41 protein-coding genes (1 of these 41 only partly in view) are annotated in these 42,821 nt (G+C 71.9%); 19 read left to right on the forward strand and 22 right to left on the reverse strand.

The features are described 5' to 3' along the window. A protein-coding gene (locus F0L68_RS30375) for a tetratricopeptide repeat protein (protein ID WP_149853285.1) crosses the window boundary here: on the forward strand, window positions 1–297 show its final stretch. Its footprint begins 1,689 nt before the window's first position; 297 of the gene's 1,986 nt are visible here — the last part of the coding sequence; its start codon lies beyond the left edge, outside the window; it ends in the stop codon at window positions 295–297. A 38-nt stretch (window positions 298–335) separates the two neighbouring features. On the opposite strand, the gene F0L68_RS30380 is transcribed toward F0L68_RS30375, so the two are convergent. Further along, complete coding sequence (locus F0L68_RS30380) at window positions 336–683, reverse strand: hypothetical protein (RefSeq protein ID WP_149853286.1); 348 nt, start codon at window positions 681–683, stop codon at window positions 336–338. Between the two features lie 333 nt (window positions 684–1,016). On the opposite strand from F0L68_RS30380, the gene F0L68_RS30385 reads away from it, so the two are divergent. Continuing rightward, on the forward strand, window positions 1,017–2,201 hold the full coding sequence (locus F0L68_RS30385) for a hypothetical protein (RefSeq protein WP_149853287.1): 1,185 nt from the start codon (window positions 1,017–1,019) through the stop codon (window positions 2,199–2,201). A 70-nt stretch (window positions 2,202–2,271) separates the two neighbouring features. On the opposite strand, the gene F0L68_RS30390 is transcribed toward F0L68_RS30385, so the two are convergent. The 8 genes from F0L68_RS30390 to F0L68_RS30425 form a co-directional block, all read right to left on the reverse strand. Then, entirely contained in the window at window positions 2,272–3,441 is a 1,170-nt protein-coding gene (locus F0L68_RS30390; RefSeq protein ID WP_149853288.1) for an acyl-CoA dehydrogenase family protein, read from the reverse strand. Further along, window positions 3,441–3,854, reverse strand: coding sequence for a RidA family protein (locus F0L68_RS30395; protein ID WP_149853289.1), 414 nt, complete (start codon window positions 3,852–3,854; stop codon window positions 3,441–3,443). Before F0L68_RS30395 ends, F0L68_RS30390 begins: the two co-directional genes overlap by 1 nt. A gap of 147 nt (window positions 3,855–4,001) precedes the next feature. Beyond that, window positions 4,002–4,829 (reverse strand): enoyl-CoA hydratase family protein, encoded by an 828-nt coding sequence (locus F0L68_RS30400; protein WP_149853290.1) that lies wholly within the window; start codon window positions 4,827–4,829, stop codon window positions 4,002–4,004. Then, window positions 4,826–5,557, reverse strand: coding sequence for an SDR family NAD(P)-dependent oxidoreductase (locus F0L68_RS30405; protein WP_223199265.1), 732 nt, complete (start codon window positions 5,555–5,557; stop codon window positions 4,826–4,828). Before F0L68_RS30405 ends, F0L68_RS30400 begins: the two co-directional genes overlap by 4 nt. Next, window positions 5,554–7,131 carry a benzoate-CoA ligase family protein gene (locus tag F0L68_RS30410; RefSeq protein WP_223199266.1) on the reverse strand — a complete coding sequence of 526 codons (1,578 nt, stop codon included), beginning with the start codon at window positions 7,129–7,131 and terminating at the stop codon, window positions 5,554–5,556. Before F0L68_RS30410 ends, F0L68_RS30405 begins: the two co-directional genes overlap by 4 nt. Beyond that, window positions 7,124–7,930: a creatininase family protein gene (locus F0L68_RS30415; RefSeq protein WP_149853291.1), complete on the reverse strand. Its 807-nt coding sequence runs from the start codon at window positions 7,928–7,930 to the stop codon at window positions 7,124–7,126. The genes F0L68_RS30410 and F0L68_RS30415 overlap by 8 nt, the downstream gene beginning before the upstream one ends. 40 nt (window positions 7,931–7,970) lie before the next feature. After that, window positions 7,971–10,094, reverse strand: a complete 2,124-nt coding sequence (locus F0L68_RS30420) for an oxidoreductase (protein ID WP_149853292.1) — start codon at window positions 10,092–10,094, stop codon at window positions 7,971–7,973. A 28-nt stretch (window positions 10,095–10,122) separates the two neighbouring features. Beyond that, complete coding sequence (locus F0L68_RS30425) at window positions 10,123–10,926, reverse strand: LLM class flavin-dependent oxidoreductase (RefSeq protein WP_149853293.1); 804 nt, start codon at window positions 10,924–10,926, stop codon at window positions 10,123–10,125. Window positions 10,927–11,171: 245 nt separating this feature from the next. On the opposite strand from F0L68_RS30425, the gene F0L68_RS30430 reads away from it, so the two are divergent. From F0L68_RS30430 to F0L68_RS30445, 4 genes are all read left to right on the forward strand, one after another. Further along, on the forward strand, window positions 11,172–11,999 hold the full coding sequence (locus F0L68_RS30430; protein ID WP_149853294.1) for a PaaX family transcriptional regulator: 828 nt from the start codon (window positions 11,172–11,174) through the stop codon (window positions 11,997–11,999). Further along, complete coding sequence (locus F0L68_RS30435) at window positions 11,996–12,787, forward strand: tryptophan 2,3-dioxygenase (protein WP_149853295.1); 792 nt, start codon at window positions 11,996–11,998, stop codon at window positions 12,785–12,787. Before F0L68_RS30430 ends, F0L68_RS30435 begins: the two co-directional genes overlap by 4 nt. Next, on the forward strand, window positions 12,784–13,977 hold the full coding sequence (locus F0L68_RS30440) for a kynureninase/PvdN C-terminal domain-containing protein (protein WP_149853296.1): 1,194 nt from the start codon (window positions 12,784–12,786) through the stop codon (window positions 13,975–13,977). The genes F0L68_RS30435 and F0L68_RS30440 overlap by 4 nt, the downstream gene beginning before the upstream one ends. A gap of 366 nt (window positions 13,978–14,343) precedes the next feature. Beyond that, on the forward strand, window positions 14,344–14,883 hold the full coding sequence (locus F0L68_RS30445) for a hypothetical protein (RefSeq protein WP_149853297.1): 540 nt from the start codon (window positions 14,344–14,346) through the stop codon (window positions 14,881–14,883). A 79-nt stretch (window positions 14,884–14,962) separates the two neighbouring features. Here F0L68_RS30445 and F0L68_RS30450 read toward each other — a convergent pair whose 3' ends face one another. Beyond that, window positions 14,963–15,343: a VOC family protein gene (locus tag F0L68_RS30450; protein ID WP_149853298.1), complete on the reverse strand. Its 381-nt coding sequence runs from the start codon at window positions 15,341–15,343 to the stop codon at window positions 14,963–14,965. Window positions 15,344–15,470: 127 nt separating this feature from the next. On the opposite strand from F0L68_RS30450, the gene F0L68_RS30455 reads away from it, so the two are divergent. Together F0L68_RS30455 and F0L68_RS30460 are read left to right on the forward strand one after the other, a co-directional pair. Beyond that, window positions 15,471–17,129 carry an FAD-binding dehydrogenase gene (locus F0L68_RS30455; protein ID WP_149853299.1) on the forward strand — a complete coding sequence of 553 codons (1,659 nt, stop codon included), beginning with the start codon at window positions 15,471–15,473 and terminating at the stop codon, window positions 17,127–17,129. A 314-nt stretch (window positions 17,130–17,443) separates the two neighbouring features. After that, on the forward strand, window positions 17,444–19,570 hold the full coding sequence (locus F0L68_RS30460) for a putative Ig domain-containing protein (protein ID WP_149853300.1): 2,127 nt from the start codon (window positions 17,444–17,446) through the stop codon (window positions 19,568–19,570). A 78-nt stretch (window positions 19,571–19,648) separates the two neighbouring features. Here F0L68_RS30460 and F0L68_RS30465 read toward each other — a convergent pair whose 3' ends face one another. The 9 genes from F0L68_RS30465 to F0L68_RS30505 form a co-directional block, all read right to left on the reverse strand. Continuing rightward, a complete protein-coding gene (locus F0L68_RS30465; RefSeq protein ID WP_149853301.1) occupies window positions 19,649–20,188 on the reverse strand; it encodes a methylated-DNA--[protein]-cysteine S-methyltransferase in 540 nt (179 codons plus the stop codon). Between the two features lie 85 nt (window positions 20,189–20,273). After that, window positions 20,274–20,813 (reverse strand): DUF1697 domain-containing protein, encoded by a 540-nt coding sequence (locus tag F0L68_RS30470; protein WP_149853302.1) that lies wholly within the window; start codon window positions 20,811–20,813, stop codon window positions 20,274–20,276. Between the two features lie 78 nt (window positions 20,814–20,891). Next, a complete protein-coding gene (locus tag F0L68_RS30475; protein WP_149853303.1) occupies window positions 20,892–21,092 on the reverse strand; it encodes a hypothetical protein in 201 nt (66 codons plus the stop codon). An 18-nt stretch (window positions 21,093–21,110) separates the two neighbouring features. Continuing rightward, the gene (locus F0L68_RS30480) at window positions 21,111–21,608 is read right to left on the reverse strand and encodes a hypothetical protein (protein ID WP_149853304.1); all 498 of its coding nucleotides are present in this window, start codon (window positions 21,606–21,608) and stop codon (window positions 21,111–21,113) included. Continuing rightward, a complete protein-coding gene (locus tag F0L68_RS30485) occupies window positions 21,601–21,807 on the reverse strand; it encodes a hypothetical protein (RefSeq protein WP_149853305.1) in 207 nt (68 codons plus the stop codon). The genes F0L68_RS30480 and F0L68_RS30485 overlap by 8 nt, the downstream gene beginning before the upstream one ends. A gap of 102 nt (window positions 21,808–21,909) precedes the next feature. After that, window positions 21,910–22,557 carry a response regulator gene (locus F0L68_RS30490; protein WP_223199267.1) on the reverse strand — a complete coding sequence of 216 codons (648 nt, stop codon included), beginning with the start codon at window positions 22,555–22,557 and terminating at the stop codon, window positions 21,910–21,912. Then, complete coding sequence (locus F0L68_RS30495; RefSeq protein WP_223199268.1) at window positions 22,550–23,809, reverse strand: sensor histidine kinase; 1,260 nt, start codon at window positions 23,807–23,809, stop codon at window positions 22,550–22,552. The genes F0L68_RS30490 and F0L68_RS30495 overlap by 8 nt, the downstream gene beginning before the upstream one ends. Before the next feature lie 40 nt (window positions 23,810–23,849). Beyond that, window positions 23,850–24,584 (reverse strand): ABC transporter permease, encoded by a 735-nt coding sequence (locus F0L68_RS30500; protein ID WP_149853307.1) that lies wholly within the window; start codon window positions 24,582–24,584, stop codon window positions 23,850–23,852. Between the two features lie 15 nt (window positions 24,585–24,599). Continuing rightward, on the reverse strand, window positions 24,600–25,508 hold the full coding sequence (locus tag F0L68_RS30505; RefSeq protein WP_149853308.1) for an ABC transporter ATP-binding protein: 909 nt from the start codon (window positions 25,506–25,508) through the stop codon (window positions 24,600–24,602). 581 nt (window positions 25,509–26,089) lie between these two features. Here F0L68_RS30505 and F0L68_RS30510 point away from each other — a divergent pair. Further along, complete coding sequence (locus tag F0L68_RS30510; RefSeq protein ID WP_149853309.1) at window positions 26,090–27,076, forward strand: LacI family DNA-binding transcriptional regulator; 987 nt, start codon at window positions 26,090–26,092, stop codon at window positions 27,074–27,076. 157 nt (window positions 27,077–27,233) lie between these two features. Here F0L68_RS30510 and F0L68_RS30515 read toward each other — a convergent pair whose 3' ends face one another. Further along, window positions 27,234–29,309: a phosphocholine-specific phospholipase C gene (locus F0L68_RS30515; RefSeq protein WP_149853310.1), complete on the reverse strand. Its 2,076-nt coding sequence runs from the start codon at window positions 29,307–29,309 to the stop codon at window positions 27,234–27,236. A 273-nt stretch (window positions 29,310–29,582) separates the two neighbouring features. On the opposite strand from F0L68_RS30515, the gene F0L68_RS30520 reads away from it, so the two are divergent. From F0L68_RS30520 to F0L68_RS30555, 8 genes are read left to right on the forward strand one after another with little or no spacing between them, the layout of a single operon-like run. Next, a complete protein-coding gene (locus tag F0L68_RS30520; protein WP_438672330.1) occupies window positions 29,583–31,076 on the forward strand; it encodes an ABC transporter substrate-binding protein in 1,494 nt (497 codons plus the stop codon). Between the two features lie 52 nt (window positions 31,077–31,128). Next, entirely contained in the window at window positions 31,129–32,076 is a 948-nt protein-coding gene (locus F0L68_RS30525; protein ID WP_188316916.1) for an ABC transporter permease, read from the forward strand. Beyond that, window positions 32,073–32,954 (forward strand): ABC transporter permease, encoded by an 882-nt coding sequence (locus F0L68_RS30530; protein WP_149853311.1) that lies wholly within the window; start codon window positions 32,073–32,075, stop codon window positions 32,952–32,954. The genes F0L68_RS30525 and F0L68_RS30530 overlap by 4 nt, the downstream gene beginning before the upstream one ends. Beyond that, window positions 32,951–33,919 carry an ABC transporter ATP-binding protein gene (locus tag F0L68_RS30535; RefSeq protein ID WP_149853312.1) on the forward strand — a complete coding sequence of 323 codons (969 nt, stop codon included), beginning with the start codon at window positions 32,951–32,953 and terminating at the stop codon, window positions 33,917–33,919. The genes F0L68_RS30530 and F0L68_RS30535 overlap by 4 nt, the downstream gene beginning before the upstream one ends. Next, the gene (locus F0L68_RS30540) at window positions 33,906–34,733 is read left to right on the forward strand and encodes an ABC transporter ATP-binding protein (RefSeq protein WP_149853313.1); all 828 of its coding nucleotides are present in this window, start codon (window positions 33,906–33,908) and stop codon (window positions 34,731–34,733) included. The genes F0L68_RS30535 and F0L68_RS30540 overlap by 14 nt, the downstream gene beginning before the upstream one ends. 20 nt (window positions 34,734–34,753) lie before the next feature. Beyond that, window positions 34,754–35,530: an SDR family NAD(P)-dependent oxidoreductase gene (locus tag F0L68_RS30545; protein WP_149853329.1), complete on the forward strand. Its 777-nt coding sequence runs from the start codon at window positions 34,754–34,756 to the stop codon at window positions 35,528–35,530. Next, window positions 35,527–36,921: an amidase gene (locus F0L68_RS30550; protein WP_149853314.1), complete on the forward strand. Its 1,395-nt coding sequence runs from the start codon at window positions 35,527–35,529 to the stop codon at window positions 36,919–36,921. The genes F0L68_RS30545 and F0L68_RS30550 overlap by 4 nt, the downstream gene beginning before the upstream one ends. Window positions 36,922–36,947: 26 nt before the next feature. Further along, window positions 36,948–37,697 (forward strand): transglutaminase domain-containing protein, encoded by a 750-nt coding sequence (locus F0L68_RS30555; protein WP_149853315.1) that lies wholly within the window; start codon window positions 36,948–36,950, stop codon window positions 37,695–37,697. Here the strand turns inward: F0L68_RS30555 and F0L68_RS30560 are convergent. After that, window positions 37,691–38,869, reverse strand: a complete 1,179-nt coding sequence (locus F0L68_RS30560; protein ID WP_149853316.1) for an FAD-dependent monooxygenase — start codon at window positions 38,867–38,869, stop codon at window positions 37,691–37,693. The two genes, F0L68_RS30555 and F0L68_RS30560, sit on opposite strands and share 7 nt — an antisense overlap. Before the next feature lie 254 nt (window positions 38,870–39,123). Between F0L68_RS30560 and F0L68_RS30565 the strand changes: the two genes are divergently transcribed. Beyond that, complete coding sequence (locus F0L68_RS30565) at window positions 39,124–39,489, forward strand: hypothetical protein (protein ID WP_149853317.1); 366 nt, start codon at window positions 39,124–39,126, stop codon at window positions 39,487–39,489. A 65-nt stretch (window positions 39,490–39,554) separates the two neighbouring features. Here the strand turns inward: F0L68_RS30565 and F0L68_RS30570 are convergent, their stop codons facing one another. Then, window positions 39,555–41,174 (reverse strand): AfsR/SARP family transcriptional regulator, encoded by a 1,620-nt coding sequence (locus F0L68_RS30570; RefSeq protein ID WP_188316917.1) that lies wholly within the window; start codon window positions 41,172–41,174, stop codon window positions 39,555–39,557. Between the two features lie 195 nt (window positions 41,175–41,369). Between F0L68_RS30570 and F0L68_RS30575 the strand changes: the two genes are divergently transcribed. Continuing rightward, on the forward strand, window positions 41,370–42,716 hold the full coding sequence (locus tag F0L68_RS30575) for a serine/threonine-protein kinase (RefSeq protein WP_149853319.1): 1,347 nt from the start codon (window positions 41,370–41,372) through the stop codon (window positions 42,714–42,716). Window positions 42,717–42,821: the final 105 nt, after the last annotated feature.

Genomic DNA, 42,821 nt, shown 5'->3' on the forward strand with positions numbered 1-42,821 from the left:
CATCCCGGCGACCCGGACCTGTTGGCCACCAAGGGGTTGTTGATCGAGGATGCCGCCGACGCCCGCGCCGCGTTCGAGCAGGCGCTCGCCGCGGACCCTGGATCCGTGGTCGCGCTGGCGGGCCGGGCGGCCCTGCACCACGAGGCCGGCGACCACCTGGCCGCCGTCGCCGACCTGACCGTGGCGTTGGCACACGCGCCCGATGACCCCGACCTGCTGCACAACCGGGGGATCGCCCTCCGGGCCGCCGGGCGCCGCGCGGCGGCCGTGGGCCAGCCGCGTTCCTGCCTGGTCTAGCGCGGGGCTAGGCCAGGCAGGGAGTGTCTGGCGCGGTGCTAGGCGCGCAGGGAGTACAGCAGCCGCGCGGCGAGACCGAGACCGAGCAGCACGAGGGCGGTCGCGACGCCGACCAGCGCGCCGATGCCGACCAGGGCCAGGGCGAACAGCGGCAGCAGCACGGCCTGCGACCAGCTCGGGGTGATCACGTCGGGCAGCGGCGCGCAGGGCAGGCCGGGCGCGCATTCCTCCTGGTAGGAGCGCGAGGTGGAGGCGGTGCGCAGCAGGCCGCCTGGCTGGCTCGGCCACTGGGTGGGGCGGTAGGGGAGCGGGTCGAAGGCGCTGTCCGCCGTGGTCGTGCGCGGGACGCGCCCGAGCACGGTGCCGGCAGGTGGGTAGGGGGCCACTGAAATCCCTTCACGACTGTGTGTGCCACGGGTCGGGTTCGGTGATGACGCCCAGCTCGGCCCGCCGAGAATGGTGAAGGCAACATCCTGGACCAGCCGCCGTCCCTCGCATGGCCGATTCCTTCCACAGGTCGGCGGACGGACTCACTTTTACGACGAACGGTCGATCAAGTTCGTCCCAACTGGTCTTTCCCACCCGAGGACGACCCGCCCATCCCGGTTGCCGGACCCACGCGGGCGGATTGGCAAGAAGTGTCATAAACCGAGGCGGTGGCCTGACTAGACCTGGAACTGGCGGATTTCCGACCTGGAATCCGCCGAAAGGAGATCCAGATGTCTCGATCACCCACCTCGGCGCTCCGCCGCGTACTGGTCGTGCTGAGCGCCGGCACGCTGACTCTGGTCGGCTGCCTGCTCGCCGGCGCCACTCCCATCGGCTTCGCGGCGACGGCGTCCCAGCCCACTGCCGTGTTCGTCGCGACCAACGGGGCCCTCTACGGCTACACCCCGACCTCGCCCGCGGCCCCGATCGGGCCGGCCAAGCTCGCGCCGCCCGGCGCGCCCGTCGCGGCCGCGCGCACGACCAACGGCCAGGTGGCCGCGTACACCATCGGCAACGACGGCTCCGTGGACAAGGCCTGCTCCGCGGGGTCCAACACATGGCAGGGACCGGCCCCGCTCACCTCGGGCGGCTTCGCGAAACCCGGCACGACGCTCACCGCCGTCGCGCAGGGCGGCGCGGTGCTGCTGTCGATCGTCGACAGCAACGGCGGGCTGCGCGTGGCGTACGACTACGACGACGGTTTCTGCGGCACGGGTTGGCGCCCGCCGTGGATCTGCTGCTGGCCGCCACCGCCGCCCTGCTGCTGGTGGTGGGACTACGAGTTCGCCACCGTGGTGGTGAACCAGGAGATCGGCCAGTTCGCCGTCGACACCAAGGGCGAGGTCAACGCCGCGTGGGGCACCGTCGGCGGGCAGTGGCAGGGCTCCGGGCTGACCGCTCCGGGCACCGCGAGACCGGGCGGCGGACTTGGCGTGGTCGCCGCGCCCAATGCGCCGGTCGCGCTGTTCTACCTCGGCATCGACGGCGCGCTCTGGCAGGTGCACCCAGCGCCGGGTGGCGGTGGCGACGAGCCCCGCCCGATCAGCCCGGCCGGAATCGCCCCGGCCGGCGCCGAGCTGTCCGTGGTCGCGGGGCCGAACGGCCGCACGGACGTCTTTGTGTTCGGCAACGACGGGTCGATGCTCGACGTCGCGTCGCCGACGCCCGGCAGCTGGTCGTCGCCGCTTCCGGTGAGCCAGCCGAAGCTGGGCGGCCCCGGCGGTCCGCTGGCCATCGGCACCGCGCCCGGTCCCGGTCAGCTGTCCATGAGCGGCGCGTACGCGGCGGACGGGTTCTGCGGCACCAACGGGCGTCCCGGCCATCTGCCGTTCCCGTGGCCGCCGCGCAGGGTCGACTGGTCGTCGGACGGCGCGTCGGGCCTCATGGACTCGGCCACGTACCTGGCAGCGGTCTGAGGACCGGGGATTCGGCCGAACTCAGCCACGAGTTCGGCCGAACCCACCGGCCGGGACTGCGGCGCGAGCCTCAGTCCGTTGGTTTCCTCGAGAACAGCTGCCGCGCGATGATCTCCCGCTGGATCTCCGAGGCGCCCTCGTAGATCCGTGGGGCGCGCACTTCCCGATACAGGTGTTCGAGCAGATGCCCCTGCTCCAGTGCCCGCGCGCCGTGCACCTGGATGGCCACGTCCACGGCGAACTGCGCGGTCTCGGTCGCGAACAGCTTGGCCATGGCGGCGAGATGGCCGATCCCGGTCAGCCCAGCGTCGTGCGCGGCAGCCGCGTTGTGCACCAGCAGCCGCGCCGCCTGCAACCGGGTCGCGACCTCCGCCAACTGGTGCGACACCGCCTGGAACTCCCGCAACGGCCGCCCGAACGCCTGGCGGTCGCTCGCGTAGTCCACCGCCGCGTCGAGCGCCGCCTGGCCCATGCCGACCGCGAACGCCCCGACGCTGGGGCGGAACAACTCCAGCGTGCCCATCGCGACCGACCAGCCGCGCCCGACCTCGCCGAGCACGTGCGAGTCCGGCACGAACACGTCGGTGAACCGCAGCCCCCCGATGGGATGCGGGGAGACCAGCCGCAGCGGCTCGCCGTCCAGCCCCTCGCTGGCGCCGGGAACGGCGAAGGCCGTCAGCCCGCGCGAGCCGCGTTCCTCGCTGGTGCGGGCGAACACCGAGTACACGTCGGCCGCCGGCGCGTTGGAAATGAACGACTTCTCGCCCGTGAGCCGGTACCCGCCTGCCACCTTCCGCGCGGCCAGCGCCAGCGCCCCGGCGTCCGAACCGGCGCCCGGCTCGGTCAGCGCGAACCCGGCGGCCGCCGCGCCGCTCGCGATGCGCGGGATCCACTCCGCGATCACCTCCGGCCGCCCGGCCTGGAGGATCGGATACCCGCCGAGGCCCTGCAACGCCAGCGCGGTCTCCGCCTCGGTGCAGTGCCTGGCCAGTCCCTCCCGCAGCAGGCACAGGTCGACGGCCGGCACCGTCGGCCGGTGTGTCCCGGCCGAGTCGGTGGTGAAGACCCGGCCGAGCAGGCCGTGCTCGGCGAGCGCCGCGAGCAGCGGCCGGTTGATCTCGCCCGGCGTGCCGGCCGAGGCGATCGGCGCGAACACCCCGGCCGCGAGCTTCTCGCTGCGCGCCAACAGTTCTCGCTGCGCGTCGGTCAGGTGCGTGTCGGTCAGGCGCGTGTCGGCCATCAGGACTCCTCGGGCACGGTGGCCACCCCGACCAGCTCGATCCTGGCCGCCTGGTCGAACAGCTCGGCGACGCCGAGCAGCGCCATCGCCGGGTAGTGGCGGCCGAAGTGCCTGCGGTAGACCGCGCCGAGTTTGGGCAGCGCGGCCCGGTACTCGGCGACGTCGGTGACGTAGATGACCAGTGACACCAGGTGTTCCGGCCGTCCGCCCGCCGCGGCGAGCGCGGCGACGACGTTCCCGGCGGCCACGTCCAGCTGCGCGGCGATGGTGTCGCCGACGATCGAGCCGTCCGGTCCCTGCGCGGTCTGCCCGCCGAGGTGCACGGTGGCCCCCGGCGCGGCGACCACGGCGTGCGCGAAGCCGACCGGCGCGGCGAGTTCGGGTGCGGTGATGATCCGATGCGGGGTGCTCACCGTCGTGTTCCCTTCGGCTTTGTGGCATGCAGTGTGCTGGTCGGCGCGGCGAGTTCGGGTGCGGTGATGATCCGATGCGGGGTGCTCACCGTCGTGTTCCCTTCGGCCTTGTGGCGTGCGATGTGCTAGTTCGTTGCGGGAACATGCTCATCGGCCCCGCCAGTGCGGCTCGCGGCCCGCGGTCCAGGCGGCGTAGAACTCGGCGTGGTCCGCGCTGGTCATCAGCAGCGCCTGGGTCATCGCCTCCAGCTCGATCGCGCCGGCGAGGTCGAGGTCGAGTTCGCGGGTGAGCAGCACCTTCGTTGCGGAGTACGCCATGGCGGGCCCGTCCGCGAGCCTGCGGGCCAGCGCGGCGGCGTGTTCGGCCAGCATCTCGTCGTCGACGACGTCGGTGGCCAGGCCGATCGCGTGCGCCCGGTCCGCGCCGAGCTTGTCGCCGAGCATGAGCAGCTCGGTGGCGCGCCCCAGCCCGACGATCCTCGGCAGCAGATACGCCGAGCCCATGTCCGCCCCGGCCAGTCCGACCCTGGTGAACAGGAACGCGAACGCCGCCGACCGCGCCAGCAGCCGGAAGTCACTGGCCAGCGCGATGACCGAGCCCGCGCCCGCGGCGATGCCGTTGACGGCGGCGATCACCGGCAGCGGGCACTCCCGCAGCGCCCTGACCACCGCGCCCGTCATCCTGGTGAAACGGAGCAGGTCCGCGGTCTCCATCCGTTGCAGCGCACCGATGATCTCCTCGACGTCGCCGCCGGAACAGAAGCCCCGGCCGCGCCCGGTGATCACCAGCACGCGCGCGTCGCCCCGGTGCGGCAGCTCGGCGAGCAGGTCGCGCAGGTCGGCGTAGGCGTCGAAGGTCAACGCGTTGAGCTTGTCCGGCCGGGACAGCGTCACCGTGGCGACCCCGTCGGACACGTCGAAGTCGAAGTGCCGCCAGCTTTCGGTGAAGCCGGCCGACGCGCGGAACCTGGTCACGTCTGGATCCCTCCTCCGTCGAGGACGAGCGTCTGCCCGTTGATGACGCCGGCCTCCGGCGCGGCGAGGAAGGCCACCGCGAAGGCGACCTCCTCGGGTTCGAGCAGTCGGCCGAGCGGCGAGGTGGCGGCGAGCGCCGCCTCCGCCTCGGCCTCGCCCCGACCGGTGCGGTCCGCGATGCGCCGCACCGACTCGGTCGTCATGTCCGTGCGGACGAACGCGGGGCACACCGCGTTGGCGGTCACCCCGGTGCCGGCGACCTCCGCCGCGACCGCCCGCATCAGCCCGACGGCGGCGTGCTTGGACGCGGTGTAGCCGGCGGTGTAGCGGTAGCCGACCCGGCCGGCCGTCGACGCGACGGTGACGATCCGGCCGCCGCCGCGGTCGAGCATGCCGGGCAGCACCGCCCTGGTGCACAGGAACGCGCCGGTCGCGTTGACGTCGAGCTGTGCGTGCCAGTCGGCGAGCGTGCTGCGGCGCAGCGGCGAACTCCGTGCCACTCCCGCGTTGTTGACCAGCACGTCCACCGGCCCGATCCGCTCGAACAGCGCCGCGACACAAGCCTCGTCGGTGACGTCGCAGACCTCGGCGCGCCCCGCCGAGTCGGCCAGCGACTCCGCGCCGCGCCCGACGGCCACCACGCGGTCTCCGCCGGCCGCGAAGTGCGCCACGATCGCCCGCCCGATACCTCGGCCGCCGCCGGTCACCACCACGACTCGCCCGGTCACGACGTCCCCAACTCGCGCAGCGCGCGGCGGTCGAGCTTCCCCGACGCGGTCTTGGGCAGCTCGGTCACGAACCGCACCTCCCTCGGGGCCTTGTACGCGGCGAGGGCGGCCCGCACGAACTGTCGGAGGGTGTCGGCGCGTTCGGCGGACCCGTCGACGCCGGCCCGCAACTGCACGAAGGCCATGGGCAGCACCAGTCCCTCCGCGTGGTAGCCGACGACCGCGCACTCGACGACGTCGGGATGGCCGAGCAGACAGTTCTCGATCTCGGCCGGCGCGACCCACCGGCCGCCGACCTTGAGCAGGTCGTCGGCCCGGCCCCGGTACCGGAAGTACCCGTCGGCGTCGTGGCTGAACAGGTCTCCGGTCCGCACGGTCGAACCGTGGAAGGTCTCCGCCGACTTCTCCGGCGCGCCCCAGTACGCCAGCGCGGCCGTGTCGCCGCTGACCTCCAGCACGCCGGCCTCGTCGTCCGGCGCGTCGGCGCCGAGGTCGTCGAGCACCCGCGCCCGGTACCCGGGCACCACCTGGCCGAGCGTGCCGGCGCGCGCCTGTCCCGGCCGGTTGGAGAGGTAGATGTGGTACAGCTCCGACGAGCCGATGCCGTCGAGCACGTCGACGCCGAAGGCGTTGTCCCACTTGCGACCCAGCTCCTCCGGCAGCGCCTCGCCCGCCGAGGTGCACATCCGCAGGCAGCTCAGGTCCGCGGCGCCTGCGGCGGGATGGGCCACCATGGCGCTCATCATGGTCGGCACGTTCACCAGGATCGTCGGCCGGTGCCGCGCGATCAGCTCGAAGATCCGCTCCGGTGTCGCGCGGTCGGGGAAGATCAGCCCGGCGGCGCCGACGCCGAACGGGAACAGCGCGGCGAGATCCCTCGCGTAGCCGAAGAACAGCTTGGGCACCGGCAGCACCAGGTCGTCCGCCCGCAGGTCGAGCACGCCGCGCGCGTAGCGCTGGAAGCTGTGCCACGGGCTGCTCGCCGGGTGCACGCACGCCTTTGGCGCGCCGGTGCTGCCGGTGGTGAACTTCCAGATCGCGATGTCGTCGCTCGTGGTCGGCGCGGCCGAGAGGTCCTGCGGCGCCTGGGAAACGAGGCCGTCGAAGGACAGCTCGCCGGGCAGCAGCTCGGCCTCGGGCACGCCGACCACCAGCAGGTGCCTCGGCCGACTGCCGGCCGCGATCGCCTCGCGGAACGGCCCGAGCGTGGTGCCGTCGACGATCACCACCTCGGCCTCGGTGTAGTCGAGGTAGTAACGATAGTCCTTGGGGCGCAGGTAGGTGTACACCTCGGCGGTGACCGCGCCGATCTTGAGCACCGCGTACCAGGCCGCGACGAACGCCACGCCGTCGCCGAGCGCGAGCAGCACCCGCTGCTCCCGCCGCACACCAAGGGACAGCAACACGTTCCCGACCCGGTTGGTCAGCGCGGCGAGGTCGCCGTAGGTCGTCGCGCCGTCGTCGGTCACCAGCGCCGGCCGGTCCGCGCGGCCCTCGGCCACGTTGCGGTCGAGGAACCAGCTCGTCACGTTGAACCGACGGGGCGGCTCCAGTGCACCAGACACGTCAGGCACCCGGCCTCCCTCGCCTCGGCTCGTCCCGCCCGCCGGTGCCGCGAACCAGGTCGCGGATCACCTCGACCAGCAGGTCGGTGAGCACCTCGAAGGTCGCCTGCCCCTCCGCCGCGGTCGCCTCGGCCGGCGCTCCGCAGTACGCCTTGTCCATGCCCATGGCCGCGAAGCTGTGCTGCCCGCCGGATATGGCGGCCGGCAGGTTCACCGACACCGCAGGCAGCTCGCGCATCTGTTCCGTGTCAACGAGGTCCGGTCGGTCGGCGAGCACGAGCGAGGTCTCGTAGCGGCCGGCGTGGCACTCGCCTGCCAGGAACTCCTCGGTCAGCCGCTCGGCCCGGCGCCTGCGGGTCAGGTCGAGGTACCCGACGAGCACCCGCCGCCGCGCGGACACCGTGTCCACGGCGCGTTGCAGGGTGGCGATGTGCTGGGGCTCCAGGTGGTTGTTGACCACGACGACGTGCCGGAACTCCTGGTCGATCACGGCCGTGCAGACGTCGACCACCAGCGCGTGCAGCGTGTCGCCCGCCACGTGCACCGCGCCGGCGAAGCCCTCGGCGAAGCGCGTGACGCCGTAGGGGAGCGCGGGCAGCACGAGCGCCCGCACCTCGGGATCGTCGGCCAGTCGCCGCGCGGCGCGCTCGCACATGCCGGCGGAGATCAGCGGGTCGGTGCCGAGCGGCGCGTGCGGTCCGTGCGGCTCGACCGCGCCGACGGGCAGCAGCAGCACCGGTTTCCGCTCGGTCGTCAGGAGCGCCGCGGCCTGCGGCGAGGTCAGGTTCGCGAAGTGGAGTTCGGTCACTCGTGTCCTCCCGTCTCACCCTCGGTGGCGCCGCGCCCGCTCATCCGACCGCCGCCCGGTCCAGATCGGTCTCGGCCAGCTCGACCAGGCACAGGTCGCCGCGTCCTGCGGCGACGATCGTGTTCACCTCGTCCTGCGTGGTCAGGTAGCCGCCGACCAGCGTCGGCACGGCCGCCTGCGCGCGCACCCGGTCGCTGAGCCCGGTGAGGAAGCCGCGCCGGTACTGCGGGCGGCTCTCGGCGACGGTCTGGCCGGCCTCGACGTGGATCAGCTCGGCCCCGGCCGCCATCAGCTCCCGCGCCACCGCGACGCCGTCGGACACGGTCAGCCCGCCGCGCGCCCAGTCGGTGACGGTGAGCCGCACGGCAAGCAGCCGGTCGCTCGGCCACACCGCGCGGACCTCGCGCAGCACCTCGATGGGGAAGCGCAGCCTGCCGGCCGCGTCGCCGCCGTACTCGTCCTCGCGGCGGTTGGTCAGCGGCGACAGGAAGCCTGCCAGCAGGTGGCCGTGCGCCAGATCCAGTTCCAGCACGTCGAAACCGGCCTCGGCGGCGCGCGCCGCGGCCGAGGCGAAGTCGGCGCGCAGCCGCGCCAGGTCGTCCGCGTCCGCCTCCTTCGGCACCGCGCTGCGCGACAGGTACGGCAGCGCCGACGCGGCCAGCAGCGGCCAGCCGTCCGCGCCGAGCGGCAGGTCGACGCCGTGCCTGGCCGGGCGCGCCGCGCCGCGCCGGCCGGCGTGCCCGAGCCGGACCCCGGCCAGCGCGCCAGCCGCGTGCGCCTCGGCGACCGGGCCGCGCCACCGCTCGACGTCGCGGTCCGCGCACAGCGTCGGGCAGTCCGGCTCGGTGCGGCCGTCCTGGCTCACCGTGACCAGCCCGGTCAGCACCAGGCCGGCGCCGCCGCGCGCGGCCGAGGAGAGGTCGCCGTCCCGCGCCGCGCGCACGATCCTGTTGGGCAGCACCAGGTTCCCGATGCGCAGCGGCGCGAACGCCGGCGGCGGGGTGAGGGCGGGGAGTGGCGGCCGGCCGAGCGCGTCGTCGGTGAACCAGGTGTCGAGCACCCGCACGAACTCCGGGTCACGCACTGCCAGGTTGGCGTGGCTGATCCGGCCGCTGCGGGTCAACAGGTTGAAGGCGAACTGGATCGGGCCGAGCCGCGTGTAGGCGCCGACCCGCTCGAAGTAGCCCGCGCTGTCCCCGGCGGCCTGCTGGAACCGCTCGACCACCGGCTGTCGTTCCAGCTCGTAGTCGACCAGCGCTGCGGCGACGTTTCCGTGCCGCACCAGGGAGTTGGCCAGCGAGACGGCGTCCTCCATGGCGAGCTTGGTGCCGGAGCCGATGGAGAAGTGCGCGGTGTGCGCCGCGTCGCCGAGCAGCACGATGTTGCCGTGGTGCCAACTAGAGTTGCGCACCCTTGGAAAGCTCAGCCAGGTGGATCGGTTGGACAGCAGGCGATGCCCGGCGAGGTCCTCGGCGAACAGCGCCTCGCAGAAGCCGATCGAGCCCCGCTCGTCGACCGCGTCGAGGCCGGCGCGCCGCCAGGTCGCTTCGGGACACTCCACGATGAACGTGCTGGTGTTCTCGTCGAACGGGTAGGAGTGCACCTGGAACAGCCCGTGTTCGGTCTGCCGGAAGACGAACGTGAAGGCGTCCAGCACCAGGTCCGTGCCGAACCAGACGTACTTGCAGCCCTGCGGCGTCACGTTGCTGCCGAACTCGGCCTCGTGCGCGCGCCGCACCATGCTGTTCACGCCGTCGGCGGCGACCAGCAGGTCGGCCTCGGCCGCCAGGGCCGCCGGGTCGTCCACCTCGACGCCGAACCGCAGCGTGACACCGAGTTCGAGGCAGCGGCGTTGCAGGATGTTCAGCAGCCTGGTCCTGGCGATCGCGGAGAACGTGTGGCCGCGCGAGCGCAGCAGCCGGTCCCGATAGCGGATGTCCACCGAGTCCCAGCGGGCGAACGTGTCGGTGATCTCCAGGTAGGTAGGGAAGTCCGCGTCGCGCAGCGCGCCGAGTGTCTCCTCGGAGAACACCACGCCCCAGCCGAACGTGGCGTCCGGGGCGTTGCGCTCCAGGATCGTCACCTCGTGCGCGGCGTCCGCCTTCTTCAGCAGTATCCCCAGATACAGCCCGGCCGGACCCGCGCCGACCACGGTGATCCTCATGTCGCCGCCCCCGGGTCGGCCCCGGTGGTCACCCGATCACCTCGGCGAGCCGGTCGACCTCGGCGAGGTCGGACACCGTGGGCAGCAGGATCAGCACATCGCAGCCCGCTGCCGCGTAACCCCTGACGTAGTCCCGGATCGCGTGGCCGGTCGTCAGGTTGCCGGCGGCGATTCGGTCGGCGAACGGCCCGAGGAAGTCGTAGTAGTCGCGCAGGTACGCGGTGCCGCGGTCGGGGTCGCCGAGGCCGAAGTAGCCCTGGCCCCACAGCAGGGGCCTGCCGGGCCGGCCGAGATCGTGCCACGCGGCCGAGGCCCGCGCGGCGGCCGAGGCGAACGCCCGAGGCGGCCCGCCGCCGTGCGCGTAGCCGTCGGCGTAGCGGGCCATCCTGGCGAACGTCGCGCCGCTGCCGCCGCCGACCAGCAGCTCCAGCGGTGGCCGGGCCGGGTCGCGCAGGTGGGCGAGCTGGTCGGACAGCCGCGCGCCCCGGTCGCGGTGCGACACCTCGGCGGCCTCGTAGTCGTCGAGTCGCGCGCCGACGCCGAGCCCGAGGGTGAGCCGCCCGCTCGAGATGGTCTGCACGGACTCTGCCTGCTTGGCCAGCAGCGCGGCGGACCGCAGCGGGCCGATGGCGATCATCGTGGCGAGCCCGATCCGCGAGGTGACCGCCGCGGCGGCGGCCAGCGCGGTGAACGGCTCGACACTGTCGTAGACGAGGCGGTCCAGCACGGCCAGCGTGGAGAACGGGCCGGCGTCCGCGCGGCGCGCCCAGTCCAGCAGCAACGCGCCGTCCGCCCCGGGAGTGGTGTTGGGAAGACCGATACCAACCAGCAACGCCGACCTCCTTAAACACTGGTGTCCAAGACCTGCTCGGGTGGTCGCCTAGGGCACGCTCAGGCGGCGATCTACGGCGTTGGCGTCCGTTCGAGTACCGCCGTACGAGTCACGAACGCCTGCCTTGTAGCTCATCCACCTGACCGCGCCCGGGTGGTCAGGTTGCGAAGGTGGTTCTTCCTTGTCGGGCTGCCTGCGTTCAATAGTTTACGCCTCACCGCGCTGCGGTGTATAGACTGAGCGCCATGTCGGTCGAGGCGTTCGAGCCCGCCCCGCAGGACCTGGTCGTCACGCTGCTCGGGGCCCACGTCGGGCCGCAGGAGGGGCGACAGGTGTGGTCCGGCGGGCTGGTCGCGCTGCTCGCCGAGTTCGGCTTCTCCGAGGGCGCGGCCAGGGTCGCGCTCACCAGGCTCGTCGGCCGCGGCCTGCTCGACCGGGTCAGGGACGGCCGCCTGGTGCACTACACGCTCACCCCGCGGATCCGCGCCGTGCTGGCCGAGGGCGACCGCCGCATCTTCTCCCTCGGCCGCGAGACCCGCCCGGCGACCAGGTGGACCGTGCTCTGGCACGCCATCCCGGAGGATCGCCGCCTCGCCAGGGAACGCCTGGTGCGCAGGCTGCGTTTCCTCGGCTTCGGCCAGGTGCAGGACGGTACCTGGATCGCCCCGCACGACCGCGAGCGGGAGGTGGCCGACCTGCTGGCCGAGCTCGACGTCGGCCGGCACGCCGGCCTGCTGCTCGGCCATCCCGCCGAGGCGCTGGACTTCGGGTCGTTCGTCGCCCGCGTCTGGGACCTCGACGACCTGGCGGCCCGCTACCGGGCTTTCCTGGCCGACTTCGGCCGGTACCGGTCCGACGCGGCGCGCGCCGCCCTGGACGACCGGGCCGCCCTGCTGCTGCGCACCAGGCTCGTGCACACGTTCCGGCAGTTCCCGTTCCTCGACCCCGAGCTGCCCGAGGATCTGTTACCCCGACCGGAGCACCGCGCGGAGGCCGTGATGGTGTTCCACCACCTGTATCCAGCGCTGGCCGAACCGGCTCAGCGGCACTTCGACAGATTGACCACCCCATGACTGACCAGTCCGCCGCGCTGACCTACACCTCCTACCTCGCGCTCGACGACATCCTGGACGCCCAGCGGCCCAGGTCTGACGAGCACGACGAGATGTTGTTCATCGTCATCCACCAGGTCTACGAGCTGTGGTTCAAGCAGCTGCTGCACGAGCTGCGCCACCTCCAGGGCAGGCTCGCGGAGGGCAACTCCGCGCACGCGCTGCACACGCTGCACCGGGTGCTGCGGATCCTGAAGGTCGCGGTCGCCCAGATCGACGTGCTGGAGACGATGACGCCGAGGCAGTTCACCAGCTTCCGCACGAGGCTGGACGCGTCAAGCGGTTTCCAGTCGGCGCAGTTCCGCGAGCTGGAGATCATCCTCGGCCGCCGCGACCGGCGCGCCTTCGCGCACTACCCCGAGGGCAGTGACGCGCGCACGACGCTGGTCGAGGCGATGACCCGGCCGTCGCTGTTCGACTCCTTCCTGCGCTACCTGTCCGTGCTCGGCTACCCGGTGCCCGAGGAGCGGCTCGACCGCGACCCCGGCCAGCAGGCCGAGCCGTCCGAGGAGGTCCAGCAGGTGCTGCTGGCGGCCTACCACGACGACCGCGAGGCGGCCCAGGTCGCCGAGCGGCTGGTCGACTTCGACGAGGGCATGCAGGAGTGGCGCTACCGGCACGTGAAGATGGTGGAGCGCACCATCGGCGACAAGGCGGGCACCGGCGGCTCCTCCGGCGCGGCCTACCTGCGCACCACCCTGTTCAGCCCGGTCTTCCCCGACCTGTGGGCCGTGCGGAGCGAGCTGTGACGACCCTCGACGAGCTGCGTCGCTCGCCCAACGCGCTCGCCGCGCACTACTCGCGGTTCCGGGTGGCCGACCGGCTGCTGCTGTCCGGCCACTCGCACCAGGCGTGGCCGGATGTCGCGCTGGAGGGCCAGGTCCGCGCGTTCGAGGACGCGGCCGAGTGCGTTGACGAGAAGTGGGGTCGGGCCTTCGCCAAGGCCGACGAGGTGCGCGCGGGTTACCGAACGCTGCTCGGCGACCCGGCGGGCGAGATCGCGTTGGGCGCCAACACGCACGAGCTGGTGATCCGTTTCCTGTCCGCGCTCGACCTGCCAGGTCGCCCCCGGCTGGTGACCACCGACGGCGAGTTCCACACGCTGCGCCGGCAGCTCGCCAGGCTCCGCGAGGCGAGCGTCGACGTGGTCGCGGTGCCGGCGGAGCCCGCCGACACGCTGGCCGAGCGGCTGGCCGAGCAGATCGACGGCCGGACCGCCGCGGTGTTGGTGTCGGCGGTGCTGTTCGAGACCTCGCGGATCGTGCCCGGCCTCGGCATCCTGGCCGCCGCGTGCCGGGAGCGGTCGGTCGAGCTGCTGGTCGACGGCTACCACGCGCTTGGCGCGGTGCCGCTGCCCATCCACGACCTCGGCCTCGGGGATGCGTGGATCGTCGGCGGCGGCTACAAGTACCTCCAGCTCGGCGAGGGCAACTGCTTCCTGCGGTTGCCGAGGCAGGCCGAGGACCTGCGCCCGGTGATCACCGGCTGGTACGCGGAGTTCGACGCGCTGGCCGAGCGGCGGCCGGGGCTGGTCGGCTACGGCCCCGGCGCGACCCGCTTCGCCGGCTCGACCTACGACCCGACCAGCAACTACCGGGCCGCGCGGGTGTTCGCCTTCTTCGCGGAGCAGGGGCTGACCCCGGAGTTCCTGCGGCAGTCCTACCTGCACCAGACCGGCCTGCTGGCCGAGGAGTTCGACGCGCTGGACGCGCCGGAGGAGCTGATCACCAGGGACCGGACCGCGCCGCGCACCGAGTTCGGCGGGTTCGTGTCGCTGCGCACGCCCAGGGCGGGGGAGTTGCAGCGGGCGCTGGCCGGGCGCGGCGTACTCACCGACAGCCGCGGCGAGTTCCTGCGCTTCGGCCCCGCGCCCTATCTGTCCGACGAGCAGCTCGTGTCCTCGGTGGCCGCGCTCGGTGAGGCGCTGCGGGCGCTCTGACGGCGCGGCGGGCCTCTCGGCCGTTCGGCCGAACGGGGGAGGGGCTCGTCCGCGTTCAGTCGTCGTTTGGGTCTATTGCGGCGCGATGTTCGAACGCCGGTCGAACAGTGGCGGAGAACGGCCGATTCTAATGGGTGACGAATTCACTCTATAAGGGGGGTTGTCGTGTGCTAATGGGCGGGCAAGACTAGCCACGGCACCGCCACTCAGACGACCTCCTTATATCGAATGGAGGACGTCCGGTATCACCCTTTCAGGTGTAACGACCACCCATCAAACACCCGTGTGCAACATCTCTCGGAGGAGAATCCCATGAGGAAATCCCCGGCTATGGAACAGGGTTATGACGGTCAACGATCCCGTTGGATGAGGAGCAGACGCGGCACGCTGGTCGCACTGTTCGCATTCGTGGCGGCAATGCTCCTGCCGATCACCACCGCCAGTACCGCGCAGGCCGCCACGGGCGACCTCACGTGCAACGACGGCAACTTCCAGTTCAACTTCACCCCGGCGCTCGACGCCACGCACACCACCGCGAAGACCGACGTCGAGGGAGGCCTGGTGGACTGCACGTCCCCCAATGGAACCTTCTCGAGGCTGAAGTCGGGCGTCAGGGTCGGCAAGGGGGACGCCACCAAGGCGGCCAGCGCTCCGTGCGCGCCGCTGCCGCAGATGGTGATCCACGAGGACGCCGTGCTGTTCTGGAACACCGGCGAGGTAAGCAAGTTCCACATCACCGTCGACACGACGGTCAATCCGCCCGTCTTCATGGCCGTGTTCACGGACGGTCCGCTGACGGGCGACACGGCCAACGCGTCACCACGGGAGATTCACAGCAACTCCGACTGCGCGACGGCCGGACTTCAGTCGCTGACGTCGACCAGCCTTTCGGTGTCCTGGCAATAACCTGACGGCCGGTGGTCGCGCGGAGCCGGCCGGGTGGAAAAGGGATTGCGTGTGGGCATTCCCTTTCCACCCGGTTCCGTCAGTCGCGAACCTGTTGGAGGGTCCAGGTATTGCCGTCCGGGTCGGCGAAGCCCGCATAGGAGACGGTTGGCTTGCCCGGCGCGCTGAGGTCGGTCACCTCGCTGATGTCCACGCCCCGACCGAGCAGCTCCGCGCGTGCCGTGTCGATGTCGGCGACCACCAGGTGCAGGCCCCGGACCGAGCCGGGCGGCGTGTCGATGACCCCCACACCGAAGGCGATCGAACAGGCTGATCCCGGCGGCGTCAGCTGCACGATCCGGAAGTCGTCGCTCACCCGGTGGTCGAAGTCCACCACGAAGCCGAGTTGCCCACTGTAGAAGGACTTGGCGCGATCCACGTCCGCGACGGGGATCGGCACCAGCTCCAGCCGAAGGTCCATGACGGGAGTCTGGCGGAGACCAGGGTGGTTCGCCTGTCGGCACGCGGGGCCGTGGCTCAAGGTGATTCTGCGCGACTTTGACGACGGGTTCGCCCGGCGCGCGGGGCCGTGGTCATATCCTGCCGTGATGGCAGACGATGCGGATGTGATCGTCGTTGGCGCGGGCCTCGCTGGTCTGGTCGCCACGGCTGAGCTGGCGGACGCCGGCCGACGCGTGATCCTGGTCGACCAGGAACCCGAACAGTCCCTCGGCGGCCAGGCGTTCTGGTCCTTCGGCGGCCTGTTCCTGGTGAACTCCCCCGAACAGCGCAGGCTCGGCGTGCACGACTCGACCGAGCTGGCCCTCCAGGACTGGCTCGGCTCGGCGGCGTTCGACCGCGACGACGAGGACCGCTGGCCGCGGCAGTGGGCGCAGGCCTACGTCGACTTCGCGTCGGGGGAGAAGCGCGCCTGGCTGCACGACATGGGAGTGCGCTGGTTCCCGTTCGTGCAGTGGGCCGAGCGCGGCGGCTACCTGGCAGGCGGGCACGGCAACTCGGTGCCGCGCTTCCACATCACCTGGGGCACCGGCCCCGGCATCGTCGAGCCGTTCGTGCGCCGGGTCCTCGCGGCACGGGCCCGAGGGCTGGTCACGCTGCGGTTCCGGCACCGGGTCACGGGTCTGCGCACCGAGGCTGGGGTCGTCACCGGCATCGAGGGCGAGGTGCTGGAGGCCAGCAACGTCGAGCGCGGGGCGCCCAGCTCCCGCGCGGTCGCCGGGCAGTTCGAGTTCGGCGCCCAGGCGGTGGTCGTGACCTCCGGTGGCATCGGCGGCAACCACGAGCTGGTGCGCAGGAACTGGCCTGCGCGCGCCGGCAGGCTGCCGCAGCACCTGCTCTCCGGCGTCCCCGACCACGTGGACGGGCGCATGCTGGAGGTGGTCAACTCCTCGGGCGGCCGGATCGTCAACGCCGACCGCATGTGGCACTACCCCGAGGGGATCCGCAACCACTCGCCGATCTGGAGCCGGCACGGCATCCGCATCCTGTCCGGCCCATCGCCGCTGTGGCTGGACGCGACCGGCCAGCGGCTGCCCACCCCGCTGTTCCCTGGCTTCGATGCGCTTGGCACCGTGGAGCACATCGTCAGGGGCGGGCACGAGCACTCGTGGTTCCTGCTGAACCAGCGGATCCTCGGTAAGGAGTTCGGCCTGTCCGGTTCGGAGCAGAACCCCGACCTGACCGGCCGCGACGCCCGCCTGGTGGTCAAGCGCGCGCTGCCCGGCGCGGTCGGGCCCGTCGAGGAGTTCGCCAGGAAGTGCGAGGACTTCGTCTTCGGCCGGACCATACCCGAGCTGGCCGCGAAGATGAACGAGCTGGTCGGCGAGCCGCTGATCGACCCGGCCGCGCTGGAGCAACTGGTGCTGGCCCGCGACCGGCAGGCGGACTCCGGGCTGGGCAACGACGCGCAGATCGCCGCGACGGTCGCGGCCCGCCGGTTCGTCACCGACCGGCTGATGCGCGCGACCAAGCCGCACCGGCTGCTCGACCCGGCCGCCGGGCCGCTGGTCGCGGTGCGGCTGTCCATCCTGACCAGGAAGACGTTGGGGGGTCTGGAAACCGACCTGTCCGGCCGGGTGCTCACCGACTCCGGCGAGCCGCTGCCCGGCGTCTACGCGGCCGGCGAGGCCGCCGGATTCGGCGGCGGCGGCGTGCACGGATACCGCGCGCTGGAGGGCACCTTCCTCGGCGGCTGCCTGTTCTCCGGCCGGGTCGCCGGCCGCGCGGCGGCGCGGGCGGTCGGCTGAGCGACCGACCTCGCGGGTCCGTGCCGCGCCGAAAGGGCGCGCGGCACGGACCCGCGACGCGGCCGAATGCGCTTTCCGGGGCGATAATCATTATCGAGGAATAGTCATAAAAACAGCCCATCGGCTCGTTTGTTGACGGCAGTTCGTCTCCTATCATCGAGTCGGCCGTCCGACGGTCGGCTAGTCCCTGCGTTCTGCTTCTCTGCTTTCGCTCTGCATTCCCTGCCCCTGTCACCGCCTCCGGCCGAGACGCGCGGACGATCCCGCGCGCCCGCGACGAGGCGGTGTCGTGGTCCTCCGGAAAGGACGGACTGATGCAACGGCGAACGACCCTTGCCGGTCTGGCCAGCCTCGCGCTGGTCATCGGCATCACCACCGCACAACCCGGGTTCATCGGCGAGGCCGCCACCCAGCCGGCGACACCGGCGCACGCGCCGGCCGCCTGCGCCGGCGAGGTCGTCGGCAACGGCGGCTTCGAGAGCGGCCTGACGCCCTGGGCCCAGAACGACACGATCGTCGTGGACAACACCCAGGGCGAGGCCGCGCACGGCGGCAGCCACCTGGCCTGGCTGGACGGCTACGGCTCGACGCACACCGACACCCTCACCCAGCAGCTCGCCATCCCGGCCGACTGCACGCAGGCGAGCCTGTCGTACTGGCTGCACATCGACACCAAGGAAACGGACCCGAACACCGCCTACGACGTGCTGACCGTCTCGCTCGGCGGCACCACGCTGGCCACCTACTCCAACAAGGACGCCGGCAACGGCTACACGCAGAAGACCTTCGACGTGTCGGGCCAGGCGGGCAAGACCGTCACGCTGACCTTCAACGGCGTCGAGGACTCCTCGCTGGCGACCAGCTTCGCCATCGACGACGTGTCGCTGACCGGCACCGGTGGCACGCCGTCCGGCCCGACGGTCACCTCGCCCGGCAACCAGACCGGAACCGTCGGCAAGGCCGCCAGCCTCCAGATCTCCGCGACCGACCCTGGCGGCTCGACGCTGACCTACGGGGCGACCGGCCTGCCGACCGGGCTGTCCGTCGCGGCGAACTCCGGGCTGATCACCGGAACCCCGACCACCGCGGGCACCTACTCCGTCACCGTCACGGCGACGAACACCTCGGGGAAGTCGGGCTCGGCGTCGTTCACCTGGACGGTCAACCCGCCCGGCGGCACCGACACCACCAGAACTCCTTACCAGGCAAGCTATGCGGTCAACCTGACCAGCGACTCGACCGGCGCGCACTGGTCCGGTACCGAGAACGTGACCTTCGCCAACGCCTCGGCCACCCCGCTGGCCGAGGCGTACCTGCGGCTGTGGGACAACTACCACGGCAGCTGCCCGACCACCCCGATCACGGTCAGCAACGTGACCGGTGGGACCGCCGGCAGCCTCGAGGTCAACTGCACCGCGCTGAAGGTGACGCTGCCGACGCCGCTGAACCAGGGGCAGCAGGCCACCATCGGGTTCAACCTGGTGATCGACGTGCCGGCCAACTCCGACCGGTTCGGCCGGGACGGCGCGTACAGCTTCATCGGCAACGCGCTGCCGGTGCTGGCGCTCAAGGACGGCAGCGGCTGGCACCTGGATCCCTACACCAACAACGGCGAGTCGTTCTACACGTTGGCCAGCGACTTCAACGTCGTGCTCGACCACCCCACCTCGGTGTTGGTGCCGGCCACCGGCACGAGCACCGACCAGCCAGGCACGTCCGGTCGCACGGTCACCACGGCCACGGCGGCCAAGGTGCGTGACTTCGCCTGGGGCGCCGGGCCGTTCGCGAAGCAGAGCACGACCTCGTCCACCGGCGTCAGGGTGAACACCTACGCCGTCAGCGGCGTGAGTTCCAGCAGCGCCACCAGCATGCTGAACACCGCGGCGCAGGCGATGGACTCGCACTCCGCGAAGTACGGCGCCTACCCGTACGGCGAAGTAGACGTGGTGCTGGACAACAACTTCTGGTTCGGTGGGATGGAGTACCCCGGCTTCATCCTCGAGACGATCAGCAACACGGCCCTGGTGCACGAACTGGCCCACCAGTGGTGGTACGGGATCGTGGGCGACGACCAGTACAACGGCCCGTGGCTGGACGAGTCCTTCGCCGACTACGCGACGGACGTCTACTTCGGTGACAACGGCGTCGGCTGCTGGAACAACGTGTCGTGGGCCGGCGCGGACGAGCGGATCACCAACTCGATGGCGTACTGGGACCAGCACTCCGACCGGTACTCCACAGTGGTCTACGGCTACGGGAAGTGCGCCCTGCACGACCTGGCCGGTGTGCTCGGCTCCTCGGTGATGGCGCAGTTCCTCAAGGACTACGCGCAGTCGCACTGGTACGGCGTCTCGACCACCGCCGAGTTCAAGGCGGCGGCGCAGGCCCGCACCTCGACCGACCTCACCTCGTTCTGGTCGCAGCACAGGATTGTCGGCTAGGAGTTCAGCCGACCGACCGACGCGGAGGGCGTCCCGGCTACGCCGCCGGGGCGCCCTCCGCCTTTGCTGGGACCGAGGTCACCAGAGCGTCAGTCCGGTCGGGGCGTCCTCGGCGCCGCGTTCGAAGGCGAGCAGCTGCCGCTTGCGGTCGATGCCGCCGCCGTAGCCGGTGAGGTCGCCGTTGGCGCCGACCACGCGGTGGCACGGCACGATCAGGCTGATCGGGTTCTTCCCGTTGGCCAGGCCGACCGCCCGCGCCGCGGTCGGGCTGCCGATCCGCTCGGCCAGCTCGCCGTAGGACACGGTCTCGCCGTAGGGGATGTCCAGGAGCGCGGTCCAGACCCGCCGCTGGAACGGCGTGCCGAGGAACGTCATCGGCAGGTCGAACTCCGTGCGGCGACCGGCGAAGTAGTCCGCGAGCTGGTCGGCGACCGCGCCGAACGGCTCGTCGTCCGGCACGCCGAACGTCTCGGCGGGCGGCCGGTGCCGCTGCTCGTGCATGTACAGGCCGGCGAGGACGCCGTCGACGGCGACCGCCGTGAGCGGGCCGACCGGGCTGTCCAGGACGGTGTGCGAGCGGTGTCCGGTCGCGGTCTCGCGGTCTCTCGTTGCGTGCATGCCACAAGTCTCGTCCGCCGGCAACGCCTCGGCTGGCGGAAATCCGACACGACCCTGCGCCCCTGGCAGCGCCGTCCGAAAGTCGCTACTCGGCCGTCAGGTCCAGCATCGCGGTGAGCGTGTTCCAGTTCCGTGCCGTCGCGGTGACGCCGAGGCGCTTCTCCCACAGCGAGTGCAGCAGCTTGGTCCTGCCGATCCCGTTGGGGCACCAGACATAGATCTCCCGGACACCGGGCGCGAACTCGTCCGGCGCGAACCTGGCGGGGTCGAGCTGGCCGAGCAGCTCGAGATCCGGTGCTGCGGACAGGAAGTTGACCACGTACCTGGCCGGGTCGTTCGCGCGCTCGCCGAACGGGTCGGCGGCGGCGATCGCGGCCAGCTCCTCGGGCGTCCGTGCCAACACCGGCACGTCGAGGTCCAGCTCCTTGAGCAGGCACTCCTCGATCGCCCGTTCCGCGTCCGCTGGCGAGGTGCGGCCCGCGTCGAACACCACGTTGCCGGTCTGGAGGTGCGTGCGGACCGAGCCGTAGCCAAGGCCCGTCACCAGTTCCCGCAGCCGCGGCATCGGGATCTTGTTGCGGCCGCTGACGTTGATGCCGCGCAGGAACGCGGCCAGAGTCGCCATGCCGCCGATCGTAGGTGATCGTTCCCTGGCCTGCCCCGATCTGACCCGGCCGGTCCTCGCCGGCCTGATCAGTCCTGATCAGTCCTGATCGGCCGGGGAACCCTCGTCGGCGTCGGCGTCGGTGTCCGTCTCGGTCGGTAGGGGCGCGCGGCGGCGGAGGTACACGACGCCGGCGTCCAGGTCGAGCGGCCCGAGGTCGGCGCCCTGGCCGGAGCCGTTCTCGCCGTCGCTCTCGCTTTTCAGCTTGCGCCCGGGAAACAGCTCACCCAACAGTCCCATGCCCCCACGATAGCCGCGCTAGTGGTTCTGCAACCGCAGGATGTGCTGCGGGTCCAGCACGAACTCGACGCCGATGGTGACCTGCGCGGACGGCTCGACGCGCGCGCCGCCGCCGAAGAAGTTCACGTTGCAGCCGCCGCTGCCGCTGAGCACCAGCCACTTCGCCTGCGCCAGCCGGATGTCGCCGTTCAGGCTCGGGGCGAGCTGCCAGCCCTGCGTGTCGAGGTAGTTCGTCGCGCCCTGGACGGCCACGCTCGCGATGACCGGCCCGAGCTGCGGCAGCTTCCAGTGCAGGAAGTTGACCATGAGGCCGGCCTGGACCGGGCCGGGCGAGGTCGGGAACTGCAACTGGAACGCGGGGTCGCTGAGGATGTCCAGCTCGCCGAGCGTGCCCTCCAGGTGTTCCAGCCGCAGGTCCGCGAGCGTGTACTGGAACTGGAAGTTGAACTGACCGCTCAGCGCGTCCAGCCCGAGATTGACGTTGAACTGCGAGTGTGGGCCATCGGGATCAGGCAATGGACTCGCCTCCGTACTGCGCCTGCTGCTGCTCGGCCTGGCTGTAGTCGATGCCCGTGATGTGGTCGGGGAACTGGGCCGCCAGCGCCCACTGCACGTGCTCGTCGGTGAAGTCGGCGCCGTCCGGTGCCGGCACCTCGAGGCTGTCCAGCTGGAAATGCGGCTCGTCGACGTACTCGGGCTCCTGCTCGCCGTCCATTGACCCACCTCCGCGTCAGGTCGACCGTAGGAAGCAGGCGCGGCGGCCGGCAGGTCCGGTCGGGCGGCCGAAGGTGCGGATCCGACGAGCGGAAGGCCGGGCTCAGCGACCGCCCGGGGTGAGCAGGCCGCGGTCGAACGCGGCGGCCACCGCAGCCGCCCTGTCCTTCACGCCGAGCTTCGCGTAGACGTGCAGCAGGTGTGTCTTGACCGTCGCCTCGCTGATGAACAGCTTGCCGGCGGCCTCGCGGTTGGTCGCCCCGCGCGCGATCAGCCCGAGCACCTCAAGCTCGCGCTGGCTCAACGGCTCCCTGGCCGGCGTGCGCACCTGGCTGAGCAGCCGGGTCGCCACCGACGGCGACAGCACCGCCTCGCCTCGCGCCGCCGCCCGCACCGCGCGGAACAGCTCGTCCTTGGGGGAGTCCTTGAGCAGATAGCCGGTGGCGCCGGCCTCGATGGCGGGCAGCACGTCGCTGTCGGTGTCGTAGGTGGTGAGCACCAGCACGCGCGCCGCGACCCGGCGCTCGGCGAGCCTGCGGATGGCGGTGACGCCGTCCACCTCGGGCATCCGCAGGTCCATCAGCACGACGTCGGGGCCGAGCGACTCCGCGAACGTCACCGCCTCCGCGCCGTTGGCGGCCTCGCCGACGACCTCGAAACCCTCGGCGCGGCTGAACATGCCGCGCAGCCCGTCGCGCACCACCGGATGGTCGTCGACGATCAGCAGCCGGATCGGCGTCGCGTCACTCACCGGAGGCCGCCGACGCGATGGCGGGGACACTGGCGGAGATGGCGGTGCCGGCTCCCGGCTCGGACTCGATGTCGAGCCTGCCGGCCAGCCTCCGCACCCGTTGCCGCATGGCCATCAGCCCGAATCCCCCGTCCTGCCGGTCCATGTCGCGAGGCCGCTCCGGATCGAAGCCGACCCCGTCGTCGCGGACGTCCAGCGACACCACATCCTCCATGTAGGACAGCGTCAGCCCGACGCGGGAGGCGTACGCGTGCTTGGCCACGTTCGCCAGCGCCTCCTGCGCGGTCCGCAGCAGCGTCACCTCGACCTCGGGATGCATCGGCCGGGCGTTGCCGGTGGTGGTGAACTCGGCGGCGATCTCGTGCACCGCCGACCACCGGCTCGCGACCTCGGCGAGCGCGTCGGGGAGCCGGGCGTTCTCCAGCGACTCCGGCTGGATCGCGCGCACCGACCGCCGCGCCTCCGAGAGGCTGTCCCTGGCCAGCTCGGCCGCATTGCCGAGGTGCCGGCGCCACTCCGCAGGCGCGTCCTCGGCCTGCTCGGCGGCCTGGAGCTGGGTGACGATCCCGGCGAGGCCCTGCGCGATGGTGTCGTGGATCTCCCTGGCCATCCGCTGCCGCTCGTCCAGCACGCCGGCCTCCCGCGCCTGGGTGAGCAGCTGGGCGTGCAGGCCGGCGTTCTCGGCGAGCGTGGTCGCCAGCTGCTCGTTCTTCTCAGCCAGCGCGTCGACCATTTCCCTGCGCTTGTCGGACTGCTGGCTGACGATCCAGGCCAGCAGCATCATCGTGCTGGCCAGGGCCATGTTGAACGCGATGATCATCAGGTAGCCCAGCACGGCGGACACGGTGAACTCGCGCGGCAGGCCGCCGGCCTGCGAGGTCCCGGTGAGGAGCGCGGTGGCGGCCACGCCGAGCACCCGCCACCGCACCGGCAGCTGGATCGCGTGCAGGTAGCCGGTGAAGGCGAAGAAGCCGTAGACGGGATTGCGCAGGACCAGCACGGCGATGCACACGAGCAGGCCGACGTAGTAGACGGCCAGGATGCCGCCGCGCTTCATCCAGCCGGGGTGCAGGGTGTACATCCACAGCATCCACCCCGCGGTGACCGCGACGACGGCGAGCGTGCCGATCCAGTACCCCAGCGGCTGGGTGGCGGAGCCCAGCCCGAGCACCGTCGCGAACGCGAGCGAGCCGTAGGGGATGTAGCCGAGGACCGAGTCGATCCGCCGTTCCCAGTTCGCCAACGTGCGCATTGAAACCGGCTCAACCATCGACCCCTACCCCGTTCCCCGACTATTCCCAGCGGAAGAGCTTAGCCGCACCCAGACCTGTGACCAGCGCGATTGCCGCCATGACGAGCAGGTGCAGCGGCTGCGGCGAGCCGCCCGTCCACGCGTCCTGGAGGGCCTGCACGCCGGGCGGCATGAAGTCGCCGATGCGGGCGAGGAAGTTCGGCAGCATGTACCTGGGCAGGTAGACCCCGCCGAAGAACATGGTCAGCAGGAACACCGGCATCAGAATCCCGGTGGCGGCCTTGGCGGTCGGCGCGATCGCGACCCCGATCAGGCCGAGGCTGAACAGGGCGGCCATGCCGAGCAGGAACGCCGCCCCGAAGGCGAACAGGTTGTCGGGCAGCCTGACGTCGAACACGATGCGCCCGGTGACCATCAGCAGCACCACGGCCGCGCTGGCGAGGACGACGTTGATCAGCAGTTGCGCGCCGAGCAGCGCGGCGGGGTGGACCGGCGTCGTGGACAGCCTGCGCAGCACGCCCTTCTCGCGGTAGCCGCCGAGGCGCTGCGGCAGGGTGTTCAGGCCGAGGAACGAGAGCGTGATCACCACCAGCGACGGGCAGAACACGTCGATGAACCGTTGCCCGCCGAAGACCGCGTCGTGGTGCCGCAGCGCGGGCACGGCGCCGAGCGCCAACAGCAGGACGGTCGGGAACAGCACCGCGACGAAACTCGTGCCGATCTCGCGCAGGGCCAGTTTGAACTCGATGACGGCGATCTTGCCGAAGGTACGCATTGCAATCCCCTGAGGTCAGTTGTTGTTCTTGCGGCCGGTGAGCTCGACGAACGCGTCGTCGAGGCTGGCCTGTTCGACGCGCAGGTCGGCGGCCACGATCTGGTTGCGGGCCAACACCGACGTCACCGCGTGCAGCACGTTTCCGGTGCCGGTCACCACGATCTGGGTGCCGGTGCGGTGCACGCTGGTCACCTCGGGCAGGTCGGCCAGCAGCCGGTCGTCCAGCGGAACCGATGGGCGGAACCGGATGCGCTGCTCGACGTCCACCGTGGACACCAGGCCGGCCGGGGTGTCGAGGGCGACGACGCGACCGGTGTCGATCACCGCGATCCGGTCGCAGAGGCGTTCGGCCTCCTCCATGAAGTGGGTGACCAGCAGGATGGTGACGCCCTGGTCGCGGACGTTCTCGATGAGCTGCCAGGTGTCGCGCCGCGCCTGCGGGTCGAGGCCGGTGGTGAGCTCGTCCAGGATCGCGATCTCCGGCTTGCCGACCAGCGCCAGCGCGATGGACAGCCGCTGCTTCTGGCCGCCGGAGAGCTTCTTGAACGCGGTGTTGCGCTTGTCGGCGAGCCCGAGCAGGTTCAGCAGCTGCTCCCAGTCGGCGGGCTCGCGGTAGAAGGAGCTGTACAGGTCGAGCGCCTCCCAGACCTTGATCCGCTCGGGCAGCTCGCTCTCCTGGAGCTGCATGCCGACGCGCTGCCGCAGCTCGTCGCGGTCGGTGACCGGGTCGAGGCCGAGCACCGAGATGGTGCCGCCGTCGGCATGGCGGAGTCCACCGACGCACTCCACGGTGGTGGTCTTGCCGGCGCCGTTGGGGCCGAGGATCCCGAAGATCTCGCCGCGCTCCACGGTGAACGACACGTCCTGCACGGCGACGTGGTCGCGGTACACCTTGTGCAGGTTCCTGACTTCGATGATCGACATCGGCCCCCGGCCCTCTCGTCTCGGTGCCCCTGTGGCACGAGACAAGCGTCGCTGTCGGGACCCCTGATCCGGATCGCCCGGTCGGCCACCATGGGCGGCCGGTGTGGCTGAGGGGTGGATCAACCGATCGGTTGATGCCGGGGTCGACCGCGCTCGCCGAACTGGGGGAGCCCGCCGAACTGGCGGAGCCAGAGGAGCCGGCGCGGAAGAGGGGGCGCGGAGGGGGCGGACCGGCCCAGTCGTACCGGTCCGCCCCCGTTCCATCGCGGCACTGCTGCCGTTGCGATGGAACCGGTATGGGCTGACAGAGCCGCCGCATGTCAGCCCATACCGGGGTCATCGGATGTCTCGCCGACCCGAGGGTCCGGCCTCGCCCGTCTCCCGCCGGCCGGACGTTGATCGGTAGTTGTTGACCGGTGGTGCTCTCGGGTGTTACTCATTCGGCGTTACAGAAAAACCGTAAACGTTTTCGGGGCTGAGGTCTAGACCTAATTCGAGGAGAGATCGGATCTCTCGGCGGGCCCCTGGCGCGGTGCGCCATGATGGCGGCAGGGTGGGTTCGGTCAGGAAGGTGGGGGCGCGTGGCGGTGACCATTCGCGAGGTGGCGCGACGCGCGCAGGTGTCGGTCGCCACCGTGTCGCGCTCGCTCAGCTCGCCGGGCCTGGTGCGCCAGGAGACCAGGGAGCGCGTGCTGGCCGCCGCGGCCGAACTCGGCTACCAGCCCAACCGGGCGGCAAGGGGGCTGATCACCGGACGCACCGGCAACCTCGGCATCGTCGTGCCCGACCTGGAGAACCCGTTCTTCACCGGCGTGCTCAAGGCCGTGCAGGCGCAGGCGAGGCACGCCGACTACGCCGTGTTCGTCGCCGACAGCGACGAGGACCCGGTCGCCGAGGTGAAGCTGCTCCAGACGATGGCCAAGCAGGTCGACGGCGTCGTGCTGTGCGCGCCGGGGCTGACCGACCAGCAGGTGCACGAGGCCGCCGAGGGCACCCCGCTGGTGCTGCTCAACCGCAGCCTGCCCGGCATCCCCGCCGCGCTGATGAACAGCGCGGATGGCATGCGGCAGATCGTGGACCATCTGGTCGCGCTCGGCCACCGCCGCTGCGCCTACCTCAACGGCCCGCACACCTCGTGGTCCAACCAGGAACGCCTGCGCGGACTGCGCCCGGCGGCCCGGCGGCGCGGCCTGGACCTGGTAGAGCTGGGTCCGTTCGCGCCGAGGTACGAAGGCGGCCTCCAGGCGGCGGACCTGGCATTGGCCGAGGACGTGACCGCGATCATCGCCTACAACGACATCATGGCGCTCGGCGTGTTGGCGAGGCTGCGGGACCGGGGCGTGCGGGTGCCCGAGGACGTCAGCGTCACCGGCTTCGACGACCTGACCTTCGCCGCCCTGTGCTCGCCGGCGCTGACCACGGTGGCCATGCCGGTGGCCCCGGCCGGCCGGGTCGCGGTCGACCTGCTGTTGGACTGGCTCGCCGCCGACGGCGGCGAGGCCCCGCATGTCACGCTGGACACCCAGCTGATCGTGCGCGGCACCACCGCGCCGCCGTCGTCCGGCTGAGTCCCGCGCGCCACGCAGCCGCCGGACCCCGTCGACCGGACGTCCGAGCCGTGCGCCGTGCCGGTCGTGCCGGTCGAGGCGTCGGAACTGTGGCACGGCCTGGTCCGACCGTCGTTGGCCTCCGGCGCTGGTTGCGCACCGGAGGCCAACGCGCGAATCAGCCGGTGACGCTCGGCTTACCGGTCTCGATGTGGCCGGCGAAGCGGCGCGCGAAACTCGCGTCCGTGTTGATCGTCGCGGTCAGGTCGTACCAGCCGTCGCCGTGGCACACCGCGTCCCACGTGTGGTTGACGGTCTTGCCGGCGGGAACCCGGTAGGTCCACGGCCCGTCGGCGCGGTAGTGGTTGGCCTTCACCGTGACGGTGACCTCGCTCGTGCCGGTGTTGCTCATCGCGAGCTGCAACTGCGGCTTGGTCCCGCCGACCAGCGACGCGACGATCTCCACCGCCGCACCGGGCTTGGCCATGTCGCCGGCCACCCTGCGCACGAAACCGTTGGGGCCGTGCATGGTCAGGTCGTACTTCCCGCCGCCCCACTGCTTGATGTTGAACGTGTCGCTGACGGTCGCGCCCGGCGCGACGTCGTAGGGCCACGGGCCGTCGGTCTGCCCGTCGGTGCGCCGGATGCTGACCTGCAACGCCGTCGCGCCCTGGTTGGTCAGCGTCACGCCGAGCTTGCCGGCCGCGACGTCCAGCTTGGTGCTCGCCCCCGGCTGGTAGGGCAGCGGCCGCGCCCGGCGGGTGCCCGGCTCCTGCTTCGGCGGCTGCTGTGCGCCGACGGCCGGCACGCTCGGCTTGGGCAGCTTCGACTCGGTCGCGTCGGCCTCGGCCCGCAGCTTCGCGGTGTCGGGCAGCAACGGGATCGTGGTGTTCTTGACGCCGAAGTCAAAGCAGCTGGTCAGGTCGCCGCAGATGGCACGCCGCCACGCGGAGATGTTGGTCTCCCGTACGCCGGTCCACGCCTCGAGGAACCGCAGCACCGAGGTGTGGTCGAACACCTGCGAGTTGACCCAGCCGCCCCGGCTCCACGGGGAGATCACCGTCATCGGCACCCGCGCGCCGAGCCCGATCGACCGGCCGTTGACGTACTCGCCCGGCGTGCCGCCCGGCGCGACCGGCGGCGGCACGTGGTCGAAGAAGCCGTCGTTCTCGTCGTAGTCGATCAGCACGACCGTCGACTCCCACAGCTTCGGGTTGTCCCACAACGCCTTCAGCACGCCCTGCGTGTAGGCGGCCCCGTCGACCGGGCGCGCCTCAGGGTGCTCGCTGTAGCCGTACGGCGAGACGACCCACGACACCCGGGGCAGCGTGCCCTTCTTGCAGTCGGCGATGAAGTCGGCAAGCACGTGGTTGACGTCCTTGCCCTTGCCGGAGTCGGGCTGCCAGGTGTCGAACACGCCAGCGCGGTCGGCCAGGTCCTTCTTGGCCGGGTCCTTCAGCGCGTCGTGGTAGGCCTGGAACAGCCACAGCGGGTTGTCGCCGTAGTCGCCGACGAACGGGTGCGCGCCGTCGTCGCCGACCTCGTTGTTCGCGTAGACCTTCCAGGAGACCTTGGCGTCCTGGAGCCGCTCAGGGTAGGTCTTCCAGGTGTAGACCGGGTTGTAGTCCGCCGGGTTGTAGTAGGCGGGGCCGCCGTGCTTGCCCTCGGCATCGATGGTGCCGGTGAACAGGTACAGCCGGTTGGGCGTGGTGGGACCCTGCACCGAGCAGAAGTAGTTGTCGCACACGGTGAACGCGTCGGCGAGCGCGCGGTGGAACGGGATGTCGGCCTGGGTGAAGTACCCCATCGTCATCTCGCCCTTGGCCGGGATCCAGGCGTTGTTGGCGCCGCCGGCGATGGCCTGGTGCTGGTCGTTCCAGCCGTGCCCGAGGTCGCCCATGTCCTGGCCGTCGACCTTGCTGGTGTCCACGTGGAAGGGCAGCAGGAACTTGCCGTCGGAGCGGCCGCCGTCGGGCTGGTGGAACACGTCGTTGCCGGTGGACAGCTGCGCTGCGGCGCGGTCGCCGAACCCGCGCACGCCCCGCATGGTGCCGTAGTAGTGGTCGAACGACCGGTTCTCCTGCATGAGGATCACGACGTGCTGGACGTCGTCCAGCTTGCCGGACCTCCTCGGCTCGGCCAGCGCCTCCGCCATGCCAGGGGGCAGGACGTTGAGCGCCCCGGCTGCGGCGACGCCACCGGCGACGCCGCCGAGGAAACGACGACGGTTGATGGACGAACTCGACTCGGCCATATGGCGGCCCTCTCGGTCGGTGGGCAGGGTCCCCAGTGAGCGGGACCGACTGTAGATGAGCCCAAACGCGCGAAGAAGCCTCCAATTGAGCACTAAATGAACAAGAAGCAACACTTTGGGTGTTGATACGGGAGATGGGCGTCGACGCCGTGGCGCGCGCCGGGTACGACGGCAAGGCAGGATGATCACACTGCGCTGCCGGATGCTTCCCCTTCGACGGTGTCAGCGGCCATGATCGAGCCCTTGAGGAGGTGACCCGAGGAGGTGACCACTGTGCGCAGAGTCCGGGGCGGCGTGCTGGTGGCGCTGGTCGCCGTGCTCGCGACGGCGTGCGCCGCCGGGTCCACCGCGTCCGCCCCGCCGGACCCGTCCGCCGTCTCGATCGGCTTCGTCGCCGAGCCGGCGAACTTCGACTTCACCCACACCGACGGCGCGGCCATCCCGCAGGCGCTGCTGTACAACGTCTACGAGGGCCTGGTGAAGCTGGACGAGCGCGGCGCGATCGTGCCGCTGCTCGCCGAGTCCTGGACGGTCAGCGAGGACCGCACCATCTACGACTTCCAGCTGCGGTCCGGCGTCACCTTCGGCAACGGCGCGCCGTTCACCGCGCAGGACGTCAAGTTCAGCCTCGAGCGCGTCAGGACCGCGTGGACGATCTCGCTGAAGTCGAAGATGGACGTGGTCGACCACGTCGAGGCGGTGTCCCCGACGCACGCCAGGGTGGTGCTCGCCAGGCCGAGCAACAACTGGCTGTTCGACCTGACCAGCCGGGTCGGCGCGATGTTCACCCCGACCGGCGTCGCCGACCTCGCCACCACGCCCGTCGGCACCGGGCCCTACACGGTGGCCGCGCGCAACCGGGGCGACTCGATCGTGCTGCGCGCCAGAACCTCCTACTGGGGCGCGAAACCGGCCTATCCGACGGTGTACCTGCGGTACTTCCGCGACCCGACCGCGCTGAACAACGCGCTGCTGAGCAATCGCATCGACGTGATCTCCTCGATCGCCGCGCCGGACTCGGTGCCGCAGTTCGCCAGCGACACCCGGTTCCAGGTGATCGAGGGCACCACCACCGGCAAGGTCGTGCTGGCCTACAACAACGCCCGGGCGCCGCTCACCGACGTGCGGGTGCGCCGCGCGATCAGCTACGCCATCGACCGCAGGGCGCTGCTGGACACGGCATGGGGCGGGCACGGCACGCTGATCGGCAGCATGGTGCCGCCGACCGACCCCTGGTACACCGACCAGACCGCTGACTACCCCTACGACCCCGACCGGGCACGGGCGCTGCTCGCCGAGGCCGGCGTGCCGCATCCGACGCTGCGGCTGCGCGTCCCGAACCTGTCCTACGCGGTCTCGGCCGCCCAGGTGGTCAAGTCGGACCTCGGCAAGGTCGGCGTGACGGTGAACATCGAGCCGCTGGACTTCCCCGCCGTGTGGCTGAAGGAGGTCTTCACCGGTCACGACTACGACCTGTCCATCATCAACCACGTCGAGGCCCGCGACATCGTCACCTTCGGTAATCCCAAGTACTACTGGGGCTACGACAGCCCGAGGGTCCGCCAGCTGCTTGCGGAGGCCGACAGCGGCACCGAGCAGCGGCAGGTCGCCGACCTGCGCGAGGTGGCGCGCGCGATCAGCGCGGACGCCGCCGCCGACTGGCTCTTCCTGTTCCCCAACATGATCGCGGCCAAGAAGCGGGTGACCGGGTTGCCGCACAACCAGGTCGGCGAGTCCTTCGACCTCGCCCTGCTCGGCCGGGCCTGACCATCGCAAGCATCGGAACCATCGGAACCATCGGAAGGGAGGTGCGTGCGAGGTGCTGTACCAGTTCGCCAGGCGACTGCTGATCCTGCTGGTGAGCCTCGCCGTCGCCTCGGTCGCGGTGTTCCTGTTCCTCGCCGTGTTGCCTGGCGATCCCGCGCAGGTCGCCCTCGGCGTGAACGCGACCCCGGAGCTGCTGGCCAACACCAGGCACGAGTTCGGGCTGGACCAGCCCCTCGTCGTGCGCTACCTGCGCTGGATCGGCGGGGTCTGCGTCGGCGACTTCGGCAGGTCGTATGTGACCGGCGACGCCGTCGCCCCGCAGGTGTTCGACCGGCTCGGCGTGACGCTGTGGCTGGTGGGCGCCGGCATGCTGGTGGCGCTGCTGATCGCCGTGCCGGCCGGGACGTTCGCGGCGACGCGGCACCGCCGGCCGAGCGGCATGCTGATCTCCGGCGCGAGCCAGCTCGGTGTCGCGGTGCCCGCGTTCCTGGCCGGCGTGCTGCTGGTCCGGGTGTTCGCGGTGCAGCTGCGACTGCTGCCCTCGGGCGGCTGGACGCCGCCGAACCAGGACCCGGTGGAGTTCCTGCGCGGGCTGATCCTGCCGGCGCTGTCGCTCGGGCTGGTGCAGGGCGCGGTGCTGACCAGGTACGTGCGCTCGGCCGTGCTCGACGTGCTGCGCGAGGACTACCTGCGCACGGCGCGGGCCAAGGGGCTCACGCCGTTCCGGGCGCTGGCGCGACACGGCCTGCGCAACGCGGCGGTGCCGGTGGTCACCGTGCTCGGCTTGCAGCTGGCCACGCTGCTGGTCGGCGCGGTGGTGGTCGAACGCGTGTTCGTCGTGCCCGGCCTCGGCAGCCTGCTGCTGGACAGTGTCGGCAACCGGGACCTGCTCACCGCGCAGGCCGTGGTGCTGCTGCTGGTGGTCGCCGTGCTGCTGGTCAACTTCGTGGTGGACCTGCTGTACACGGCGCTCAATCCCCGACTGAGGCAGGGCGCATGACTGAGAGCCTTGGTGGCGCACAGGTCCCGCACCCGACGGGACGCGCGGCGACGCGGGTTCGCGGCGGGCGCGGGCTGAGTCTGGCGGTCGGCGCCGTGCTGGTTGGCGCGGTGCTGTTGACCGCGCTGGTGTCCTTTGCCTGGACGCCGCACGACCCGCTGCTGGTGGATGCCGCCGTCCGGCTGCGCGGTCCCGGTGCGCAGTACTGGTTCGGCACCGACAAGTTCGGCCGCGACCTGGCCAGCCAGCTCATGGTGGGCGCCCGCACCACCCTGTTCGTCGGCTTCGTCGCGGTTGGGGTGGCCGCCGTGCTCGGCACGCCGCTCGGCGTGCTCGCGGCGATGTCGCGAGGCTGGGTCGGCGAACTCGTCATGCGCGCCAACGATCTGGTGCTCGCGTTTCCCGCGCTGCTGCTGGCGATCATGTTCGGCGCGGTGTTCGGTTCGAGCACCGGCACAGCGATGATCGCGATCGGCATCGCTACCGTGCCAGCCTTCGCGCGGATCGCGCGCGGCGCCGCGCTGTCGGTGCTGGGCAGCGAGTACGTGCTGGCCGCCCGCGCGGCCGGCCGAGGCAGGGTCGCGATCGCCGTGCGGCACGTGCTGCCCAACATCGCCGGGCTGCTGATCGTGCAGGCTTCGGTGTCCTTCGCCATCGCGGTGCTGGCCGAGGCCGCGCTGTCCTTCCTCGGCTTCGGCACGCGCCCGCCGACGCCGTCCTGGGGCCGGATGTTGCAGGAGTCGCAGGAACTTCTCGCCGTCGCGCCGAGGCTCGCGCTGGTGCCCGGCCTCGCGATCGCGCTCGCCGTGCTCGGGTTCAACCTGCTCGGCGACGGCCTGCGGGACCGCTTCGACCCCCGACTGGAGCGGCGCCGATGACCCCGACGGCGGAGCAGGTGCTCGACGTGCGCGGCCTGACCGTGTCCACCGGCGGGCTGGACCTGGTGAGCGACATCGGCTTCCGGGTCGGCCCGGGTGAGCGGGTCGGGCTGATCGGCGAGTCCGGGTCGGGCAAGTCGCTCACCGCCGCCGCCGTGCTCGGCCTGCTGCCGGACGGGTTGCGCGCCACCGGCTCGGTGCGGTTGACCGGCGTCGAACTGCTCGGCGCCTCGGAGCGCGCGCTGTCGGCCGTCAGGGGCAGGCGGATGACCACGGTGTTCCAGGAGCCGATGACGGCGCTCAACCCGTCGATGCGGGTCGTCGACCAGGTCGCCGAGGTGATGCTGGTGCACCGCACCCGACCGGACCGACGCTCGGCCCGCGCCGCCGCCGTCGAGCTGCTGGCCGGGGTGCGGCTGCCCGACCCGGTCGAGGCCGGCCGCGCGTACCCGCACCAGCTCTCCGGCGGTCAGCGCCAGCGGGTGCTGCTGGCGATCGCCCTCGCGAACGACCCCGAGCTGCTGATCTGCGACGAGCCGACCACGGCGCTCGACGTCCGCGTGCAGGCCCAGGTGCTCGACCTGATCAGGGGCGCCTCGGCCGCGCTGCTGTTCATCACGCACGACCTCGCGGTGGTGGCGAGCGTCTGCGACCGCGTGCTGGTGATGTACGGCGGCCGGCTGGTGGAGGCCGGGCCGGTGGCCGAGATCTTCCGCAGGCCACGGCACCCCTACACCCGGGGGCTGCTGGACGCCTCCGACCTGGACAGCACCGACGAACGTGGGCGGCTGCGCACCATTCCCGGCTCGGTGCCAGCCGCCGGCGCGTTCCCCGAGGGCTGCGTGTTCCGCACCCGGTGCGCCGGCGCGGACGACGACTGCGTCGACCTCCCGCCGTGGACCGGCACACCCGAGGCCGGCACGGCCTGCTGGCATCCGTTGGGGGCACCCGATGTCCGAGCCTGAACCGATCATCGAGGCGCGCGGCCTGACCAGGCACTACCGGCGGCCGCGCCGCTCGCTGCTGCGGCCGGGCCGGGCCGTGCCCGCGCTGCGCGACGTCTCCTTCACCATCCACAGTGGACAGAGGTTCGGCATCGTCGGCGAGTCCGGTTCGGGAAAGTCCACGCTGATCCGGCTGCTCGCCGCCCTGGACCGGCCGACCTCGGGCACCGTCACCTTCGCCGGGCGGGAGATCCACGGCGTGCCAGAGCGACAGCTCGGCTTCCTGCGCCGCGACCTCCAGGTCGTCTTCCAGGACCCGACGGGATCGCTCGACCCCAGGATGCGGGTGCGCGACATCGTCTGCGAACCCCTTGTCGCGCATGGACATCCGGACAGGGCGGGCCGCCTCGCCGAGCTGCTGGCGGCCGTGGGGCTGCCGGAGGACACCGCGCGCAGCTACCCGCACCAGCTCTCCGGCGGCCAACGCCAGCGCGTGTCGATCGCCCGCGCGCTCGCGCCGGAGCCAAGGGTGCTGGTCGCCGACGAGGCCGTCAGCGCGCTGGACGTGTCGGTGCGGGCGCAGATCCTCAACCTGCTGGCAGACCTGGTTGAGCGCTACTCGCTGACGCTCGTGTTCGTCTCGCACGACCTGTCGGTGGTGCGGCACGTCTGCGACACCGTCGCGGTGCTGCACGCAGGCGAACTCGTGGAACTCGGTCCCGTCGACCGGGTCTACCGGTCCCCGCGACACGACTACACCCGCGAGCTGATCGCGGCGGTGCCGACAGTCCGGTCAGCGCTCACCCGGTTTTCGCGAGAGGAGCCGCAGCAATGACCAGTGCCCCCAACGGTCCGGTGGACTACTCGAGACTGTTCCGGCTGGACGGCAGGCGGGCCGTGGTGATCGGGGCCGGCAGCGGCATCGGCCGCGAGTCCGCGCTGGCGCTGGCCGCGCAGGGCGCCACCGTGGTCTGCGCCGACCGCGACCTCGCCTCGGCGCGGGACACCGCCGACCTGATCGGACCCGACGCGGCCGCGCGCGAACTGGACGTGCTCGACCCCGAGCAGGTGCGGGCCGCCGCCGAGGACGCCGGCGACGTCGACGTGCTGGTGCTGACGGCGGCGACCAACGTCCGCAAGCGGCTGCTGGACTACACCACCGAGGAGTTCGAGCGGGTCGTCGGGCTGAACCTGGGCGGCGCGTTCGAGGTGATCCGCGCGTTCGGCGGGCCGATGGTGCGGCGGGGGAGCGGCAGCATCATCGGGTTCGCCTCGATCCGCGCGACCACCGTCGAGCCGGGCCAGGGCGTGTACGCGGCGACCAAGGGCGGCCTGGTGCAGCTGCTGCGGACCGCCGCTGCCGAGTTCGGTCCGGCTGGTGTCCGCGTGAACGCGGTCGCGCCCGGCGTCGTGGAAACCCCGCTCACCGCGCAGATCAAGGCAAACCCAGACTGGTACCGGGCGTACGCGGAGAAGAGCGCGCTCGGCAGGTGGGCGCGGGCCGACGAGATCGCCGGCGCCGTGGTGTACCTGGCCTCGGACGCCGCGAGCTTCGTGACGGGCGCGGTGCTGCACGTGGACGGCGGCTGGACCGCGGTGGACGGCCGCTACGACCCGCCGAGGGTGTCGTGACGGGGCTCGCCGACCTCACCGCCGCCGACCTGCTCGCCGGCTACCGGGAGCGCTCGGTGTCCCCGGTCGAGGTGGTCGCCGCCGTGCTGGCCAGGATCGAGGCGGCCGAGCCAACGCTGCGGGCCACCTACGCGCTCGACCCCGACGCGGCGATGGCGGCGGTGCGCGTGTCCGAACAGCGGTGGCTGCACGGCGCGCCCGTCGGCGAGCTGGACGGCGTTCCGGTGACGGTGAAGGAGAACATCGCCACCAGGGGAACCCCGGTGCCGCTCGGCTCGGCGGCCACGGACCTCGTGCCGGCGGAGCACGACGCGCCGCCGGCCGCCAGGCTGCGCGAGGCGGGCGCGGTGCTGCTCGGCAAGACCACCATGCCCGACTACGGCATGCTGACCTCCGGCCTGTCCAGCTTCCATCCGTTGTCCCGCAACCCATGGCGCGTCGACCGCACCCCGGGCGGCTCCAGTGCGGGAGCCGCGGCGGCGGCCGCGGCCGGCTACGGCCCGCTGCACATCGGCACCGACATCGGCGGCTCGATCCGGCTGCCGGCCGGGTGGTGCGGGATCGTCGGCCTCAAGCCGAGCTTCGGGCGGGTGCCGGTGTTTCCGCCCTATCCCGGCCGGGTCGCCGGCCCGCTGACCAGGACCGTGACCGACGCGGCGCTGGCGATGTCAGTGCTGTCCGGTCCCGACCAGCGCGACCACATGTCGTTGCCGCCCAACGACCTTCCGTGGCTGATGCTGGACTCGGACCTGGCGGGCCTGCGGATTGGCCTGCTCCTGGACGCCGGGGTCGGCGCCGACCCCGAGCCGGAGGTGCTGGCCGCCGTGCGCGCCGCCGCGCTCGCGTTCGAGGCCGCCGGCGCGGTGGTGGAACCCGTCGATCCGTTCCTGGACAGGGAGATGCTCGACGGCCTCGACCGGTTCTGGCGGGTGCGGTTCTGGTCCGAGTTCGCCGCGATGCCGCCGGACCGGCTCGACCGGGTGCTGCCCTACATCCGCCGCTGGGCGGAGGGCGGTGCCGAGATCACCGCGACCGAGGCGTACCGGGGGTTCGCGCAGATCGACGTGATGAGCGCGGCGGCCAACCGCGCGTCGGCCTGCTACGACTACCTGCTCTCGCCTGTCGCGCCCATGCCGGCGCCCCCGGCCGAACTGCCCTCGCCGACCGACGACCCGGACCGGCCGTTCGAGCACATCGGCTTCACCGTGGCGTTCAACATGTCCGGGCAGCCCGCGCTGTCGCTGAACTGCGGCTACACCGGCGACGGGCTGCCGATCGGTCTCCAGGTCGTCGGCCGCCGCTTCGACGACCTCGGCGTGCTGCGCGTCGGCCGCGCCTACGAGTCGCTGCGCCCGCCGCAGCGGGAGTGGCCGACGACACCCGTGCGGTGATCGGCACGGACGCGCACACTGACGGCATGACCTGCGCCCTGGTGACCCCGTGGTGGCGCGCCCGTGCCACCGACACCGCCGCGACCGAGGTCGACGGCGAGGTGGCCGCCACGGCGATCCTCAACTGGCGGCACCCTCGCGTCGCCGCGCTGCTCGACGTGGTGCGCCGCCACGAGCCCGCCGACGCGGCGGAGCTGCTGCGGGTGGCGCACCACGTGATCGCCGACACCGTCCGGCCGGTCTACTCGGTCGACGACGCGCAGCCGGTCTCGCGGACGCTGCGCCGGGGCCGGGGCTCGTGCAGCCAGCGCCTCGCCGCGCTGGAGGCCGTCGCCCGCGCGTCGGGCGTGCCGACCAGGGTGCGCGGGCTGCTGGTCGACGGCAGCTTCTGGTACCCGCGCTTTCCCCGCCTCAGGTTCCTCGTGCCGGACCGGGTCCTGCTCGCGTGGCCCGAGTTCCTGTTGGGCGGCAGCTGGATCCAGGCGGCCGAGCTGTTCGGCAGCCTGGCCGAGCTTGGCGACGGCGCGGCGAGCGGCTTCACCAACGCCGACGGGGAAACCCTGTTCGACGCGCTGTCCCGCACCGCGGTCGACTGGAACGGCGTCACCAGCCTGCCGGGCGCCTGCTCGGCCTGCGACCTGTCCGCGACGGTGCTGGCCGACCTCGGCAGGTTCCCGTCGCGCGACGCGCTGTTCGCCGCGCACGGCCAGACGCTGTCCCCGCCGGTCAGGACGCTGGCCGAGCCGGTCCTCAGCCGCTGGTCGCCGGTTCAGTAGTCCTTGAGCGCCAAGGCGTTCACCACCTCGCCGAAGTCCTGGAAGTCGACCTCCTCCGGCGCCTCGGTCGGCTCGCCTTCACCCATGGCGGCCGCGGCCTGAGCCTCCACCCGCGCCTTGTTGGTCAGCGCCAACTGCTGGTTCTGCGTGACGTACTCGCGCAGTTCGCGCTCGTAGCCCGCGAACGCCGCACCGTGGTCGCCGCCGGCCGCCTTGAGCTCGCCGGCGAGCACATACGCCCCGACCAGCGCCATGCTGGTGCCCTGACCCGACATCGGCGATCCGCAGTAGCCCGCGTCGCCGAGCAGCACCACGCGCCCGCGCGACCAGCTGTCCATGCGGATCTGCGCCATCGAGTCGAAGTGGAAGTCCGGCGCGTCCCACATGTGCTTGAGCGCGGTGGGGAACTCCCAGCCAGCGTCGGCCATCCGCTCGGCCATCAGCCGCTTCTGGGCGTCCACGTCGCGGTGGTCGTACTCGATCGGCTCGGCCGACTCGAAGCCGAGGTAGGCCCGCGCCTCGGTGTTGTCGCGGGCGCTCATGATGCCACCGCCGACGGGCCCGGCCTGGCAGAACACCTGCCAGTGGTCCAGGTCAAGGAAGTTGGGCACGGTGAACACCGACAGGTAGGTGCCGAGGTGGTGGATGAACTCCGACTCGGGGCCGAACGCCAGCGAGCGCACGGTGGAGTGCAGGCCGTCCGCGCCGACCACCAGGTCGAAGGTGCGCGGCGCGCTGCGCTCGAAGGTGACCGCGACGCCGTCCCCGTCCTGGGTCAGGGTCGCGATGGAGTCGTCGAACAGGTACTCGGTCCGGTCGCCGCCAGCCTCGATGAGCAGCCGGGCCAGGTCGTCCCGCATGATCTCCACGTCGGGGCTGGCCACGTCGCCGCCGGTGATCGTGTGTTCGGTGCTGCGGTAGAGCTCGTTGCCCTCGGCGTCGACCATGGTCATGCCGCGCATGCCGGTGCTCAGCCCGCGCAGCTGCTCGAGCAGGCCCATCCGCTCGACGACCTCCAGCGCGGGCCCCCGGACGTCGATGGCCTGCCCGCCGGGACGCGGGCCGGGCGCGCGCTCGACCACGGTGACGTCGAACCCGTGGCGGTCCAACCAGAAGGCGAGGGCTGGGCCGCCGACGCTGGCGCCGGAAACGAGGATCGTCGTGTTCTTCATCGCGGTCTCCACAGATCGGTTGCTCTGCCGGGGGTGTTTTCCGGCTGACTCAGACCCTGGTCGGCCGTGCTGACCGCCCGCGCACCGTCCGCTGACCGTCCTCGACGGACACGGTCAGCGGACCTCACGGCACCGGGAAGAAGCAGACCGCGTCGGTCGTCACGCCGTCGTCCAGAACACGTCCAGGAAATATCAGGGACCGCCGCATAGCGTTGCGACGCAAGGAAGTTCCGCTCCGGAAAGGAATGCGCGCAATGCAAACGAAGTCGAAGGCGTTCAAGCGGACCGTGACGGCCGTCGCGACGTTCGCGCTTCTCGGCGTTGGCTCCATCGTGGGCGCCGGCGCCGCGAACGCGTCGACCACCACCTGCCTGTACAACGGCTGCGTCACCGGCACCATTCCGTCCAACGGCAACCACCAGGTGTGTTTCGGTGGCTGGAACGAGGCGTTGGCGGACTGGGGCACCACGGAGCTGTGGGACCTGGACACCGCGACCAGGGTCGGCGTCGTGGACACCAACGGGTGGGGCTGGACGACCAAGTGCGTCGGCGGCCTGTACGGCGCGAACTACTACGGCGTCGGCAAGGGCCCCGGCGTCCACGTCAAGGTCTGGAACTGATCTCGATCGGCGGGCACGCCTGACGCGTCGGCCGGCTCTCTGCGGAGAGCCGGCCGACGCCGGCGTCAGTCGACGAGGTCGGCGAAGTCGATGAGATCCGCGAAGACCTCCTCGACCGGCGTCCCCACGTCGTCGACGGCCTCGCGCGGGGCCGGGGCCCAGTGCGGCTCAAGGCCCTGTTCCGGGTGCCACCGCGCGGCGGCGGCCTTGCGCACTCCGCAGGCCCGCAACCGGTCCGCGAGCATCGCCACCGTCGCGTGCGGCCGCGCGCGCAGGCGCGCCGCGGCGAAGCGGATCCCCAGCGGCAGGTGAATGCACAGCCGCACCACCTCGGCGACGGCCTCGGGCTCGGCCATCGCCCGGTCGCCGACCATGCCGACGAACAGCGCCCTTGCCTCGTCTGCGGTGAGCGTGCCGAGCGACAGCGACACGGCGCCGTCCAGCCCGACCAGCGTGTCCCGGCTGGTGACCAGCACCATGGCACCTGGCGTGCCCGGGATCAGCGGCCGGACCTGCGCCGAGTCGACGGCGTCGTCCAGCACGATCAGCGCCCGCCTGCCCGCCAACTCGGTGCGCCACAGGGCGGACCGCTCGTCCGGGTCGTCCGGGATCCGCTCGGCCGGCACGCCGACGGACCGCAGCAGCGTGGCCAGGACGGCCGCGCTGGTGGCCGGCGGCCGGTCCCTGGCCCGGCCGCGCAGGTCGACGAACAGCTGCCCGTCGGGGAACCGCTGCGTCAGCGCGTGCGCGAGGTGCACGGCGAGCGCGGTCTTGCCGACGCCGGGCATGCCGTTGATCACGGCGATGACCATCGTCCGCGCGGTCCCCTTCGACAGTGCCGTCAGCGTCGCGAGCTGCGCGACCCGACCGGTGAAGTCGGGCAGGTCGTAGGGCAGCTGCCGGGGCGTGTGGCGCGTCGCGGTCGCCGTGGTCGCCTCGCCAAGGCCGTCGACGGCGGCGCTGTCGTTGCGCAGGATGCGCGCGTGCAGCTCGACGAGCGGTGGGGTCGGGTCGAGGCCCAGCTCGTCGGCCCTGCGCCTGCGGGCCGCGTCGTACACCCGGAGGGCCTCGGCCTGGCGTCCGCAGCGGTGCAGCGCGAGCAGCAGCTGCGCGAGCACCTGCTCGCGCAGCGGGTGTTCCCGCGCGAGCCCGGTCAGCTCGCCGAGGACCTCGCGGTGCCGGCCGGCCCGCAGTTCGAGGTCGATGGCCTCCTCGGTGGCCGCGAGGCGCTCCTCGGCGAGGCCCGCGCGGATCAGCTCGACCAGCGGCGTCGGCGCCAACCCGGCGAGCGGCGTGTGGCGCCAGAGCCGCAGCCCGGCGCGGATCGCCCGGTGGTCGCCCGCCGCACGGCCCTCGGCCACCAACCGCCGGAACGCGTGCAGGTCGACCAGGTCTGCCGGCAGGTCGAGCAGGTAGCCGCCGGCGCGGCGGAGGATGGTCGTGTCGACGGGCCGCAGCGCCGCGCGCAGCCGGGACACGTAGGTCTGGATCAGGCCGCGCGCGCCGGCCGGCGGCCGCTCGGCCCACAGGCCCTCGATCAGCCGGTCGACCGGCACGCACCGGCCGGCGTCCACGGCCAGCAGCGCCACGACGGCCCGCTGCATGGGCGGCCCGATCGGCAGCAGGTGCTGCCCGTGGCCCACCTCGACTGGGCCGAGTAGGCCGATCTGCGCTATGGGTGACACTGGCCGCCTTCCCATGCCGGACAATCGTCGGTCGTCAGCCATCCTGGGGCTGGGCGCTGGCAGGGTCCTGGCAGGTTGTGACAGTCGGTGTGTCACTCCGTAGGGGCGTTTCGACATTGCTGGATCTGGGCATTCGGTTGCCTGATTGTTGGTTCGGGTATAGGACCACTGGGCGGAGCCGCGAAGGGGGGCACGATGGCGAGCCACCAGGGTCAGCTGGTCGACGACCGGTATCGACTCGGCACGGTGCTCGGTGTCGGCGGCATGGCCGAGGTGCATCGCGCCTGGGACCTGCGGTTGAGCCGGGCCGTCGCCGTGAAGCTGTTCGCGCCGGGAGCCGACGAGGTCGCTCGCCGCCGGTTCGAGCAGGAGGCGCGGGTGCTGGCCGGGTTGACCCATCCCGGCCTGGTCACCGTCTTCGACGCCGGGGTCAGCGACGGCCGGGGCTACCTGGTGATGCGGCTGGTCGACGGCCCGACGCTGCGCGCCGCGCTGGACGACGGCCCGCTGGGGCCGGCCCGGACCCTGCGGCTCGGCGCGGCGCTCGCCGCCGCGCTGGCGCACGTGCACCAGCACCGGATCATCCACCGCGACCTCAAGCCGTCCAACGTCCTGCTCGGTCCCGAGGAGGAGCCCTACCTGGCGGACTTCGGCATCTCGCTGCTCGCCGACACCACCAGGCTGACCCAGTCGGGTCAGTTCATGGGGACCGCGGCCTACCTGGCGCCCGAGCAGGTGCGCGGCACTGAGGTGGGGCCGCCTGCCGACGTCTACGCGCTCGGCCTGGTGCTGCTGGAGTGCCTGACCGGCCGACCCGAGTACCGGGGCACCGGCGTCGAGGTCGCGATGGCGAGGCTGAGCAGGCGGCCGAGGGTGCCCTGGACGCTGCCGCGCGGCATGGGCGACGTGCTGAGCGCCATGACAGCGACCAAATCGGACCACCGCCCCGACGCGGCCGAGTGCGCGCGCCGGCTGACTGCGGTGTGCGAGGACCTGCCGGCCGACGGCGCCGCGACGCCGGGGGACTGGACCCGCCTGCCGCACCGCGCCACCGCGCGGCTGTCCGAGGCCGTGGGCGCCCCGCTGACCGGCGCGCGCCGGGTGGTGGCGGTCTCCGCCGGGCTGCTGCTGCTCACGGGCGCCACGGCCACGGCGCTGCTGCTCTCCATCGGCGGGGCCGGTCACGGCCAGTCCGGGGCCGAACTCAGCAGCCAACCGGCGCCGACCGGTCCGGCCGCCCGCTCGGCCGCGGCGCCCCCGACGGGTGTCACGACCGGCAACGGCGCCGGGGACGGGGACGGCGTGCCGCCGCAGGCCGATGTCGGGCACGACCTGCCCACCGTGACCACCACGACCGTCCCGGCGTCGGGGGCCGTCGCGTCGGGCACGCAACCGCCGGTCCGGCAGCAGCCGAGCGGCACGGCGGTCGCGCAACCGCAGAAAGACCTCAAGAAGACCGTCCCGACCGACGGAAACGGCTCGCACGGCGGGGACGGTCAGGGCGGCGACGGGAACGGCAACCACGGCGGTGACGGACACTAAGGGCTCTGGGCGGCCGTTTCTGGCGGCCTAGAAGTGTCCTGAAGATCTTGTCTGGCCGGGGGGGCAGATGGGACGGGGCCACCCGCCCCTTGTTCTTACCCCGGG

It is taken from the genome of Solihabitans fulvus (assembly GCF_008386585.1).
Lineage (GTDB): Bacteria > Actinomycetota > Actinomycetes > Mycobacteriales > Pseudonocardiaceae > Solihabitans > Solihabitans fulvus.

What these genes read in the sequence shown, in the direction of transcription:
- F0L68_RS30385 (WP_149853287.1), top strand. Translation starts at nt 1,017, where the DNA reads ATGTCTCGATCACCCACCTCGGCGCTCCGCCGCGTACTGGTCGTGCTG.
- F0L68_RS30390 (WP_149853288.1), bottom strand. Translation starts at nt 3,441, where the DNA reads ATGGCCGACACGCGCCTGACCGACACGCACCTGACCGACGCGCAGCGA.
- F0L68_RS30420 (WP_149853292.1), bottom strand. Translation starts at nt 10,094, where the DNA reads ATGAGGATCACCGTGGTCGGCGCGGGTCCGGCCGGGCTGTATCTGGGG.
- F0L68_RS30430 (WP_149853294.1), top strand. Translation starts at nt 11,172, where the DNA reads ATGTCGGTCGAGGCGTTCGAGCCCGCCCCGCAGGACCTGGTCGTCACG.
- F0L68_RS30435 (WP_149853295.1), top strand. Translation starts at nt 11,996, where the DNA reads ATGACTGACCAGTCCGCCGCGCTGACCTACACCTCCTACCTCGCGCTC.
- F0L68_RS30445 (WP_149853297.1), top strand. Translation starts at nt 14,344, where the DNA reads ATGAGGAGCAGACGCGGCACGCTGGTCGCACTGTTCGCATTCGTGGCG.
- F0L68_RS30450 (WP_149853298.1), bottom strand. Translation starts at nt 15,343, where the DNA reads ATGGACCTTCGGCTGGAGCTGGTGCCGATCCCCGTCGCGGACGTGGAT.
- F0L68_RS30455 (WP_149853299.1), top strand. Translation starts at nt 15,471, where the DNA reads ATGGCAGACGATGCGGATGTGATCGTCGTTGGCGCGGGCCTCGCTGGT.
- F0L68_RS30460 (WP_149853300.1), top strand. Translation starts at nt 17,444, where the DNA reads ATGCAACGGCGAACGACCCTTGCCGGTCTGGCCAGCCTCGCGCTGGTC.
- F0L68_RS30465 (WP_149853301.1), bottom strand. Translation starts at nt 20,188, where the DNA reads ATGCACGCAACGAGAGACCGCGAGACCGCGACCGGACACCGCTCGCAC.
- F0L68_RS30470 (WP_149853302.1), bottom strand. Translation starts at nt 20,813, where the DNA reads ATGGCGACTCTGGCCGCGTTCCTGCGCGGCATCAACGTCAGCGGCCGC.
- F0L68_RS30475 (WP_149853303.1), bottom strand. Translation starts at nt 21,092, where the DNA reads ATGGGACTGTTGGGTGAGCTGTTTCCCGGGCGCAAGCTGAAAAGCGAG.
- F0L68_RS30485 (WP_149853305.1), bottom strand. Translation starts at nt 21,807, where the DNA reads ATGGACGGCGAGCAGGAGCCCGAGTACGTCGACGAGCCGCATTTCCAG.
- F0L68_RS30495 (WP_223199268.1), bottom strand. Translation starts at nt 23,809, where the DNA reads ATGCGCACGTTGGCGAACTGGGAACGGCGGATCGACTCGGTCCTCGGC.
- F0L68_RS30500 (WP_149853307.1), bottom strand. Translation starts at nt 24,584, where the DNA reads ATGCGTACCTTCGGCAAGATCGCCGTCATCGAGTTCAAACTGGCCCTG.
- F0L68_RS30505 (WP_149853308.1), bottom strand. Translation starts at nt 25,508, where the DNA reads ATGTCGATCATCGAAGTCAGGAACCTGCACAAGGTGTACCGCGACCAC.
- F0L68_RS30515 (WP_149853310.1), bottom strand. Translation starts at nt 29,309, where the DNA reads ATGGCCGAGTCGAGTTCGTCCATCAACCGTCGTCGTTTCCTCGGCGGC.
- F0L68_RS30530 (WP_149853311.1), top strand. Translation starts at nt 32,073, where the DNA reads ATGACTGAGAGCCTTGGTGGCGCACAGGTCCCGCACCCGACGGGACGC.
- F0L68_RS30535 (WP_149853312.1), top strand. Translation starts at nt 32,951, where the DNA reads ATGACCCCGACGGCGGAGCAGGTGCTCGACGTGCGCGGCCTGACCGTG.
- F0L68_RS30540 (WP_149853313.1), top strand. Translation starts at nt 33,906, where the DNA reads ATGTCCGAGCCTGAACCGATCATCGAGGCGCGCGGCCTGACCAGGCAC.
- F0L68_RS30555 (WP_149853315.1), top strand. Translation starts at nt 36,948, where the DNA reads ATGACCTGCGCCCTGGTGACCCCGTGGTGGCGCGCCCGTGCCACCGAC.
- F0L68_RS30560 (WP_149853316.1), bottom strand. Translation starts at nt 38,869, where the DNA reads ATGAAGAACACGACGATCCTCGTTTCCGGCGCCAGCGTCGGCGGCCCA.
- F0L68_RS30565 (WP_149853317.1), top strand. Translation starts at nt 39,124, where the DNA reads ATGCAAACGAAGTCGAAGGCGTTCAAGCGGACCGTGACGGCCGTCGCG.
- F0L68_RS30575 (WP_149853319.1), top strand. Translation starts at nt 41,370, where the DNA reads ATGGCGAGCCACCAGGGTCAGCTGGTCGACGACCGGTATCGACTCGGC.